57 protein-coding genes and 1 pseudogene (2 of these 58 cut by a window edge) are annotated in these 55465 nt (G+C 57.9%); 28 read left to right on the top strand and 30 right to left on the bottom strand.

Annotation, left to right across the window (positions count from 1 at the left end; all coding sequences use genetic code 11):
• Positions 1–380 carry the 3' end of an aldo/keto reductase gene (locus F6R97_RS05490; RefSeq protein ID WP_048397174.1) on the top strand. 439 nt of this gene lie to the left of the window's left edge, so 380 of the gene's 819 nt are visible here — the last part of the coding sequence; its start codon lies off the left edge, out of view; it ends in the stop codon at positions 378–380.
• Positions 381–592: 212 nt separating this feature from the next.
• On the opposite strand, the gene F6R97_RS05485 is transcribed toward F6R97_RS05490, so the two are convergent.
• The 4 genes from F6R97_RS05485 to F6R97_RS05465 form a co-directional block, all read right to left on the bottom strand.
• Positions 593–2413 (bottom strand): DAHL domain-containing protein, encoded by a 1821-nt coding sequence (locus F6R97_RS05485; RefSeq protein ID WP_315866200.1) that lies wholly within the window; start codon positions 2411–2413, stop codon positions 593–595.
• Positions 2414–2576: 163 nt separating this feature from the next.
• The gene (gene ftsH, locus F6R97_RS05480) at positions 2577–4403 is read right to left on the bottom strand and encodes an ATP-dependent zinc metalloprotease FtsH (RefSeq protein ID WP_315866199.1); all 1827 of its coding nucleotides are present in this window, start codon (positions 4401–4403) and stop codon (positions 2577–2579) included.
• Positions 4404–4687: 284 nt separating this feature from the next.
• A complete protein-coding gene (locus tag F6R97_RS05470) occupies positions 4688–5233 on the bottom strand; it encodes an Hsp20/alpha crystallin family protein (protein ID WP_315866198.1) in 546 nt (181 codons plus the stop codon).
• A 145-nt stretch (positions 5234–5378) separates the two neighbouring features.
• Positions 5379–6275 (bottom strand): DMT family transporter, encoded by an 897-nt coding sequence (locus tag F6R97_RS05465; RefSeq protein ID WP_038982685.1) that lies wholly within the window; start codon positions 6273–6275, stop codon positions 5379–5381.
• A gap of 88 nt (positions 6276–6363) precedes the next feature.
• Between F6R97_RS05465 and F6R97_RS05460 the strand changes: the two genes are divergently transcribed.
• A complete protein-coding gene (locus tag F6R97_RS05460) occupies positions 6364–7695 on the top strand; it encodes a PLP-dependent aminotransferase family protein (protein ID WP_315866197.1) in 1332 nt (443 codons plus the stop codon).
• Here F6R97_RS05460 and F6R97_RS05455 read toward each other — a convergent pair.
• Positions 7686–8564 carry a LysR substrate-binding domain-containing protein gene (locus tag F6R97_RS05455; protein WP_315866196.1) on the bottom strand — a complete coding sequence of 293 codons (879 nt, stop codon included), beginning with the start codon at positions 8562–8564 and terminating at the stop codon, positions 7686–7688. The genes F6R97_RS05460 and F6R97_RS05455 overlap by 10 nt on opposite strands.
• A gap of 119 nt (positions 8565–8683) precedes the next feature.
• On the opposite strand from F6R97_RS05455, the gene F6R97_RS05450 reads away from it, so the two are divergent.
• The 3 genes from F6R97_RS05450 (at position 8684) to F6R97_RS05440 (ending at position 11017) form a co-directional block, all read left to right on the top strand.
• A complete protein-coding gene (locus tag F6R97_RS05450) occupies positions 8684–9109 on the top strand; it encodes a VOC family protein (RefSeq protein WP_050682624.1) in 426 nt (141 codons plus the stop codon).
• 113 nt (positions 9110–9222) lie between these two features.
• Entirely contained in the window at positions 9223–10482 is a 1260-nt protein-coding gene (locus tag F6R97_RS05445; protein ID WP_315866195.1) for a cation:dicarboxylate symporter family transporter, read from the top strand.
• 154 nt (positions 10483–10636) lie between these two features.
• Entirely contained in the window at positions 10637–11017 is a 381-nt protein-coding gene (locus tag F6R97_RS05440; RefSeq protein ID WP_315866194.1) for a nuclear transport factor 2 family protein, read from the top strand.
• Between the two features lie 95 nt (positions 11018–11112).
• Here the strand turns inward: F6R97_RS05440 and F6R97_RS05435 are convergent, their stop codons facing one another.
• Entirely contained in the window at positions 11113–11802 is a 690-nt protein-coding gene (locus F6R97_RS05435) for a hypothetical protein (protein WP_048397163.1), read from the bottom strand.
• A gap of 328 nt (positions 11803–12130) precedes the next feature.
• Here F6R97_RS05435 and F6R97_RS05430 point away from each other — a divergent pair, with 328 nt between their 5' ends.
• The 3 genes from F6R97_RS05430 (at position 12131) to mqo (ending at position 15453) form a co-directional block, all read left to right on the top strand.
• Positions 12131–12700, top strand: coding sequence for a YceI family protein (locus tag F6R97_RS05430; protein ID WP_048397160.1), 570 nt, complete (start codon positions 12131–12133; stop codon positions 12698–12700).
• Positions 12701–12777: 77 nt separating this feature from the next.
• Entirely contained in the window at positions 12778–13488 is a 711-nt protein-coding gene (locus F6R97_RS05425) for a GNAT family N-acetyltransferase (protein WP_315866193.1), read from the top strand.
• A 318-nt stretch (positions 13489–13806) separates the two neighbouring features.
• On the top strand, positions 13807–15453 hold the full coding sequence (gene mqo, locus F6R97_RS05420; protein WP_038982680.1) for a malate dehydrogenase (quinone): 1647 nt from the start codon (positions 13807–13809) through the stop codon (positions 15451–15453).
• A 180-nt stretch (positions 15454–15633) separates the two neighbouring features.
• Here the strand turns inward: mqo and F6R97_RS05415 are convergent, their stop codons facing one another.
• Positions 15634–16164, bottom strand: a complete 531-nt coding sequence (locus F6R97_RS05415; RefSeq protein ID WP_315866192.1) for a DUF2867 domain-containing protein — start codon at positions 16162–16164, stop codon at positions 15634–15636.
• 23 nt (positions 16165–16187) lie between these two features.
• Positions 16188–16865: a DJ-1/PfpI family protein gene (locus tag F6R97_RS05410; protein ID WP_038983680.1), complete on the bottom strand. Its 678-nt coding sequence runs from the start codon at positions 16863–16865 to the stop codon at positions 16188–16190.
• A 126-nt stretch (positions 16866–16991) separates the two neighbouring features.
• Between F6R97_RS05410 and F6R97_RS05405 the strand changes: the two genes are divergently transcribed.
• Positions 16992–17546 carry a TetR/AcrR family transcriptional regulator gene (locus tag F6R97_RS05405; RefSeq protein ID WP_080772114.1) on the top strand — a complete coding sequence of 185 codons (555 nt, stop codon included), beginning with the start codon at positions 16992–16994 and terminating at the stop codon, positions 17544–17546.
• Between the two features lie 141 nt (positions 17547–17687).
• Here the strand turns inward: F6R97_RS05405 and F6R97_RS05400 are convergent, their stop codons facing one another.
• The 3 genes from F6R97_RS05400 to F6R97_RS05390 form a co-directional block, all read right to left on the bottom strand.
• Positions 17688–18740, bottom strand: coding sequence for an alpha/beta hydrolase family protein (locus F6R97_RS05400; RefSeq protein WP_315866302.1), 1053 nt, complete (start codon positions 18738–18740; stop codon positions 17688–17690).
• 250 nt (positions 18741–18990) lie between these two features.
• Entirely contained in the window at positions 18991–20295 is a 1305-nt protein-coding gene (locus tag F6R97_RS05395) for an MFS transporter (protein WP_315866191.1), read from the bottom strand.
• Between the two features lie 323 nt (positions 20296–20618).
• A complete protein-coding gene (locus F6R97_RS05390) occupies positions 20619–21017 on the bottom strand; it encodes a hypothetical protein (protein ID WP_315866190.1) in 399 nt (132 codons plus the stop codon).
• Between the two features lie 273 nt (positions 21018–21290).
• On the opposite strand from F6R97_RS05390, the gene F6R97_RS05385 reads away from it, so the two are divergent.
• Complete coding sequence (locus F6R97_RS05385; RefSeq protein ID WP_315866189.1) at positions 21291–22058, top strand: tetratricopeptide repeat protein; 768 nt, start codon at positions 21291–21293, stop codon at positions 22056–22058.
• A 103-nt stretch (positions 22059–22161) separates the two neighbouring features.
• On the opposite strand, the gene F6R97_RS05380 is transcribed toward F6R97_RS05385, so the two are convergent.
• The 3 genes from F6R97_RS05380 to F6R97_RS05370 form a co-directional block, all read right to left on the bottom strand.
• Positions 22162–22629, bottom strand: a complete 468-nt coding sequence (locus F6R97_RS05380; RefSeq protein WP_231669735.1) for a hypothetical protein — start codon at positions 22627–22629, stop codon at positions 22162–22164.
• A gap of 103 nt (positions 22630–22732) precedes the next feature.
• On the bottom strand, positions 22733–22966 hold the full coding sequence (locus tag F6R97_RS05375; protein WP_048397146.1) for a hypothetical protein: 234 nt from the start codon (positions 22964–22966) through the stop codon (positions 22733–22735).
• Positions 22967–22978: 12 nt separating this feature from the next.
• Entirely contained in the window at positions 22979–23458 is a 480-nt protein-coding gene (locus F6R97_RS05370; RefSeq protein WP_315866188.1) for a hypothetical protein, read from the bottom strand.
• A 430-nt stretch (positions 23459–23888) separates the two neighbouring features.
• On the opposite strand from F6R97_RS05370, the gene F6R97_RS05365 reads away from it, so the two are divergent.
• Positions 23889–24458, top strand: coding sequence for a DJ-1/PfpI family protein (locus F6R97_RS05365; protein ID WP_315866187.1), 570 nt, complete (start codon positions 23889–23891; stop codon positions 24456–24458).
• 340 nt (positions 24459–24798) lie between these two features.
• Here the strand turns inward: F6R97_RS05365 and F6R97_RS05360 are convergent, their stop codons facing one another.
• The gene (locus F6R97_RS05360) at positions 24799–25452 is read right to left on the bottom strand and encodes a hypothetical protein (protein ID WP_038982672.1); all 654 of its coding nucleotides are present in this window, start codon (positions 25450–25452) and stop codon (positions 24799–24801) included.
• Positions 25453–26067: 615 nt separating this feature from the next.
• On the bottom strand, positions 26068–26601 hold the full coding sequence (locus tag F6R97_RS05355) for a hypothetical protein (protein WP_038982671.1): 534 nt from the start codon (positions 26599–26601) through the stop codon (positions 26068–26070).
• 422 nt (positions 26602–27023) lie between these two features.
• Here F6R97_RS05355 and F6R97_RS05350 point away from each other — a divergent pair, with 422 nt between their 5' ends.
• Complete coding sequence (locus tag F6R97_RS05350) at positions 27024–27665, top strand: hypothetical protein (protein ID WP_315866186.1); 642 nt, start codon at positions 27024–27026, stop codon at positions 27663–27665.
• Positions 27666–28201: 536 nt separating this feature from the next.
• Here the strand turns inward: F6R97_RS05350 and F6R97_RS05345 are convergent.
• Entirely contained in the window at positions 28202–29785 is a 1584-nt protein-coding gene (locus F6R97_RS05345; protein ID WP_315866301.1) for a winged helix-turn-helix domain-containing protein, read from the bottom strand.
• A gap of 241 nt (positions 29786–30026) precedes the next feature.
• Between F6R97_RS05345 and F6R97_RS05340 the strand changes: the two genes are divergently transcribed.
• The 4 genes from F6R97_RS05340 (at position 30027) to F6R97_RS05325 (ending at position 34025) form a co-directional block, all read left to right on the top strand.
• Positions 30027–30779: an SDR family oxidoreductase gene (locus F6R97_RS05340; RefSeq protein ID WP_038982669.1), complete on the top strand. Its 753-nt coding sequence runs from the start codon at positions 30027–30029 to the stop codon at positions 30777–30779.
• Positions 30780–30822: 43 nt separating this feature from the next.
• Positions 30823–31236 (top strand): cupin domain-containing protein, encoded by a 414-nt coding sequence (locus tag F6R97_RS05335; protein WP_038982668.1) that lies wholly within the window; start codon positions 30823–30825, stop codon positions 31234–31236.
• Between the two features lie 99 nt (positions 31237–31335).
• A complete protein-coding gene (locus F6R97_RS05330; RefSeq protein ID WP_315866185.1) occupies positions 31336–32433 on the top strand; it encodes an HlyD family secretion protein in 1098 nt (365 codons plus the stop codon).
• Complete coding sequence (locus tag F6R97_RS05325) at positions 32430–34025, top strand: DHA2 family efflux MFS transporter permease subunit (RefSeq protein WP_315866184.1); 1596 nt, start codon at positions 32430–32432, stop codon at positions 34023–34025. Before F6R97_RS05330 ends, F6R97_RS05325 begins: the two co-directional genes overlap by 4 nt.
• A gap of 56 nt (positions 34026–34081) precedes the next feature.
• On the opposite strand, the gene F6R97_RS05320 is transcribed toward F6R97_RS05325, so the two are convergent.
• Positions 34082–35089: an aldo/keto reductase gene (locus F6R97_RS05320; RefSeq protein WP_315866183.1), complete on the bottom strand. Its 1008-nt coding sequence runs from the start codon at positions 35087–35089 to the stop codon at positions 34082–34084.
• A 92-nt stretch (positions 35090–35181) separates the two neighbouring features.
• Here F6R97_RS05320 and F6R97_RS05315 point away from each other — a divergent pair, with 92 nt between their 5' ends.
• From F6R97_RS05315 to F6R97_RS05305, 3 genes are all read left to right on the top strand, one after another.
• On the top strand, positions 35182–36084 hold the full coding sequence (locus F6R97_RS05315; RefSeq protein WP_038982664.1) for a LysR family transcriptional regulator: 903 nt from the start codon (positions 35182–35184) through the stop codon (positions 36082–36084).
• A gap of 159 nt (positions 36085–36243) precedes the next feature.
• Positions 36244–36708, top strand: coding sequence for a hypothetical protein (locus F6R97_RS05310; protein WP_315866182.1), 465 nt, complete (start codon positions 36244–36246; stop codon positions 36706–36708).
• The gene (locus F6R97_RS05305) at positions 36695–37588 is read left to right on the top strand and encodes a tyrosinase family protein (protein WP_050682611.1); all 894 of its coding nucleotides are present in this window, start codon (positions 36695–36697) and stop codon (positions 37586–37588) included. The genes F6R97_RS05310 and F6R97_RS05305 overlap by 14 nt, the downstream gene beginning before the upstream one ends.
• Before the next feature lie 6 nt (positions 37589–37594).
• Here the strand turns inward: F6R97_RS05305 and F6R97_RS05300 are convergent, their stop codons facing one another.
• Positions 37595–38488 carry a LysR substrate-binding domain-containing protein gene (locus F6R97_RS05300; RefSeq protein ID WP_038982661.1) on the bottom strand — a complete coding sequence of 298 codons (894 nt, stop codon included), beginning with the start codon at positions 38486–38488 and terminating at the stop codon, positions 37595–37597.
• A gap of 108 nt (positions 38489–38596) precedes the next feature.
• On the opposite strand from F6R97_RS05300, the gene F6R97_RS05295 reads away from it, so the two are divergent.
• Positions 38597–38971 carry a tautomerase family protein gene (locus F6R97_RS05295; protein ID WP_038982660.1) on the top strand — a complete coding sequence of 125 codons (375 nt, stop codon included), beginning with the start codon at positions 38597–38599 and terminating at the stop codon, positions 38969–38971.
• A gap of 70 nt (positions 38972–39041) precedes the next feature.
• Here F6R97_RS05295 and F6R97_RS05290 read toward each other — a convergent pair whose 3' ends face one another.
• From F6R97_RS05290 to F6R97_RS05275, 4 genes and pseudogenes are all read right to left on the bottom strand, one after another.
• Positions 39042–39275 (bottom strand): hypothetical protein, encoded by a 234-nt coding sequence (locus F6R97_RS05290; protein ID WP_038983676.1) that lies wholly within the window; start codon positions 39273–39275, stop codon positions 39042–39044.
• Between the two features lie 146 nt (positions 39276–39421).
• Positions 39422–39928, bottom strand: a complete 507-nt coding sequence (locus tag F6R97_RS05285) for an AAA family ATPase (protein ID WP_050682609.1) — start codon at positions 39926–39928, stop codon at positions 39422–39424.
• Between the two features lie 22 nt (positions 39929–39950).
• Positions 39951–40061 (bottom strand): annotated as a pseudogene (locus F6R97_RS05280) (transposase domain-containing protein); the annotation flags it as partial.
• Between the two features lie 37 nt (positions 40062–40098).
• Complete coding sequence (locus tag F6R97_RS05275; RefSeq protein ID WP_315866181.1) at positions 40099–41061, bottom strand: AraC family transcriptional regulator ligand-binding domain-containing protein; 963 nt, start codon at positions 41059–41061, stop codon at positions 40099–40101.
• 67 nt (positions 41062–41128) lie between these two features.
• On the opposite strand from F6R97_RS05275, the gene F6R97_RS05270 reads away from it, so the two are divergent.
• The 3 genes from F6R97_RS05270 to F6R97_RS05260 all read left to right on the top strand — a co-directional run bounded on the left by F6R97_RS05270 (position 41129) and on the right by F6R97_RS05260 (position 43724).
• The gene (locus F6R97_RS05270) at positions 41129–41983 is read left to right on the top strand and encodes a sterol desaturase family protein (protein WP_315866180.1); all 855 of its coding nucleotides are present in this window, start codon (positions 41129–41131) and stop codon (positions 41981–41983) included.
• The gene (locus tag F6R97_RS05265) at positions 41980–42573 is read left to right on the top strand and encodes an NADPH-dependent FMN reductase (RefSeq protein ID WP_050682606.1); all 594 of its coding nucleotides are present in this window, start codon (positions 41980–41982) and stop codon (positions 42571–42573) included. Before F6R97_RS05270 ends, F6R97_RS05265 begins: the two co-directional genes overlap by 4 nt.
• A 533-nt stretch (positions 42574–43106) precedes the next feature.
• Positions 43107–43724, top strand: a complete 618-nt coding sequence (locus F6R97_RS05260) for a LysE family translocator (protein ID WP_038982655.1) — start codon at positions 43107–43109, stop codon at positions 43722–43724.
• A gap of 96 nt (positions 43725–43820) precedes the next feature.
• On the opposite strand, the gene katG is transcribed toward F6R97_RS05260, so the two are convergent.
• The gene (gene katG, locus F6R97_RS05255; RefSeq protein WP_048397111.1) at positions 43821–46109 is read right to left on the bottom strand and encodes a catalase/peroxidase HPI; all 2289 of its coding nucleotides are present in this window, start codon (positions 46107–46109) and stop codon (positions 43821–43823) included.
• Positions 46110–46645: 536 nt separating this feature from the next.
• Here katG and F6R97_RS05250 point away from each other — a divergent pair.
• Together F6R97_RS05250 and F6R97_RS05245 are read left to right on the top strand one after the other, a co-directional pair.
• Complete coding sequence (locus F6R97_RS05250) at positions 46646–47017, top strand: hypothetical protein (RefSeq protein WP_038982654.1); 372 nt, start codon at positions 46646–46648, stop codon at positions 47015–47017.
• A gap of 3 nt (positions 47018–47020) precedes the next feature.
• Entirely contained in the window at positions 47021–47197 is a 177-nt protein-coding gene (locus F6R97_RS05245) for a DUF1289 domain-containing protein (protein ID WP_038982653.1), read from the top strand.
• A gap of 17 nt (positions 47198–47214) precedes the next feature.
• On the opposite strand, the gene F6R97_RS05240 is transcribed toward F6R97_RS05245, so the two are convergent.
• On the bottom strand, positions 47215–48108 hold the full coding sequence (locus tag F6R97_RS05240; RefSeq protein WP_315866179.1) for a LysR family transcriptional regulator: 894 nt from the start codon (positions 48106–48108) through the stop codon (positions 47215–47217).
• Positions 48109–48236: 128 nt separating this feature from the next.
• Between F6R97_RS05240 and F6R97_RS05235 the strand changes: the two genes are divergently transcribed.
• The 3 genes from F6R97_RS05235 to F6R97_RS05225 all read left to right on the top strand — a co-directional run bounded on the left by F6R97_RS05235 (position 48237) and on the right by F6R97_RS05225 (position 51675).
• Entirely contained in the window at positions 48237–49658 is a 1422-nt protein-coding gene (locus F6R97_RS05235; RefSeq protein ID WP_315866178.1) for an MFS transporter, read from the top strand.
• A gap of 83 nt (positions 49659–49741) precedes the next feature.
• Positions 49742–50716 carry a quinone oxidoreductase gene (locus tag F6R97_RS05230; RefSeq protein ID WP_315866177.1) on the top strand — a complete coding sequence of 325 codons (975 nt, stop codon included), beginning with the start codon at positions 49742–49744 and terminating at the stop codon, positions 50714–50716.
• A gap of 29 nt (positions 50717–50745) precedes the next feature.
• Complete coding sequence (locus F6R97_RS05225) at positions 50746–51675, top strand: LysR family transcriptional regulator (RefSeq protein WP_315866176.1); 930 nt, start codon at positions 50746–50748, stop codon at positions 51673–51675.
• A gap of 134 nt (positions 51676–51809) precedes the next feature.
• On the opposite strand, the gene F6R97_RS05220 is transcribed toward F6R97_RS05225, so the two are convergent.
• The 5 genes from F6R97_RS05220 to yghX all read right to left on the bottom strand — a co-directional run.
• Entirely contained in the window at positions 51810–53273 is a 1464-nt protein-coding gene (locus F6R97_RS05220) for a GDL motif peptide-associated radical SAM/SPASM maturase (protein WP_038982648.1), read from the bottom strand.
• 258 nt (positions 53274–53531) lie between these two features.
• Entirely contained in the window at positions 53532–54113 is a 582-nt protein-coding gene (locus F6R97_RS05215) for a DUF1842 domain-containing protein (protein WP_038982647.1), read from the bottom strand.
• 54 nt (positions 54114–54167) lie between these two features.
• Positions 54168–54812, bottom strand: coding sequence for a DUF1842 domain-containing protein (locus F6R97_RS05210; protein WP_038982646.1), 645 nt, complete (start codon positions 54810–54812; stop codon positions 54168–54170).
• Between the two features lie 41 nt (positions 54813–54853).
• Positions 54854–55042 carry a DUF1843 domain-containing protein gene (locus F6R97_RS05205; RefSeq protein ID WP_038982645.1) on the bottom strand — a complete coding sequence of 63 codons (189 nt, stop codon included), beginning with the start codon at positions 55040–55042 and terminating at the stop codon, positions 54854–54856.
• 236 nt (positions 55043–55278) lie between these two features.
• Positions 55279–55465, bottom strand: the end of a protein-coding gene (gene yghX, locus F6R97_RS05200; RefSeq protein WP_315866175.1) for a YghX family hydrolase. Its footprint extends 701 nt past the window's final position; only the last 187 of its 888 coding nucleotides appear in the window; the start codon falls outside the window, past its right edge; its stop codon occupies positions 55279–55281.

Below are 55465 nucleotides of genomic sequence, written 5' to 3'. Positions count from 1 at the left end.
ACGACGAAGTGGAGGCCGTGTTGAAAGCCGAGCCGCTGGACTTTTTGCAGATCAACTATGCCCTGGACGACCGCGGTGTGGAGAAACGAATCCTGCCGCTATGTCGCGAGCGTGGCGTGGCAGTGATTTGCAATCGGCCTTTCGGCGGCGGTGGCTTGCTCGCTCGATTGAAAGGCAAACCGCTGCCGGGATGGGCCGCGCAAGTGGGGGTCAATAGCTGGGCACAACTGGCGCTCAAATTCCTGCTGGCTCATTCGGCGGTGACGTGTGTCATCCCCGGCACCAGCAACCCGCGCTACATGGCGGAAAACGCCGGTGCGGGTTTCGGCCCGATGCTGACGGATGCGCAGCGCCAACAGTTGATGGTTTTGGTGGGGTAGGCTCGTTGGCGTGATGGCGGGGCGACTGCGCCCTTCATGTGGCCGCGGGCTTGTATGGCGAGGGGGCTTGCCCCCGTTCGGCTGCGTAGCAGTCGTAAAACCATTGCATCCGGTGTACCTGATACACCGCAATTGCAGGTTTTGGGGCCGCTTCGCGACCCAACGGGGGCAAGCCCCCTCGCCACACAAGCCCGCTTCCACAGGTTTTGCGCTTAACTGACTGACATTCCAGCAGTCGGCAATGCATTAGCAGTCTCCAGCGGAATCTCCAGGGTGAAAACCGCGCCATGACCTGGCCCATCGCTATGGACGCGAAGGTGCCCGTTCATCTCTACCGCCGCGAGCGCGCAACTGTGCAGGCCAAAGCCGTGGCCTTCCTTGCGCGTGGTGAAACCGTGATTGAAGATACGGGCGATGTTCTCGGCAGCGATCCCTTCGCCCTGATCCTCCACGCTGAGGCGCAGCGTTGTGTTATCGATAATCTTGACGCCCAGCGTCATGTGGCGCTGATGGTCGCTGACCTTGGACATCGCATATTTGGCATTGCTGATCAGGTTGATCAGGATCAACAGCAGCCGGTGTTTGTCGCCGATGATCGTTGGCGTGTCCTGATAGTTCTTGGTGACGACGACATGGTGCCGGCTCAACGCGCCGGAATTCATGCGCAACGCATCCTCGAACAGATCGACAACGTTCAACGGCTCGACCAGCCTGGCCGCGCCGGCATACGCCTGTTGAGTGGAAACGATGTCCTTGATGTGATCGATGCTTTTAGTGAGTTGTGACAGTTCGTCAACGATGCTCGATTGTTCGGTCGCAATGGAGTCGACCAGTTGATTGAGGTAACCGCGAAGCAGTTTGCCTTTGTCGTCGAAGGTCATGAACTGCCCCAGGTCTTCGGCATGTTCGTTCATCATGTTTACCGCTTTGCCCAAGCCAAGGGTTTTGCTCATCGCCAATTTGCGGGTGATCAAATCTGCCGAGACGTTAACGCTGTTCAGCACATTGCCGACGTTGTGCAACACATTGGTTGCGATTTCCGCCATGCCGGCCATTCGCGCGGCATCGACCAGTTCGCGCTCGGCCTCGATCAACTCGCGGGTGCGTTCCTCGACGCGTTGCTCCAGTCGCTCGTTTGCCGTTTGCAACTCATTGTTCATCTTGTTGATCAGGGCATAACTGCGAATCAGGCGGCCGGCCAGATACAACAACAGCAGCGCCATGATGCCGGCGCATACTCCCAGGTAAAGGTGATATTGGCGGTCTGTCGCGCCTGTGCGCCGTTGTTTCTCGTTCAATAGTTCGGTGATGCTGTCCAACTGCCGTCCGACCGGAATCACACTGATGCGATCAAGCAGATCATTGACGATGGGCTGTTCTCGAACAATGGCATTCACCGCGTCTACAAAAGCAGTGAAAGGCGGGCGCTGTTCGGGCGGCAGTTGATTGATGTATTCATCCAGATACTTCAGATGTCCGGAGATTTCCTCAGCCCTTTCGCTGGAGACATAGAGGGCGTATTCAAGGGTGTCCAACGTAACATCGAACACCACTGAGAGTACCGCAGCACCCACCGACGGGCGTGTGTTGCTGGAATCCTCCAGTAACACACGAATATTATCTTCCAGCTCAGGCAGGGCCTCGAATGATATTCGCAAGGCCGTGTTGTGCTGTTTGAATTGCTCAACCAGTCGGGTTTTGTTTTCTACCGCATCCAGATAACCCTGGCGTCGGGTTTGCCAAAGTGTCGAGAGGGGGCCGGTCGTATTGAGGTTGTCGAGCTGCGCCCATCGCTGTTCTGCTTCAGCGGGCGCTCCCAGAAACAAATTGTCGGTCAGGCCGATTTTTGCTCGCAGAATCTTCACGTTCCAATTGGCATCGAACTGCTTGAGTTGGCGAACGAAATCGCGCGACTCGAAGTAGGTCGATGTGTCGTAGGAAAATGATTTGATCAGCAAAAATATCAGTACGCTGAAAAGGGTTAGCGCAATGGCGCCCAGGGCAGTCCATTTGTAATGATTGGAAAGCTTCATTGCGGCATTCCTCCCTGAGCGATCCTGAGCGGGAGGTTTTGCCAACGGTTAATGATTTCCATTTTTGCGCTCCCTGCAAAATGGCGATAATCACCACATTGTTTGTAAGCCTAGCGTTGTTGGCGAACAGCGTCGGAAAAACATTGAACGGCGATCAGTGGTCTTACGGTCGCGGTAATGCCGGGGCAGGCTTGAGCGGCAGCAGAGGCGGGAATTCCTCGGGTGTGAGCGTTTCTTTTTCCAGCAACAGGCGGGCGCCCTCATCCAGGTCGGCCCGGCGACTCTGCAGCAATGCCTTGGCCCGTTGGTAGGCTTCATCGAGCAGGGCGCGAATACCCAGGTCGATTTCCCGGGCGGTTTGTTCCGAATAGTCTTTCTCGCCCAGTGTGGTCATGCGATCCCCCAGGTACGTTGCGTTTTGCCGCTCCAGCACCGATTGTCCTAGTTCGGCGCTCATGCCGAACCGGGTAATCAGTTGTCGGGCAATATCGGTCGCGCGGCCCAGATCATCGGCGGCCCCGGTGGAGATCTGGCCATAGACAAGGTCTTCGGCGGCGCGCCCGGCCATCAGCACGACAATCCGGTCCTTGAGCGTCTGGCAACTGATCAGGAAGTGATCCTCGGTCGGTCGTTGCAGGGTATAGCCGAGCGAGCCGATGGCGCGGGGCACGATCGACACTTTATGCACCGGATCCATCGCCGGCAGCGTGCTGGCGGCCAGGGCATGCCCCATTTCGTGATAGGCCACCACCCGGCGCTCGTCGGGGTCGAGCAGACTGCTCTTGCGTTCGAGCCCCGCGATGAGGCGTTCTACCGCCGCGGTGAAATCGTTCAGGCTGACCGCCTCGGCGCCGCGTCGGGTGGCGACAATGGCCGCTTCGTTAACCAGGTTGGCCAGGTCGGCGCCGGTGAAGCCAGTGGTGATCTCGGCAATACGCGCACCATCGAGCCCTGGCTCCACGGTGATTTTCTGCAGATGAACCTTGAGGATCGCCTCCCGCCCTTTGCGATCGGGGCGGTCGATCAAAATCTGCCGGTCGAAGCGGCCGGCCCGCAACAACGCCGGGTCGAGGACCTCCGGCCGGTTGGTCGCGGCCAGCAACACGACGCCCTCCCGGGGATCGAAGCCATCCAGCTCGGCCAGTAACTGGTTAAGGGTCTGTTCTTTTTCGTCATTGCCGCCCAGCGTACCGACGCCGCGCATCTTGCCCAGTGCGTCCAGTTCATCGATGAAAATGATGCAGGGCGCCGCCTGTCGTGCCTGCTCGAACAGGTCGCGCACCCGGGCCGCACCGACCCCGACGAACATCTCGACGAACTCGGAGCCGGAGATCGAGAAAAACGGCACACCGGCTTCACCGGCGATGGCTTTGGCCACCAGGGTTTTGCCGGTGCCAGGCGGGCCGACCAGCAAGGTACCCTTGGGAATGTGTGCGCCCAAGCGTGCGTATCGTTCCTTGTCCTTGAGGAACGAAACGATTTCCACCAGCTCGGCCTTGGCTTCGTCGATGCCTGCGACATCGGCGAAGGTCACTCCGGTATCGCGTTCGACAAACACCTTGGCCCGGGACTTGCCGACATTCATTAGCCCGCCAAGACCTTGTTTGTCCGCCATCCCGCGAAACAGGAAATTCCAGAACACCATGATCAGAATAAACGGCAACAACCAGCCCAACAGGCTGTTCATAAAGGTGTTTTCGGTGGTTCCGGTAAAACCGACACCCGATTGAGAGAGTTCGGTCGCCAGCGCCGGATCGACCCGCACCGTGGAGAACCGCTCGCGCCCGTCGATGGGCTCTTGCAACTTGCCGCTGATCTGGTCCTTGTCGACCCGCAAATCACTGACTTTTTGCTCGTTCAACAATTGCAGGAATTGGCTGTAGGGGAGGGGCTGCACGGCCTGGCGCTCGCCAACGAATATCTGCATGAGGCTCAGCACGATAAAAGCGATCGCGAAGTAGGACAGGTTCCACTGTTCGTTCTTTTTCATGGCCTTGGCTCAGCGTGGGAACGCAGGGTCGTTCATACCGCGCCGCCGCCAAGTTGCCGGTCAGTTAAGGAACGAAACCTGTGGGAGCGGGCTTGCTCGCGAAAGCGGTGTGTCATTCAACATTGATGTTGGCTGACCCGGCGCCTTCGCGAGCAAGCCCGCTCCCACTCGGACTAACTGACAGGCATTAACCGCGCCCGCCCGGTTATTTTTTAGACCACGGCAAAAAAGCCCCGTGCCGGCTTCCCGACAAGGGGCTTTTTTGCGCGAAGTGTCTCGACGATTCAGCTTGATTTGATCTGCACCTTTTTGTCCGCGTTCATGGCTTCGGGCTTCTTCGGCAGCGAAATACTCAGCACGCCTTTGCTGAAATTGGCTTCGATCTTGTCGGCATCGACGCCTTTGGGCAGGCTGAACGCCCGCTGGAAGGAGCCATAGTGACGCTCTGACAAGTGATAGCCCTTTCTTTTTTCTTCCTTGTCCTCTTTCTTTTCACCCTTGATGATCAGATTGCCGTTGGACAATTTGATGTCGATATTTTCCTGATCCATGCCTGGCAATTCAGCGGTGATTTCGAAGCTTTCCTCCTTCTCGGTAATGTCCACCGCAGGCAGGCTGCGACTGATAAATTCCCGACTCCAGAACGGTTCGACATCAAACAGACCACGCCGGAAAGGCGTCAGCCCCGAGCCACGATTGAAGTCTTCGAACAGGTGATCGACCTGCTGGCGCAGTTTTTCCAGAGGACGCCAAGGGTCTGTCGCCATCGGTTGCTGATCGGTTTTTTCGTCGTCGGTGTGTACCGGCATTTTTTTCTCGACATTGGCCATTTTTCGTTCCTCCTATCGAGTACTGCGGTGGGCCGGGAACAGCTTGGAGGCCGGTCCATCACGACAGATTCAGGCCTTACCTTAAAAGGTTAGTATTCCTGCGGCCCTGAGGCCGACCAACAGTCGGTTTTTGATTGCAAGCCGTCTATTTCGAGAACTTGCGCGCACCGACCACGCAAAGGATCACTGCAACAGTCACACCCAACATGCCAAGACTGACTTGCTCATGCAGCAATGTGGCCGCCAGCGCCAAGCCAAAAAACGGCTGTAGCAACTGAAGCTGACCGACGGCGGCAATCCCGCCTTGGGCCAGCCCGCGGTACCAGAATACGAAGCCGAGAAACATGCTGAACAGCGAGACATAAGCCAGGCTGAACCATGCGGTCGGCGTTATTCCCGAGAGCGAAGGTGGGGCCAGAAACCAGGTCAGCGGAATCATGACGGGCAACGACAGCACCAAGGCCCAGGAAATCACCTGCCAGCCGCCGAGTGTTCTTGAAAGCTTCGCGCCTTCCGCATAGCCCAGCCCGCAGGCGAGGATGGCCAGCAACATCAGGATGTCCCCCGCAGGAGAGGCGGTCAGGCCTTGGGAGACGGCAAACCCCACCACCAGCAGGCTTCCCAGCACCGAGAAAAACCAGAAAACCGGCCGGGGACGCTCGCCCCCGCGCCAGACGCCGAAGGCTGCCGTGGCGAGTGGCAACAGGCCAACGAAGACAATGGAATGCGCAGACGTCACATATTGCAGCGCCAGCGCAGTCAGCAGCGGAAACCCCAATACAACGCCCAGCGCCACGATTGCCAGGGAGAGAAGCTGACTCTTGGCCGGTCGCTTTTCGTTGAAAAGCAGCAACATGCACAGCGCCAAAATGGCAGCGATGCTGGCCCGGGCAACCGTCAAAAAGACCGGGTCAAATTCCAGAACGGCCACCCGTGTCGCGGGCAGCGAGCCGCTGAAGATGAGCACGCCAATGAACCCGTTGAGCCATCCGCTCGCGGTCTTTTCCGAGGTGTGCTGTTGCAGGTTCGATGTGCGTTCCATTGAGGACTCCCTTTATGCCGGTTGCATGGGAGGCATCGTATGGACGAAACTCAATACAATCAAAATATTGTCATGGATACACTTGCGCATGTCTCGTTCACGCTACAAATCACTGGTGGATGAATTTGCGGCGGACATCCGCTCAGGGCGACTGTTGCCAGGCACTCGCTTGCCGACCCACCGTCAGTTGGCGGCAACGGAAGGCCTGGCCCTGGTGACGGCCTCTCGGGTCTATGCGGAGCTGGAAGCCATGGGGCTGGTCAGCGGGGAGATGGGGCGGGGTACCTTTGTCAGGGAAACCTCCTGGTCGCCAGGCCAGAACATCGACCAGCATAGCGTTGCCGCTGGCATGACGGACCTGAACTTCAACTATCCAGCGCTTCCCGGGCAGACAGAAATGTTGCGAAATGCCCTGCGCCAACTCGCATCGGCCGGCGATCTGGAATCGCTGCTGCGCTACCAGCCACACGCCGGGCGCCCGCATGAACGCGCCTCTGTGGCGCGCCATCTGCGCGTCCGCGGCCTGACGGTTGAGGCGGAGCAGGTGCTGATCGTCACCGGTGCCCAGCAGGGGCTGGCCGTGACGATGATGGCGCTGTTGCAACCCGGTGACGTGATTGCAGCGGACGCGTTGACCTATTCAGGATTCAAGGCTCTGGCCGATTCACTGCACCTGGAAATCGTGCCCATTCCGGTGCTCGATCACGGCCCGGATCTGGAAGCACTGGAAAGCCTGTGCCGGCATAGACGCGTGCGGGCCGTTTACACGATGCCGACCCTGCACAACCCGCTGGGGTGGGTGATGAGTGCCGATCAACGCGAGTGCCTGGTGACGATTGCGCGCCAGCACGGGCTATTAATCATCGAGGACGCCGCTTACGCCTTCCTGGCGGAAAATCCCCCCGCGCCGCTGGCGGTACTCGCCCCCGAGAGGACGATTTACGTGTCAGGGCTCTCCAAGAGTGTGGCCACTGGATTGCGTGTCGGCTTCGTCGTCGCCCCCCTTCAACACGTGCCCGCGCTGGAGCGCACGATCAAAGCGACCACCTGGAATACCCCGGGCGTGATGACGGCAATCGCCACTGCATGGCTCGACGACGGCACCGTCATGCAACTGGAGGCTGAAAAGCGCCAGGACGCGCAAGCGAGGCAAGTCGTGGCCGGCGAAGTACTGGCGGGGCTGCGCTGCATTCGCCATCCATCGTCGTATTTCCTGTGGCTGCCATTGTCGGAAGACGCAAGGGCCGATCAGATCGCCATGGCGTTGATGCGCGAAAATGTGTCGGTTTCAACCGCTGAACCGTTTGCCACCTCGGCCAACGTCCCGCACGCGTTTCGCCTGGCGCTGGGCTCTGTGGAGATGGGCGCACTGCGCGAGGCGCTGGAAAAAGTGAAGTGGATGATTGGGGCTTATTCGTAGCCGCTCTGAACCTGTTCAACGATCAGTTGGGCCAGTACCCGTACCGGCTCGGTAAAGCTTTGCCTAGCCCGATGGACGAGGCCGATATCACGGTGGAAGGTGTGCTGCCCCAGGTCCAGCACACGCACCCCGGCGGGCCAGTCCTGATGGATCGCCGTCTGCGGCACCAGCGCTACGCCGACGCCATTTTCGACCAGCTTGATAATGGCCTCTAATTCATCCAGCTCGCACACTTCACGCAAGGTGAAATGCATCTGCCGCAAGAAACGATCGACCTGCCTGCCGCCGAACGATGATCGGTCGTAGCGAATGAAGGGTTGGCTGGAAAGCAGTGCCGACCAGTCTTCTCCGGGCACATCGCGCGGAACGATCAGCCGGTAGGGCTCAAGGGCCAGGGTCGTCCAGCGCAGATCGCTTTGCAGCGAGAAGGGGGGGCGAATGATCACCGCCATGTCGATCTCGCCGGCATCCACCAGGTTGACCAACTCCATCGACAGACCCGGGACCACACGGGTTCGGCATTGCGGACATTGTTGGTGAAATTTGGCGAGTGCATCCGGTAAATACGAGCGCTGCACGGAAGCGATGGCGCCGATGTTCACCAGCACGCTGGCCGGCAGCCCAACCGTGGTGGAGCCCAGATTGTCATAAAGGCGAAGCAGCTCCTGCGCCTGCAGAAGTATTTGATGCCCCATTCTGTTCAGGTGAGCCGAGCGGCCCTTGCGGTCGAAAATCTGGAAACCGAGTTCGGCCTCCAGACGCTGCATCTGGGCGCTCACGGCGGCCTGGGTCAGTCCGATCCTGTTGCCGGCAGCGGCAAAAGTGCCTTCCCGCGCGACGGCGATAAGTGTTTTCAGTTCTTTGATCATTCACAAATATTAATTGTGTTACTAAGAAATATATATTGATTTTTTTGCTTGGTCTGCGGCTCTACGATTGGCTCCGTAATCAAAAACAAAACCGATAAAACACCTTGATTGGAGTTCCGATGAGCCTTTCTCCTTTTCACCTGGCGATCCCTGTTTATGACCTCGCGGCGACACGCACCTTTTACGGTGAAGTGTTCGGGCTGCAAGAGGGGCGCTCCAGCACGCAGTGGGTCGACTTTGATTTCTACGGTCACCAACTGGTTATCCATGAGCACCCAAAAACTGCTTCTCAGGAGAGCGTGCATAGCAATCCGGTAGACGGGCACGACGTCCCCGTTCCGCACTTCGGCATCATCCTGGAGTGGCTGCAGTGGGAAGCCCTGGCCGAGCGACTGAAGTCCTTTGGTACCGAGTTTGTGATTGAGCCTTACATTCGATTCAAGGGGCAGGTCGGCGAACAAGCCACCATGTTCCTGTTCGATCCGTGTGGCAACGCACTTGAGTTCAAGGCGTTCAAGGATATGAGCCAGCTCTTCGCCAAGTAATAAAAGCAATGGCACAACCTTGTTGTGCCATTCGAATTCAAATGAGCTGGAAGCTCATGACTCTAGCAACTGCTACTTAACGCAGTCCTTTCATTCCAACAAGAAGGCTAGACATGAAACGTATCCCTTTGGTTTGGCAAATAGTTGCCGGGCTGTTGCTTGGCGTGCTCGTCGGTTGGTACTTCAATACACACCCGCAGTATCAAGGGTGGATCAGTTCTGAAATCCTCAAACCCCTTGGCGATATCTTTATCAAGATGATGAAGATGGTCGTTGTTCCCATTGTCTTCTGTTGCATGATCCTGGGTATTGCCGGCGGCGGTGATAACAAGTCTTTTGGGCGCATGGGCATCAAGTCGCTGGGGTATTTCTTCGCGATTACCGGCCTGGCCATTGTGATGGGGTTGTGTTTCGCCAATATCTTCGAGCCCGGCACAGGCACCGATATTTCGGGCATTTCCCACAGCACCGCGTCGGTCAACATGGAGCCTTCGAAGGGCGCTCTCGTCATCCTGCAGAACATCGTTCCCGATAACGTTTTTGTCGCGATGTCGGAAGCGAAGTTGCTCTCGGTGCTGTTCTTCGCCGTGCTGTTTGGCCTGGCATTGAACTCACTCCCCAGAGAAAAAAGCGCACCGGTGGTGGCGGTGGTTCAAGGTATCTCTGATGCCATGTTCAAGGTCGTCAGTATTGTCATGGCTTATGCGCCGATCGGGGTATTCGGCATGATCGGCGCCACCGTTGCGACGTTCGGTTTTGCCTCGCTATTGCCTTTGCTCAAGTTGATCGGTGTGGTTTATCTGGCGCTGATTGTCTTTGCGCTGGTGGTGCTGGGCGGTATTTGCTACTTGATTGGCGAGAATATTTTCAAACTGATCAAGTACTTCCGTAATGAGCTGATTCTGGCGTTCTCCAGCGCCGCGTCGGCATCGGTCATGCCGCAGCTGATGAGCAAGCTGGAACACTATGGCGTGCCGCGCCGTATCGTCAGTTTTGTGGTGCCGGTGGGTTACGCATTCAACCTGGATGGCGCGTCGATCTTCCTCGGCGTGGCGACGATTTTTGTCGCGCAACTCTATGGGATCGACCTGTCGCTGTCCCAGCAGATCTTGTTGGTGGTGACGATGGTGCTGACGTCCAAAGGGGCTGCCGGCGTTCCCGGCTTCGCCATCATCATCCTGTCCGCCACCCTGGCATCGGCCGGTCTTCCACTGGAAGGGGTCGCACTGATTGCCGGCATCTTCCGGATTATCGACAGCGGCACCACCACCCTGAACGTGCTGGGCAATGCGATTGCGCCCTTGGTCATCGCCAAGTGGGAAAAGGTCAGCATTGAGCCTTCGGGCGTTGCTCGAGTGGTGCAGAAAACCTGATCACCATCCTCCAGTAAAACGCAATTCCCCTGTGGGAGCGGGCTTGCTCGCGAAGGCGTCATAACATTCAACATCTATGTCGACTGTCAGTCCGCTTTCGCGAGCAAGCCCGCTCCCACAGGTTCCACACCCGTTAATTATCAGGAGTCATGCAATGAGCAGTCTTACTTACGTTCAGGAATATAACGCGATAGTCGACGTACTTAACCAGTACAACGAAGGTGGCGCGAAGGCCGATAGCGCACTGATGAAGCCCGCCTTCAACGAGCAGGCCACGATGTTTGGCGTCGATGGCGACAAGCTCGTCGGCGGCGCGATCCAGAATCTCTATGACGTCATCGACACCGCGTTCCGTCCGTCCCCGGAAGCCAAAGCCGCCATCGTACGCATCGACATAGTCGGCACGGCTGCCAGTGCGCGGGTCGATACCGACAACGTCTCGGGGTTCCGCTTCACCGACTTCTTCAACCTGCTGAAGGTAGAAGGCAAGTGGACCATCGTCAGCAAGATTTACCATACCCATCCGAGCGTCTGATCCCTCGGTTGGTGACGCTACCGTTTGAAAAAACCAGGAAAGTCCTCAACGCCGAGGACTTTCCTGGAACCGGTAAAGAGCCCTTATTCCAGCTCCTAGCGCATCACAATCTCACTGAATTTGACGGTAAGCGCCTCATCATTCCCATCCCGAAACACCAACTTGATCGCAGGCGTTTTGCTCAGCTTGCTGTTGCTCTGCTGGAAGATCAGCGTAACGCGTGTCGGTACATTGCGAATCAGCGGGAAGCGTAGCCAGGCGTTGTCCTCGACCTGGCCTACCCGGATCGACTCGAACTTGAGTGGGCCGCCGGACTCGTCGAATAGCCGGGTGCCGTCGTCGAAGCGAAAGCTGCGATCTATATTCAGATTGGTCAGTTCAAAAGTGCAGGTGGGCAATCGGCCGATATTTTCGCAGCCCTCCAATTCGATGCGAACGTTATCCAGCACTTCCATGCGCTTGCCGAGCAGGTTGTTGCCTTCGTTTTCGACGATCTTGGCTTGCAGTTTGGCGAATTCGAAAGAGGGCTTGGCATATTCGGTGCCCAGGATGAAGAAACCAAAAGACAAACCGGCAACCATGAAGAACTGCAATGCGCCGCGGAGCATCGGTGTGAAGTTACGAATCTGCCAGCCGATTGAAACGGCTCCCAGAAACAGAAAGGTACTCACCAGCAACACCACGTTTTTCCAGCTGATGAAGCTGAAGCCGAACACGCTGGGGTCCGGCACCGCATAAGTGATTAACGCCCACATGGCGCCCAGCACGATACTGAGCCCTGCCATGCCACGAGTGATCAACGAGGTGAGTTTTTGAGTGCGGGTAAGCGGTATTGCTGAATCTTGCGGGGATATCACAGTGCTGAGTCCTTGTTCCGTAGCCGATCGTCCATCCTTGAAGGCGACTGTCAGGCTGTAGCAATAGAAAACCTTGAGACATCAAGGTCAGGGCCTGATTGTGGCGGGGTGCCATTATCCAGTAATGGCGCGGCGGGTAAAGGCGCGCGGTACGGCTGCGCTGGAATAACCAACGATTATTTGCTTAAGTCCAGCTATCGCAGCCACACGGCTGCGGTACTTCAATTCTTGAAGGGCGCTTCAACCGGAGAATCCCATGCCCCCTCGATTCCCGCGTTTCGCCGCATTGCTCGCCATCCTCCTGGTCGGCACCTTGCCCTGCGCCCACGCCGTCGAATACACCCAGGTCAACACCACCGCCAGCAAGATCTCTTTCACCTATAACCAGTTCGGCTCCAGGGCGTATGGCACCTTCGGCAAGTTCGACGCCACGCTCGATTTCGATACGCAAAACCCCGAAGCGGCCCATGCCAAGTTGACCATCGACCTCGCCAGCATCGACGCCGGGGCCAGCGACGCCAACAGCGAGCTGCAAAAGCCTGCCTGGTTCAACACGGCGGATTATCCGGTGGCGACCTTTGAATCGACCGGGGTGGAAGCACTGGGCGACCACCGCTACTTGATCACCGGCAACCTCACGCTCAGGGGCATGACGCGCGAGTTGCAGGTGAAAGTGCTGCTGAAGCCGGAGAAGGCCATCGGGATCTTCGATGGCGACATCGTTGTGAAACGCAGGGACTTCAACATCGGGGAAGGGGAGTGGGCCGACAAGGTTGTGTCCAACGACATCAGCATCCGCTTTCGCATCGTCGCGCCCGAGCAGTGATTTTCCTGTAAGGGGCTCGATCTGTGACAATAGCGGGGCTGATGCTCAGTAAGCCTTAACCCGGAGTCAGAAACGCAATGCCCCAGCTCACCCACTTTGCCACTCCGTGCCCGGAGCCCATCAACAGCCAGATCCTGCAGATGGTTGTCGACAACCTGACCGACATCAGCATGGTGGGCATCGCGCCGAGCAACCCGTTGTACAACGTCTATCAATACACGGTGGGCTATGAGGTTCATCTCTACCTCGAAGCGCTCGGCGGCGCCAAAGGCATTGCTGTCGAACTGATCGTTGCAACGGACGATGAAGACCCCGAGACAGTCATCGGCTTTCTGCTGTACCTGCCGGTCAAGGACGATCCCGAAGCGTGCGGCGTGGCGTATATGGCAGTGCAGGCCAGCCATCGGCGGCGAGGCATCGCCCGGGCGATGCTGCAAGACATGCTCGTCCGCTACCCGCATGCCGAGTTGACCTGCACCGTCGCCAAGGTGCCCTGGTTCGAATCGATGGGCTTCCAAGTGCTGGGCGTGCGCGGCACTCAGGTGCTGATGAACACCCGTGATCACGGCACCGAAGGCTTGATGGGCTTACTGGATGTCACATCAATCTACAGTTCTTTGGAGGTGCGGCAGATACATACGTATCTGCTGCAGAAACACGGCAAGCGGGCGATGATCGATGCAGAGAAGCAGCGCGACCGGCATCTCGACCAGATGACGCGCAACGCCAAGGCGTTTGTAGTGGATCGTTTGAGCAAAGACGCCGGGCGCGGGCCTCGTCCCGACTAGACTGTTGAGTCCTTTCGGGCGCGCAGGCTGGCCGAGGCGTGATATTCTGTCGCATTAACTTGGTTTGACTTTATTCGGTTCGTACGTCCACAGACGTCCGACAGAATCAATGTCGCTCAAGTAACTGAGCCAATAATGATAAAAAGTCAGTGCACGAGGGACATATAACTGAGGTCGATGGAGACACGTCGGCCTTGTGTGCCCACCTTCAAATCCTTGTAAGTGTAGGAACCCACGGCACGCTGCCTGCGTACCCGTACTCTTGGGTTGCTCATGTTGAGGATTGGGGGCGGATGGCGTTTATCATAGGTGCTACAGATGTTTAAGAAACTGAACACGGCCCTGCTGGGGCTGGCTTTGTCGATGGGGATCACGTCCGTTCACGCGGAAGAGGCAAAGAAAGTCGATGTGCTGCTCATTGGCGGCGGCATCATGAGTGCAACGCTGGGTGTCTGGCTTAATGAGCTGGAACCCGGTCTGTCGATGGAAATGGTCGAGCGCCTCGACGGCGTCGCCCAGGAAAGCTCCAACGGCTGGAACAACGCCGGTACCGGTCACTCCGCCCTGGCCGAGTTGAACTACACCCCGGAAGACGACAAGGGCAACGTCCAGATCGCGAAAGCCGTTGAAATCAACGAAGCCTTCCAGATCTCCCGTCAGTTCTGGGCCTGGCAAGTTCAGCAAGGCGTGCTGAAGAACCCGCGTTCGTTCATCAACTCCACTCCGCACATGAGCTTTGTGTGGGGCGATGACAACATCAAGTTCCTGAAGAAGCGCTACGAAGCCCTGCAAGCGAGCCCGCTGTTCGCCGGCATGCAGTACTCCGAAGACCCGGCTGTCATCAAGAAGTGGGTACCGCTGATGATGGAAGGGCGTGACCCGAACCAGAAAGTCGCGGCCACCTGGAGCCCGCTCGGCACCGACATGAACTTCGGCGAGATCACCCGCCAGTTCGTCGCGCACCTGCAAACCACGCCGAAGTTCGACTTGAAACTGTCTAGCGAAGTGCAAGACATCACCAAGAACGAAGACGGCAGCTGGCGCGTCAGCTACAAAAACCTGAAAGACGGTACCAAAACCGAAACCGACGCCAAGTTCGTCTTCATCGGCGCGGGCGGCGGTGCACTGCACCTGCTGCAGAAGTCCGGCATTCCTGAAGCCAAGGAATACGCAGGCTTCCCGGTTGGCGGCTCGTTCCTCGTGACCGAAAACCCGACCATCGCCGAGCAACACCTGGCCAAGGCCTACGGCAAAGCCTCCGTTGGCGCACCGCCAATGTCGGTTCCGCACCTGGACACCCGTGTTCTGGACGGCAAGCGCGTCATCCTGTTTGGCCCATTCGCGACCTTCAGCACCAAGTTCCTGAAAGAAGGTTCGTACCTGGACCTGCTGACCACCACGACCACGCACAACGTGTGGCCAATGACCAAGGTCGGCATCAAGGAATACCCGCTGGTCGAGTACCTTGCAGGCCAACTGATGCTGTCTGACGAAGACCGCCTCAACGCCCTGAAAGAATACTTCCCGAACGCCAAAGCCGAAGACTGGCGCCTGTGGCAAGCCGGCCAACGCGTGCAAATCATCAAGCGTGATGAAGCTGCCGGTGGCGTGCTGAAGTTGGGCACCGAAATCGTTGCTTCCGCAGACGGCACCATTGCTGGTCTGCTGGGCGCATCGCCGGGCGCATCGACTGCCGCACCGATCATGCTGACCGTGCTGCAGAAAGTGTTCAAGGACAAGGTTGCAACCCCTGCCTGGCAGGAAAAGCTGCGTCAGATCGTGCCGAGCTATGGCACTCAGCTGAACAGCAACCCTGCGAAAGTGGCTGAAGAGTGGGCTTATACCTCCAAGGTGTTGGAGCTGACTCCGCCGCCGGCGATTGGTCAGGTGGTGGCTCCGGCTGCTGCTCCGGCTGCTCCGGCCAAGGCACCGAAGGCTAATGCTGCGACGGATATGGCTTTGTAAGTAGAAGCGTAATCGGAAAGCCCACTGGATCGGTGACGGTCAGTGGGCTTTTTTGTGTCTGGAATTCAATCTTGCGAATTACGAAATGCTAAGGCTGACGAGCTTTTTGTGGCGAGGGGGCTTGCCCCCGTTGGGCTACGAAGCAGCCCCAGCGCGTGATCGGCCGTAGCGCTCTCAGCCTTAGGGGCAGGTTGCCAGAGGCCAACCGACGCGCGCTGCACGGAGGAGGCTGGCCTTAACAACCAAGCGGTGAAATGGGGCAATAACGAAGATGTAGGCCCGGCCTAGACGGTTGTGGCACTGGACCACGGTTGAAAAAACGAGTTGGCGACTGCCCTCTGGCTCTGCCTCTCCAGAACATAGGATCGATATCCGGAAGTCGAGGTGCTTGTCGTCCTCTCCCAACACGATTTCAGTCTGGTTCGTGCTGTAGACCTTGAAGATTCCAAGCCGATTAGCAAGTGTTGCCAAGTGTTTGGCTGTCTTGAGACCGAAACAGGCAACAATAGTGTCTCGGGCTTTCGTGAGCCATCCGATCCAGGATGGCTGGTGGGAAAAGATGAATCGAGCTAGCAAATCTGGATTGCCAGATGTGCCCGCAGGGAGCCGAATCGCAAAAGCGTCCGCTAGGTTCATCGACTTGTAAAAGTGGGAAATGCCGGACATCGAGGGGACTGGCACGGACATAATGAGCTCAAATTCTCGGGGCATCGGGGATCTCTCCTGAGTTCTAACTACCAATTAGACGACATGCCATGTCGCGTTTCTTGTTGCGATGGTTTGTCGTATAACGCTCCTTGTCGCCCTGTGGCGCCAACTTCTCCTTGTCGGATACTGAGCCCGATCAAGGCATCATAGAGCTCTTGCTGCCCAGCTGGCAAAACAGGGAGCAACGTCGCACGGCGCTTGTCGACATCGAACCAGGATTCAACCAACCATCCCACCAGATAGAGCGCCGAAAGGCATCCGCCAGCGGTTGCAACGTTCCCCTGGCATACAAGAGGCTGGTCCATGGGCTCAAGTCCCAGAGCTTGCAAGCTCGATCGTGCATCCGGGTGTGTAGTTGCCTGGCCGCTGAGCAGCCCAAGCCGTTCGAGAATGAAAGCTCCGGCGCATAGGGAGCCGATTCGCTGGCGTCTGGAGTCAAGTTCAAACGACGGCAGGAAATCTGGGGCGGCAAGTGCAGCGGGTATCCCTTCCTTGCCGCTGACGAACAATACCGCGTCGGCACTATTGGCCTCGGAAAGCGGACCGTGCACCGAAACAGGCAGGCCGTGCGCCGATCGCACGATAGAGCTAGAACCCAATATTCGGACGTGCCAGTCCTCAGTGTTGCGGCCTAGAATGTCCCACATCAGGAACAGGTCGATATCAGTGAATTGGTCGAAAGCAACCAGAGCGATTTTCTTCAAGGCGAGCTCCATGAAAAGTGCTGGCGTGCAAAACGCAACGGCCATCTTTGCTGGTGTTCGCAGCGTATCAATCGGTTGCGCACCATACACAGTCTGTATGGCGCTAAATATGGAGCGAAATAACGGGTGAGAAAACTAACTCGTAACCATTGGATCGCGGCTGGTTTTGAGGCCCTCGACCACATAGGGCATATTGGCGTTTCGGCCGAGAGTCTATCGCGCCGATTGAATGTGACCCGCGGATCGTTCTATCACCATTTCCGCAATCGCGAAGACTTTGTCCGCACCTTGCTGGCCGCTTGGGAAGAAGACTACACGGAGCGCATGCTCGCTTATGCGGCGCAGGGGCGTAGCGCGGGCGAAACCTTGAAACGCTACTTGAGTATTGCCGCTGAGAAACAACCTGGGCGGGAAGTTTCCATCCGAGCCTGGTCGCTGCACGATCCGTTGGTAGGCGAGTTTCAGCAGCGTGTTGACACAAGACGACTGGACTTCGCGATACGGACGTGCCGCCGCTTGGTCCATATGCCAGGCCAAGCAGAAGTGATTGGTCAGGTGGCCCATCTGTGCCTGATTGGTGGTCAACAGGCAGGGCTGCGGCGTGATGCCGCTCGCTTCAACAGTTTCCTGCATCGAGCCTTTTCACTTTTCGAAGGGGCTCTTCCTCCGTGGCGGGCCTAAGTCATGGGAAAGCAGCTGTCCGCAACCGACCGCTTCCGACCCAGAGCGCTCATCCCTGGCCAACCGATCTGACAGATTGCGCGGGCGCTGAAACTGCTCCAGCGGGTTTTGTTGAGCTGCGGCAGTTCTCGTACCACAAGTTTACAAACTGTCTTCTTTGTAGATGGATGACTGAAGAAACTCTGCTATCAGCGATGTAATCTGCTGTTGAATCACCCCACGCGGGCGAGCGCTGTCGCCATCACGGCAAATAATGCCATCGCCTGGTACGTCTTCTTCAAGCATTACCTGCGCGCCAGGTTTGCACACCGACAAGAAGCTGAAATGGCTTGCGTCGCTGATTTCGACGTAACGGCTTGACGCCGCAGGCAGGCGTTTGGCCAGGTTGGCAGACTCCAACTCAGCGGGAAGCTCGCGCGACGGTACGCCGGCAGCGATCACCAGCGCTGGTACCGGCAGCGCGGCCAAGCTTTCATCGGTCAGGCCCCGTGAAAGGCCCAAGTCCAATGTAACCACAGCAGTGACGCGTTTATCGCGCAAATCGGCGGCCAACGCGGCCTTTGATTCTGAGGTGCTTGCGGGGTTTATCGTTCCATAGACGGTGCAACTTGTTAACTGCGGGTGGGCTTTACAGTCATGGGCGAAGCGGTCTGGATCGAAACGAGCACCGGCGATCTCCAAGGCGGTCCAGCCACCGAGTGAATGGCCCACTACTGCAATTCGATCATTGGCGACCAAGCCGAATTTTTCAGGTTGAGTCGTGACCCTATCAATGGCTCGGCGCACATCAACGGGTCGCTGCCATAACTGCGCCGCTGCTTGAGGGCTACGGTCATGAGTGGTGGTGCCAGGGTGATTGATTGCGGCGACGATGTAACCCCTATGAGCCAGAGCACTGGCAAGCCAGATCTGGTTGCTCCAGTTTCCCCTGTATCCGTGGGAGAGCACCAGCAATGGATGCTTGCCCGCAGCTGGCGGCGCGTTACGAACGGCAGAAGCACCGATAAACACCGCATCATCGCCAATCAATTGCGTGGCTGCGGTAGTTGCACTGGGGTACCAGACGACCATCTCCAGTGAGCGGTCGTTGTGCGAGTCCGCCAGTGTGGAAGACTGGAATCCGACAGGGTTATCGTCAGCGAGTGCGAGAGTCGTCAGCCAGGTCAATAACAGGGCGCCGAAAGCTATTTTCAATGTCGTTTCTTCCTTGATTAGACAAGTGCATGGCAACCTGAACCCGCCGTTAGGCGCATCCACCTTCGTACGGCGTCGAAGCCAATGCGGCTGCATATAAGTACGGACATTAAAGACCACATTCGAGCCGCCGCGCATAACTTTCATCGTTAACTCTGTTCGCGGTCTTTAGTGAGGAGGCTGAACGTCCTTTGGGCCGAATCGAGGCAGTCGCGACAGGCAAAAACTGGCCCGAAATGGATAGTCCCTCTCACTTTTCGAGACTCTCGGTACAGCTGACAGCTGCCTGCCGCCCGCGCTCGAGGTCGACGCCAGCCAGGATCAGCAGGCCGACAACGAAATAGCTGCCGGTGATCAGCATCGCCAGGCGGTGATCGCCGCCGGATAGCCAACTGGTCAGGCCGTAAGTCATGGGGCCGAGGATTGCCGACAGTTTGACTGCCAGCCCCCAGAGGCCGAAGAACTCCGCCAGGCGCGTCGGCGGTGCTAGCAGACCGACTATCGCGCGGCCGGCCGATTGACTGGCGCCCATGCACAGACCGGCGAGGTTGGCCGCCAGCCAGAATAGCTCAGGGCCACGTGCGACCCAGACCATGCCGACCATGCCGAGCCATCCCAACAGGGTCAGCGCCAGCGTGGCGCGATGGCCGAGGCGATCCTGCAACCAACCGAACAGCACGGCGCCGATGGAGGCCGTGATATTCACCACGAAGATCAGCAGCAGCGTGTCCTGGGTATTGAAGCCCATGACCTGATTGGCATAGATGGCCGCCAGGGCGATCACCGCCGAGATGCCGGCCTGGTAGCAGACGGTGCAGGCAAGGAAGCGCAGCAGGTCGCGATAGCGGTCGGCTTCGCGCAGCGTCTGCGCGAAGCGCGCCAACGCCGCTTGCGCGATAGGCGTGCCGCCGCGTCCTGGCTGCGGCTGGCTGCGTTCGCGCAGGAACAGGAAAGTCGGCACGCTGGCTAGGGCGAACAAGGCCGCGGTGATCAGCATGCACACCGGCACGAACTGCGTCGCAGTCTGGCCCTGCGCCTGGGCCCAGCTGACGAAGGCCAGGCAGGCGCCCAGGCTGAGCAGGCCGCCGATATAGCCGAACCCCCAGCCCCAACCGGACACTTTGCCCAAGGCATCTGCACGGGCGAGTTGGGGCAGGAAGGCGGCGATCAGGTTCTCGCCGCTGCCGAAGCAGAAGTTGGATAGCACGATGAAAAGGATCGCGATACCGAGCTCCCCCGGTCCGGCCAGCGCGAGTCCAGAGGTAAAGGCGACGCAACCAACCGTGCTGAACAACAACAGGCGCTTCTTGCAGGCGAGGGCGTCGGCGTAGGCGCCGATCAGCGGCGCGGTCAGGATGATCAGGACATAGGAGAGGGCGGTGGCGCTGGTCCAGGCCAGCGTACCCCAGGCTTCGCCCTTGGCGACCACCGCGACGAAGTAGGCGTTGAACACGGCGGTGATCACCACCGTTGTGTAGCCGGAGTTGGCGAAATCGAACATCGCCCAAGCCCAGATTTCTCGGCGCGTCACTCCGGGGACAAGGCTGGCTGACATGGCGATCTCTCTGTCTGGAGCGGCATCCTTAAGAGCCTAGCCCCAAACCGTAGCAGCTGCCGAACGCAGCCTCGCGTGTCGGCGTGCCGCTGCTGCCGGTCGCAATCCGCGGCACGCGCAGGGTGTTGCGCGACGGTCAGTGGTTCCCGCGCCACGGTGCAATCCACGTCAGCGTCTGCCCCCCGCTGTTGGCGCAGGGGCCGGGCTGGATGGAGGCAATCAAGCTGCGGGATGCAACGATAGCCGTGCTGCTGGAGCACCTGGATGAATCTGAACGAGCCCAGCGCGCAAGTTAGGCGACTGATTGATCCCGTGGTGTCGCACTAGCGACGATAGTAGCGGTGATTGTCTTCGTAGCGGTACCGCATGGCCCGATCTTGGCGGCGTTCCCAATCACGATGGCGTTCTGCTTCTCGGCGGGCTTGCTCTCTACGCCAGTTATCTCTACGCCAGTCATCTCGGCGCCAATGGTCTCTACGATCATGCCGACGGTGTTCATGCCAGTATCGGTCATCATGGGCAAGCAACGGCCCTGGCTGCTTGTCGGCCATACTGGTCAAGGTCGGCCAAGGGTTGCCGGCAGCTTGGACCGGAGCCTGAACTACTGCGACGTCAGTTGCGATAATAGGGGTTGAGGTCTTCATCTGAGTTGCTGATGCCGAGCCCACTGCCGCGAATGCGAACAGACCGAAGAGCACCATCCGTGGGTCATGGAATTTCATGAGCGAAGGCAACCTCTGATTGATAACTGGGCGTGTGGCCATCTGACTGCGGGAGCCTGCGGGTTCGCGCTTACCGAGCGGATGTGCCTATCCAGATAGACCGATAAATAAGGAAAAGTTCTAGGTGGCCGTTGCTTAAATAGCCAACGGTGTCAGTGCAGGAACTTCAGGGTATTGGCCAGGTCAATAGCGGCCCTATATCGGAAATGCCGAACAGCGCTGGTTGCCTGTTTTACGACAGAACCGTCCAAGATCAGCCGAGTCCGCCCCCTGATGCCAACCAAGAATTTTCTGCCCGGCCTCATCCTGGTGTTCTGCGCCGGCGCGTCGCTTTGTTCTGTCGCTGCCGAGCGAAGAGCGCCCGCGCAAAGCAACAGCGCATCAACCACCCTGATCGAAACAGCCTCGCGGCAGTATGAAAATGGCCAACTGGATCAGGCCGCCGCCACGTTGGAGCGTGCCCTGCATATCCAGCCGAACAATCCCGCGACTCTGCATTACCTCGGTGTGTTGCGTCTTCAGCAGGGGCAGTACCAGCAGGCTGAAACCTTGGCGGTGCGCTCGAACATGCGGGTTGGTCGCAACGTCGAGTTGCGCAACCGCAACTTCCAATTGATCCAGGCGGCGCAGCAGGCCCAGTCTTCGGGGACCCCACCCAATGCCAAAGAGGACCTGGTCGCAGTACAGAAGGGGCTGGAAGAGGAGACCCAAAGACGCCGCGAAGTGGAAATGGCGGCTGTTGAGCAATCCATTCCGGACACTGGGCGCGACGCTGGCAACTTCGCTAGCGCAGAGACAGATCGGGTTTCGGATGCACCGAAGGCTGGCAGAGCCGGGCCCGAAGGAAAGTTGCAAATGGCTAATGTCGAGCCAGAGCGGGCGTACGCTGAGGTTGAGATTCCCCGCGGCCATATGCCGCCTCCGGGCAAATGCCGAATCTGGTTTCCTGATCGTCCGCCGGGGCATCAGCCTGCACCCGGCAAATGCAAGAAGCTGCGATATCGAGTTCCCTCAGGAGCCTATCTGGTGCGCGGTTTCTGAATGTCCACATCTGGCCGATAGCAGTCGTTCACACGTCTTTTCTTTCAGCCCGAGGCAGGTGTAACGAACGGCGAGATTAATCACAGGTAGATAGCTTACGCAGCTAGTCCCAGTCCATTTTGATATTTTCTTGTTTTCGGAACTCGTCCAGCACGCTCTGATAATGGGACCTTTCAAAGGTCAGGCAGGGTATCGCGTCGTACCAGTCAACAGATGGAAGTTCCAGCGTAATCAAATCCTTTAGCAAGCCAAATCGGCTCCACTGGACTTGATGCTCATCAGCGCACTGCTCAGCGACAATAACGGTGCAGGTCAGGTCTAGGTCATCAGAGCAGACAAGCAAGGGAACCAGGGTCTTCCATCCCGGTGCAGTGGAATAGATCCGATCCCATATCAACCAAGTATCTTCATCGCTGTACAAGCCTGAATGGGCCGCTACGAGATGAAGCTCAGCATCCGGGTTATGCCTAGGCAGCCAAACCTCCAGAGGTACTCCGTCAACGGCAAAAGTCGGATAGAAGCCGATGCTGTACTTCGATTTATGGCTTGCGATTGAAATCAGGTTGCTCATTACACCCCTCGATTCCCCAGAAATCCTTAGAGCCTACTTAAGGGGACGGCTTTATTTTCTGATATTAAATCCGCCCACCTTTCTCGCTCAGCCGGCAGCCAACCTACTCAAACCGCCGCCGCCTCATGAACAACCCCATCCCAATCGCCACGGCAAAAGCCGACAGCAACCCTAGATCAAACCCCAACAAGCGGGTCTGACCGGCAACAACGCAGCCAACCGCACCCGCCACCACCAACACCACTCCTAGCCACTTGCGCAGCAGATACGGTTTGAGGAATTGATCGAACAGAAAGGACACCACCAAGGCAATGACCAATTGAGTAATGTCGGACATGTACGTCTCCAGTCAGGTCTTGATGATTAATGTCGAGAGGGTGCGTTGCGGGCCGATACCGCCATTGACCTGTGCCTCGATGCTGACCAGTACGTCGCCAGCATGGTAGGTGGGTAGGATTTCATTGACATACCTGCGTACACCGGCCCCTACAGGTATCGCCACGTAAGAAGGGGCCACAGCCTTGGCGGCGGCGGCGAAGGCAGTGGTGGCAAGGTTGGCGATCGTGGTGCGTTGGGCGTTGAGGGCATCGCCCTGTTGCCGGGTCAACGGCTTGGAGATGCCGATCATCATCACGCACGGCAGGTTTTTGGCCAGCATCTTGTCGTACACCTCGACGACCTTGCTGTTGACCTCATAGTGGGCGTTTTTTGCCTCGCCAAAATGCAGCCCGCGCAGGCTCCCACGTTCGCTGTCGGTGAGGGTGATCTGTGAGATGTTGAAGACGATCCCGTGATTGCCAATGTATTGGAAAGTCCCTTCGAACTTCATCGCTCATTTCCTTTTGAGGTAAAGGTGGCGATTCTCTACAACGAGCGTATTGGATTCAAATCATTTCATCTGGCTGGAGCGGGGAGCGGTGAATGCCGGTCAGTTAAGCAGGCACCCTTGGTGAGCATTTTTTCCAGGGAGTCGAGCATAGCGGCGTCCTTATCAGTTTTGGCAGTGATTGACCGGTTGAGAGTTGGACCGCCATCGCGGCAAGCCCCAGCTCCAGAGCAGAACAAGCCGCCCGCATCACCAAAAAACCTCCCTCCTACAGCTTCCACCTTTGAGATCGGCGCAATGTGTAGCGAGGATCATAAAGGCTGCTTTTGGCCGATTTCTGCCTGTCATGAAGGGCAGAGATCGACCCGAAGCAGCCGTTGAGATCTATTTGTTATCGCTTTATGTTGGTCGTTTTCATGGAGGATTCCGACTGATGGCACGCGTGGGCTTGATACTGACACCCGGTTTTGCGGACTGGGAATACGCTTTCATTGCAGGAACTGCATCCCCGTTTTACGGGATCGACGTCAGGTTTTTCGCCTCTGTTACGGGGCAGTTTCGCTCGCAGGGGGGACTGGCTGTAACAGTGGATAGCAACTTGCAACAATGCCTGGACTGGAAGCCGGACGTTGTCGTCGTCATCGGTGGAATGATCTGGGAGCATGCAGATGCACCGGACATTCGGGACTTTCTTCATGCCAGTCGTTCAAGTGGAGCGACAATTGCCGGTATCTGTGGGGGAACGCTGGCACTTGCGAGAGCCGGGCTTCTCGACTCGGTTTCTCATACCTCGAACAGCGCTGACTTCTTACAACAGAATGCCGTAGGTTATGAAGGCGCCGCCCTTTATCGAAGCAGCCAAATAGCTGTGGTTGCCGACCGCATCATAACTGCTCCAGGCCCTGCACCCGTTAGCTTTACCTGCGCAGTGTTCGAAGCTGCCGGGCTATCTTCAGAGATCGTTTCGCAGTTCAGGTCAATGTTGGCAGCGGAACACGGGTAACCGCTTCGCCCTACAAAAATAGCCGATCAGGTGATGTGTTCGAGTGTCCGCTTTGGCGCGCGCGGATCTGGTGAGCCGTTTGAAATCTGCAGGCGTCGGACATACGAGCAGTCTCATCGTGTCAGTGATATGGCTTTGTAAGTAGAAGCGTAATCGGAAAGCCCACTGGATCGGAGACAGTCAGTGGGCTTTTTTGTGGGGGTTGGTTTTCTGCAAGGGGTAGATTCATTTGGCCCACATGACTGCTTTCGGCCAGGAGCGGCCAGTTTGCCCATCAAATGGAACAGCCCCAACCTTTCACTCGGAAGTTCGTCGACAGCAGGACGTGCGCATGACCCGTTCAGTGGTTCAACTTGAACATATTGGCGTGAACGCAGGAGGGGACTGCATAGCGGGTCGTCAGGTGGCTCTCCAGTTCCGTAGCTGCCGAGACGAGGTTCGTCAATGTGTGAACGCCAGAATTAGGATCGAAGAAATAGAGATCGCTACCGTCATAGGCAAGCGCCACAGAGTGGGGTGTAGCGCTTTGCATGGCGATCAGGGCCGCGCCGCGCCTGCTGCGAACCAACAGTTGGATGGTGTGCGTCAGCAACTGGACGAAGCCTCCCTCGAAGAAGGAAGACAAGGTTCCAATCGACTTGCAACCCAGGGTCTGTGCCTCCTGTGAGTACAGGTTATGAAACGCCTGGATGGCCTTGCCCTGGTTGCGAATACCGGGAAGGTTGCCACCGCTGGGGTCGCTGATCGGCAGGCCGTCAATGCCGGTTTCATAGGTGCCGGAATTCTCGAGGCCATCACAGATCTGGTCCTGCAGATCCATGATTCGCTCAACCTTCCGACCGATATTCCGCTGTTCCAACAGGTCGGCAAGTCCTGGTACCGGACCCAGGTCGAGCGCGCGCATGCAGAAATAAAAGGAAATGCCCTCGCAGGAGCCATCATGCCGTGCGTTGAAGTCATCTTGATCGCAACCCAAAATGAGGGTGATAGCCATAACATGCTCCTTGCTTATTCTCGGTTCTCATAACCAGCTTCGACTGGGCCGGATTTTCGAAGTGAGTCCTGTTCGAAGAACGACCGCTGAAAGGCATGCAACTGCAATCAGGCCCCTTTAAATCCCCTGTAGCAGGCGCCTGATGCTTCTAACCAATTGAAAAAAAAGCATTGGGCTCGCGGATGGCGTGCTGTTACCCGAAGTATAGCTGCTCCCCAATCGGCCGCTTTTGGCCGTTAGCTGCCTTTCGCGAAGTAAAGCTTTGGGGCGATAGCGACTGGCAGATCTTGGCTAAAAGCAACCATGTAGTATCAATAGGAAAACTACGTTCTCAGAACTTTCCCAAGTAAAAAGGGGACTGATTTATTTTTAAGACTTCGGGACGTAACACCGAGTGTCTTTAAACACACATCGTTAAACGTGAGAGCGCTTTCAAAAAAACGAGGAAGCGTCTGACATTTTTAGGGTTGTGTTGCGGCGCGGCCGCACCTGTCGTCTGCTTAAAGTCTGCAGGGCGCGCGCGGCGGCGCGTTTTTTTGGAGTTGAGGATTTGGTCGGGGATACCGGATCGGTCACCGGCGGATGGATATGAAGCTGAACGCTGCCTCGGTCCGCCTAGTTCAACTTCTGAGCTTCTAATTTCGCCAAGAAGTCTCGAATATTGTTCTGTACGGCGCGATTGACGGACTCTTTGATGCGAACTATACCCGCGAAGGCGTAGCCTGGAGGGACGATGCCCTTAGTGATGATTGTTTCTTCGAGCAAGGTTTCGCCCGTTTTGCGGTTTACCAGCAGGTACTTTGCGGAAGCATCAGTAACCATAGTTACGCCAGCTACCGGCGGATCCAGCTCCTGGATTTTGACGAAAAGATTAACTTTTTTTGTCGACTCGTCGTCGAACACTGAGCTCTTGTTAATGGCTTCTACTACTGCCCTTTCCCAGAGTTCGGGAATGCCTTCACCATCGGATGGCACATTTCCTGTTTGTTCATTGGGTGCAGCAAAAGAAACGGACACGGCGCGAAGGTCTGCATCCACCTTGTGAGTCGATGGCGAAACGCTTTGTACAGAGAAATTCAGAGGTGGTACAGATGTGCAGCCGCTTAGCAAAGCGATCAGCAACGTACCGACGGCAATCCGTGAGCGCATCCTTGTTTCCTTTCTGAAAATGAGTTGAGGCGAGAAGAGCATAGTAGGCGTTAGCCCAAGTCGCCTTTGTCCAGAAAACTCAAACAGCCTTGATCGAGGGTGAATTCTCAAGGTTGTCTCTGGTGGAGCTGTCTCTTCGAGAGGCACCTACAACCTAACGTGCCACGGGCTTCTCCGCCCAGTCACCGCGGCGGTGACAGGAGGCACATGGAAATACATCTGTCCCATTATATTATCGCTAAACCTTTGCGACCTCAGGCCGCTATAGGCCAGAGCGAGCCCCTCCTCCAGGGTCATCAGCCGTTAACGACTGAGGCACTTCGACAAGCGTGTGCGTCTGGTTCAGTCGCCAGGCGGACCGCCTCTGTTTGTCCTCATTCACGTTCAAGCTCTCAAATCTTCACAGAAAAGAAAGGACACTTATGCGTCAACTTCTCCCCCTCGCAATCAGTTTGACTCTCATCGGCTGCGCCACCAGTAAAACCGACGTTCGCAATGAAGCCGAGGCTGGCAAGTTTGACCCCACCACCACCGCCCGTGTCCGTCTGATCACAGGCGATAACGCGCACGGCGGATTCGTCAGCGGCCAGACTTGCGAGAAGTTTTACAACGAGTCTCTCAAGAGTTTGCCCATCGAACAGTCCGGCTGGAAAACCGCCCACATCGACTCCGCAGGCCTTTATCCATTCAGGGAGTCAGACCATCAGAACAGTGTGATTGGCATGCCTGCGAGCAAGGAGAGCAAGCTGATCAACGAATCACCCCGACTCTACGACGAGCACGTCGTGACTGCCAACCAACCCTTCATTGCCACCTTTGGCATGGTTGGCTCGGTTTCATGCTCGCCCAAACCCGTGGTGTTCACGCCAGAGCCGGGGCAGGATTATGAAATGCAGTTCCAGATTGTCAAAATCAGCACGTTCAAGGCGGGTTGCATCATTCAGCTACGCAAACTCACTGCTATTGGAAATACCACAATAGAAACGCCAATGAGGCCACAGGTCTGCGCCAGGTCAGCAGATGGAAAATTTCAGACCAAGGATCCACTCTTCAATGCCCAGTGAAGCCTCTGCTTCTTGCCTGCTTTTACCTTGCCGGATCACCGCTCGGCAACTATTCGTATACCCCCTGAAAAGGCTCAAGCCAGCAGTTCGCTGATCCACCGAACCTGCCGGGCAACGTCTTGCAAAAAGGTGCAAAAAAGGGGACTCCCATTAGCCGGTCGATAGTGGACGTTCGACCGTGGTTGCTTCTGACCAGAATCAATCCTGAGTAGGCGTAGAGTTTCCCACTTCAATTAAGGGCTAAAAAATGCTTTGTCCAAGATGTGAGCAAGGTGTAGCCATTGAGGTAGAGGTACGCGCAACAAAGGAAATTTTGCACCTTTGCCAAGAGGGCGAAGCCCTTTGGTTCAACATCGGCGATATTGGCGAGGTCCCTGTCCTTGATTTCGCGCCAACGTAATAGCCAGAGAGTTGGCCTTCAGTCTCACCGGCCCGCAATGCAACATGGCGCTTGCTCGGTGAGGTTCAAGACGGTATCTACGGTAGGGAATACCCACGTTGGCTTAGCAAGCCATTCGCAGCTCACCAGACCGCAGTCACTCCGGCAACCCAGCCAGCCGCAACCCATCAACAAACCGCGCAAAATCCTCAGGACGCTGGATTGGCAACCAGTCCTTCAGCTTGGAGACGCGCAAAGACGGATCCAACTCGTGCAAACGCTGCATCGCCTGCTTCGCTTTATCCATGTTTCCGCTGAGCGCATGACTGGCCGCCAGCAGGGCAACCGATACCAGGAGGCAGGGCAGGTTTCTCAGCGCCTTTTCCGCCCAGGCAGCAGCGGGTTCGAAGCGCCCGGCGAAGAAGTTCGCGAGCGCCATCCCGACTTGCATCCTGAACATTTCCGGATCCACTGGACTCAAGCGAACGGCATGGGACAGATGCTCGATGGCGGCGTCTGTTTCGCCGCGCAGTGCGCGCAGGATACCGCCCAGGAACCAGGCGGGGGCGAGGTTGGGGTTGAGCAGGCGTGCCCTGTCGAGCAGGGCAATGCCGCCATCGACATCGCCGGCGAGGTGGGCAAGTGCATGTCCGCCTCGCGTCAGCGCCACCGCATCATCCCGGCCGAGTTCCACCGCCAGACGCGCAAGGCGTGCGCCCTCGGCGATTTCTCGAGGCCGATCGGTCATCCAGCCATTCAACTTGCGCCAGAAGTGGCACCAGGCTGCCATGCCATAGGCCGATGCAAACTCCGGATCGAGCTCGATGGCCTTGTAGAACAACGGCAGCGCTTGCTCGATGGCTTCGCGGGTGCCGTTGTGCAGTTTCGCCATGCCGCGCAGGTAATAGTCGTAAGCGTCCAGGCTTTCCGTCGGTTTGCGTTTGGCGCGCTCGATTTCTGCCCGTTCCAGCTGCGGTGCTATGGCGCCGACGACGCTTTCGGCGATTTGATCCTGCAGCTCGAAGATGTCGTGGAGCGTTCCTTCGAAGCGCTCCGCCCAGATATGCGTCCCGGTCGTCGCGTCGATCAGCTGCCCGGTGATGCGTATCTTGTTCCCGGACTTGCGCACGCTACCTTCCAGCACGTAGCGCACGCCGAGTGTCTGGCCGACGCCTTGGACGTCCACGTCCCGACCCTTGTAGGTAAAGCTTGAATTGCGTGCGATGACGAATAGCCAGCGGATACGCGACAGGGCGGCGATGATGTCCTCGACCATGCCGTCGGCGAAATACTCCTGCTCTGGATCGCCGCTCAGGTTGTGGAAGGGCAGGACGGTAATGGAGGGTCTGTCCGGCAGGACGAGCTCAGTTGGGTCAGATGAGGTGCGCTCACCCATGCCTGGCCCGTCAGGCTGTGGCGCTTCGCCGGTCTCGCCGACCTTGATCTCGCCGACGAAGCGGTAGCCCTTGCGGGGGACCGTGCGCACGAGGCGCTGCTCCTCGCCGGTATCGCCGATGGCCTTGCGCACCGCATTGATGTGGCTGGTGATGGTCGATTCCGAGACGATCCGACCGCTCCACACGGCGTTGAGCAGGTCGTCCTTGCTGACGACGCGATCGCGGTTGCTGACGAGCTGCAGCAATAGGTCGAAGACCTGCGGCCCGACTGCCACGACTTGCCCGCGCAAGGTCAATTCCCGGCGCTGCTGATCGAGCACGTAGTCTTCAAACACGAATGGCAAGGTGAGGATCCCCTGGTCGAGCGCCCCCGACTCCGTGTCCGAGCTGGCGATGGGTAAGTGGTGTCGATAATACGGCAGCGCCCGCGGCAAGGGATACCCGTCGAATAGCTGTTTTTCTGGACGAAAAACCAAGCTTCCTTGAAGGCAAACCCAAGGCCGGTACAAGGACTTCCCTGACACGCGCTGGCACTCTCTATCTACATCGACAGCAATGGTTGCCGTCGAGAAGCGGAGAGAAACCATGAAGATCGTCGTCATTGGAGGCACCGGCCTCATCGGATCGAAACTTGTGACAATCCTCCGCGAGCGCGGCCACGAAGCGCTCGCAGCCGCCCCCAGCACGGGCGTGAATAGCATCACCCGCGAGGGTCTGGCCCAAGCGATGGATGGCGCCGATATCGTCGTCGACGTGGCGAATGCGCCCTCATGGGAAGACCAGGCCGTGCTCGAGTTCTTCGAAACATCGAGCCGTAACCTGCTGGCTGCCGAGGCGGCCGCTGGCGTTCGCCATCACGTTGCCCTGTCGATCGTCGGCAGTGAACGGCTTCCCGAAAACGGCTATTTCCGGGCCAAGGTCGCGCAGGAAAACCTCATCAAGGCGTCCGGCATCCCTTACACCATTTTGCGTGCCACACAGTTCTTCGAGTTTGTCGGCGGCATTGCGCAGGCGGCCACCGTTGGCGAGGAGATTTGCCTGTCACCGGCGCTGATCCAGCCGATGGCCTCCGACGACGTGGTGGCGGCGCTCGCCGAGGTCACGCTGGCAACGCCGGTCAATGGCACGGTCGAAGTCGCCGGTCCCGAGGCCATGCCGCTCGACGAACTGGTCCGGCGCTTCCTGCGGGCCACTCAGGACACGCGCAAGGTCGTGCCGGATGTGCACGCGCGCTACTTCGGTTCGGTGCTCGACGATCAATCGCTGACCCCCGGCAAGAACCCACGCCTGGGCGCGATCCGCTTCGAGGACTGGCTCGGTCAGTCGACGGCTCGGTAACGGGCCGCGCCATCACAACACATACGCATAAAGGAGAATTGCCATGTTTACCCGATATCTCTTGGCCGCTGCCTTCGCAGCGCTGTCGATCACCGCAGCGTCGGCCGCGGAGCCGCACGCAGGCAAGGTGTCGGTCGTATTCGACCGGCCCATTCCCAACCTCCCTGGCAAGAGCATGAAGGGCGTGCTGGTCGAGTACGGGCCGGGCGCCGCGTCGCCGTCCCACACCCATCCGAAAACGGCCTTCATTTATGCAACGGTCCTGGAGGGCTCGTTTCGCATAAAAGTCAAAGGCGAGCCGGAAAAGATCTACAACGTCGGCGAAAACTTCGTAGAGGAGCCGGGCTCCGTGCACGAAGTCAGCGCCAACGCCAGCGACACGAAGCCCGCACGCCTGCTGGCCGTGTTCGTCCTCGACAGCAACGAAAAGGAGCTCGTTACACCTATTAAAAAGTGAGCCGATCAACGCGCTCATCGACGCTCGACAGCCGGGCGGCAGGTCACTGTCGTCCTGCGGTTGTTGCAGGTCCCTTGGCATTGAACAGGAAACAAGAACATGAACTCGCTTCAGGACAAGGCCGCCATTGCCACCAGCGCAAGCGATGAGATCCCTGTCGTGGTGGCGCGGCAAAGCAAGAAAAAGACGATTGGCATCCTGCTGTGCATCGGCGCCGTGGCGGTCTTGGCTGGCGGATGGGCCATGGCGTTTTCGAGTGGTGCGACCTCCACCGATAACGCTTATGTGCGCGGCGACCTCACCTCGCTCGCCGCCAAAGTTGCCGGCTATGTCACGGCGGTAGAGGTCGAGGACAACCAGACCGTCCGTGCGGGGGATGTCCTGTTCCGGATTGACGATAGGGACTATCGAGCGCGACTTGCTCAAGCAGTGGCCAATGTCAGCGCTGCCCAGGCGCGCCTGACCCATGTCGATGCCGAAACCCAGCTTCAGCGTAGCCTGATTCGACAGGCCGAAGCCCAGCGCCGCTCGGCCTCCGCCGAGATGAATCTGGCGACCAAGACCCACGATCGCAGCCAAAAACTGATCGTCAGCAACGCGGTCAGCCAGGCCCTCGTCGATGAAACCGGCACGGCACGCTCCAGAGCCGAGGCGACGGTATCGGCGGCTTCGGCAACGGTCGAGGCTCAACAGCAACGCATCACCGTCCTTGTGGCCCAGCGAGAAGCTGCCGTTGCTGCTGTGGCGCAGGCACAGGCCGCGCGCGATCTCGCCCAGATCGATCTCGACAGCACCGTGGTACACGCGCCTGTTGATGGCGTTGTCGGTAACCGTCAGGTCCGCGTCGGCCGGTTCGTTACGCCGGGTGGGGCCTTGCTCGATATCGTGCCGGTCAATGATGTGTGGGTCGTGGCGAATTTCAAGGAGACCCAGCTCGAACATATCCGCCCCGGTCAGCGCGTGCGCATCACGGTCGACGGCTACCCGAACGAAGCACTTGAAGGCATGGTCGACAGTTTTGCACCGGGTAGCGGGTCGGCGTTCAGCTTGCTGCCCACAGACAATGCAACAGGGAACTTTGTGCGTGTCGTGCAGCGGGTTCCGGTAAAAATCAGGCTTGCCCACAACCCGTTGCCGGGTCGTATCGTCCCTGGCCTGTCCGCGCGTGTCGAGGTTGCGCAAGGGGAGGGCTCATGAACACGGTTGCCAGCGCCACGTGGAGCAACGCCAGCGCTACAACCGGTGTCCTGCTGATGGCGGGCATCGTGCTTGCCACGCTGACGGAAGCGATCGCCAGCACCGTTCTGTCGCTCGGACGCAGCGACATCATCGGCGACACCTATGCAACGCCTGATGAGTTTGCCTGGCTGGATATCGGCTACCTCGCGCTCAAGCTGATCGGGTTCATGACCGCGCCTTGGCTGCTGAAGCGTTTTAATCCGCGTCATGTGATGATCAGCTCAATCCTGGTCATGGGCCTGGCATGCGGCATTGCCGCCATCACCGCTCGGCTCGATCTGCTGGTTGCACTTCGGGTTATTCAGGGCTTCGCCGGCGGCACCTTGCTGGTCGGGGGGCAGGCGATCATCTTTCGCGCTTATCCCCGGTCCCATCAACCCATCCTTCAAGCGCTGTTTGCCATGGGCTCCGTTGTCGCGCCCGCGACGCTCGCCCCGGCGCTTCAAGGGTGGTTGATCGATAGCCAATCCTGGACATGGATCTTCTTCAGCGTTGTTCCGATTGCCTTGGCGGCTGCCGGACTTGTGCTGATCGCAGACGGCCCAATGCCCGCCAAAGTCCGGCATCGTCCGTTTGACTGGATCGGCTTCTCGCTGATCTCTGCCAGCCTGTTCTGTTTCACCTACGTTCTTAGCCAGGGCAGCCGATGGGACTGGTTCGAGGAGCCTCGCATCCTGTGGTTAACCGTGATCGGCGCCGCCGCTCTACTGGCATTTCTCGGCCAACAAGTGTTAGCCAAAGGGCAGGGGCTGCTCGACTTCACCCTGTTCAAAACGAGCGATTTTTCTTTCGCCTTTATCGTCAGTTTTGTCGCCGGCGCCGCTTTGTTCGGCAGCGCATTCCTGATTCCGGCGTTCGCCCTGTCGGTCCTCGGGTTCACGCCTACCGATGCCGGTCAGCTGCTGTTACCCAGTGGCGCGTTTTTTGTCGGCGCGCTGCTCATATCTGCTTGGCTCATGCAGGCCCGCCGCGTTGCGCCGTTCGCCACCGTGCCCTTTGGCATCCTGATGATCATGGTTGCGATGTGGATGTTGTCCGGTTCTACCAGCGAAAGCGGCGCGGACGACATGATGGCGGCTATCTTGTTGCGCGGGTTGGGGCTTGGCTTTCTGTTTCTATCGATCACGCTGATTGCTTTCAGCCACCTCAACAGCCGAAACCTCGCGAGTGGAATAGGCCTTTTCAATACGGGTCGCCAGCTAGGTGGCCTTATTGGAGTCGCAGGGCTCCAGACACTGATCGACCATAACGTCGTCACCAATGCCGTGGTCCTCGGCGCCAACGTCACCCCAGGCGCGGCCGCGGTCATCGAACGGATGACGACCACGACAGCCATGCTGAGCGCGAAAGGAATGGATGCGGTGGCCGCTGGCCGGGCAGCGACGAGCCTTCTGGGTCGGTTAGTGACAAGTCAATCCACGGTGATTGCCTTCGACACAGCGTTCATCGCAGTGGCCCTGCTTTTTGTAATCGCTGCCCCCATTCTGGTCGGCATCAAGATCGGATTCGCGCGATACGAGAAAGTGCGCGCTTCGCGGGCAGTCGCGTGAGGCATCCCACCTGCCAGCGATGACGATGGAGGAGAGCACTCGGACCTCTCAGGGTGTCAGGCGGCGCCAGGAACATTTGTTCCCATGCCCGACGGCAGGAACGGTCGAATTTCATCGATTTCCGCGGCGCTAAGGCGCAACGCCGAGGCTGCAATCAGCCCGTCTACTTGTGTCGGGCGGCGGGCTCCGACAATGGCGCCCGTCACTACCGGTTGGCGAAGTACCCAGGCGATGGCGACCGCCGCAGCGCTCACCCCATGCCTTTCTCCAATGCGTGCCATGACCTCAACCAGCGTCAGGTTCGCACTCAAACGAGGCTCCTGGAAATCAGCACTTCGGGCCTTGCGCCAATCGTCTTCGGGCAGTTGCGAGATGCGTTCGCGCGTCATGCTGCCGGACAGTAACCCCGATTGCAGCGTGGAATAGGCAAGGACCCCCAGCCCGGCCTGCTCACAGAATGGCAGGACGTCCTTCTCGATGTCCCGCATCAAGGCGGAGTACGGCGGCTGGAGCGAAACGATCTCAGTCACCGTCTGCGCCCGCTTGAGTTGAGCGACATCGAAATTGGATACGCCGATAGCGCGAATTTTTCCTTGATCGCGCGCGGCTGCCAAAGCCGAAAGCGCCACTTCAATACCTTCACTGCTTGCCTCGGCAGGAAAGGCAGGCCAGTGGATCTGATACAAATCGATAGTCTCGACTTGGAGCCTGCGCAAGCTTGCGTCGATCTCGGCGAGCAAGGATTGGGGGGCCAGGGAGTGCGAAATCTCCTTCGTGACCGGGTCCCAGACCAGGCTGCCTTTGGTGAACACCAAAGGACGCCGCGAGACCGGCACCCGACGCAGCAATTGCCCCACCAATTGCTCCGCATGGCCCAAGCCATAAACCGCAGCGGTATCAATCCAGTTCACGCCGCGTTCGACGGCATATTCAAGTGCGCCCAGGCTGTCCTTGTCATCCTGCGCGCCCCAACTGTACTCCCAACCTGTGCCAGCGATTGCCCATGTCCCCAAGCCAATAGGCGAAATCAGGAAATCCGATGATCCAAGACGATTCTTTTGCATAGCGACCTCTCCACAAATGATGTGAGAAGTATCCGGGAGAGATCTGATGACGATAAGATGGGTAATCGTATTTGAACTACTGAATTGCATTCATGAGTAATCACCCCGATCTCTCTGAACTCGATGCCTTTGCCGCCGTCGCTCGCCATCGCAGCTTCCGCAAGGCAGCCGACGAGCGTGGCGTGTCGGCTTCCGCGTTGAGTCACGCAATGCGAGCGTTGGAGGCGCGCCTGGGCATCAGGCTGCTGAACCGAACCACTCGTAGCGTGACCCCGACCGAGGCCGGCCAGCAGCTATTGGCGACGCTGGTCCCGACCCTGCACCAGGTTGCCGATGTATTGGCGCAATTGACCTCGATGCAGGAAGTGCCCGCTGGCAAACTTCGCCTCAACGTGGCGCGTCCGGCGGCTCGCATCGTGTTTGCGAAAGTGCTCGCGCCCTTCGTGGCCAGGTATCCACGTATTCAGTTGGACCTGATTACCGATGATGGATTGACCGATATCGTGAACGGCGGGTTTGACGCTGGAGTCCGCTTTGGTGAAAGCCTGGCCGGTGACATGATCGCAGTCCCTGCAGGCGCACCTCAATCATTCGTGACCGTAGCGTCGGATGCCTATCTGGCTGCGAAGGGGATCGCGCAGGCCCCCCGCGACTTGCTCGAGCATGCGTGCATTGCCAGGCGTTTTCCCAGTGGCAAACTTTATGCCTGGGAGTATCAGGCAGACGGTCAACCGATACGGTTGTCCGTCACAGGCCCGCTCATTCTGGAAGACGATGCGCTGATGATCCAGGCGGCGAAAGATGGCGCGGGTATTGCCTATGTCTACGAAGAGCTGGCGCGCGACGAAATCCGCAACGGGCATCTCAAAGAAATACTCCAGGAATGGAAAGCACCGCCAAGCCGATTCTTTCTTTATTACCCCAGCCGGCGCCATGTGCCGCCGGCCTTGAACGCCCTCATCGAATTCATCAGAGCGGGCGACTTGCGAACCTGATTCATAACCATCGCGATGTCATTTTGATTCTAGCCGCGTAGGGGGAATCCACAGCGAGTCCGCCCGGCGGATGAGTTCCACGGCATGCCTACCCGCTACCAACTACACTTCCTCCAGCCAGTCCGGGCAATCGTCCGGGGGCACACTCCAGGAGGAATCATGACACGGAAAAATGTCTCCAGCCCCGAACCAACGGGTACAAAACCCAACGTGCTATTGAGCCCGCCTGACATAGGTGCTCTCGCAGAGATATCCATCACCGATCCTGACAAAACGCACCCAGCGTGGATCAAGGAACAGTTCCCTGAGTACGTGGACCCGCATGCAGGACATGACGCCAGGACGGTTCGCGAGATTAACCACAAAGGGCACGTTGTCCGGATCGTGACCACCTACCAGGTAGAGGTTGATGGGGCGCCGGTCCAGGCGCATCTGTTTGTGGACGATGCGGGCCAGGTCCATACGCACGCCACCCCATTCGTCACTTACGGATCGGCTCTCGACTTGATGACCGCGGTGATCGATGCCTATCCAGAATCCTTCGCCAAGGGCGATGGCGATGGGGGAGAGCACTCGGGCCACCCCGACCACCATGCCCACGGAGCACATCATGATCAGGTCTAATGCGGTCAATGATCTCCCGGCGCTTAAGAAATACGTTGAAGGGGTACAGCGGCTCAAGGACCCCGCGCAGAATCCCTGGCCCGGACAGGCTAACCTCTCGATTTATGACTCCTTCGTGGCCTGGCACCACCGGGCCATGATGATTTCAACGCCTGCCGGGCAGATGGCCAGGAACGCTGCGCATGGCGGGCCATCATTCTTGCCGTGGCATCGCTACTTTCTCGTGCGGCTGGAAACCTTGATTCGCAAGGCGATAGGCGACCCCAACTTTCGAATCCCATACTGGGACTGGAACACTGACGCGGAACTTCAGGACCCGAGAACTTCACTCATCTGGTCGGATGAGTACCTTGGACAGTTCGTGAATGGGAAGTGGCGGGTGCGATTGACGGGTAATGGCCGCACCATGGAACTGGACGGGGTAAACCGCCCCCTGGTGCGTTATCTGGGTAGTGGTGGGGCGCTGCCCAGCCGAGCCAATGTGCGCAAGGTCATCCATGAAAACCCGGTGTATGACAAAGCACCCTACAACGCGGCCCAATCCACCGGTGGTGCGCGTAACAGTATCGAGGGATGGGCGGGCGAAGAACGCATTCATAACAACGTCCATGTGTGGGTCGGTGGTGACATGGGATTGTCGTCCTCGCCGAACGATCCCGTGTTCTTTCTACATCATTGCAACGTCGATCGGCTCTGGGCCGCATGGCAAGCGAAGCATCCCGCCGCCGCATACGTACCTGCGGGAAATGCCCCGGATACGCTCAAGTTCCATCGGATAGATGACCCGATGTACAGCCCTTTCCCGGAAAAGGTGACACCCCGGGATGTGCTGAATTACAGCCAGTATTACAAGTACGACACCTTGGGTGACTTGCTTTAGGCAGCGTCAAACGGAGGCGCCTGCAGTGATACTGAACGCCTGCTCTTCCAGACGGGTTTGTATCAACGCAGCCAGTTGTCGGGTGGCAGGCGCCAGGTGTTCTGCTCCACGATAAAGCGCATAGCCGAGGGTCGGCAGCGTGGGTAGGCCAGCAATGACGGAGAGATGTCCTGGCAATCCAATACGGGTTCGCAACGTGACGCCCAAACCGGCAGCAACGGCCGCCCAGATTCCACCAACACTGGGGCTGGTCAGCGCAATTCGCCAGGGAATCCGTGCCTCATCCAGTGCCTGGGTTGCCGCGCTACGCAACACGCAAGGAGCGTCGAACAGGATCAATGGCAGGGGAGAATCTACATCGCGGTTGAGCGATGGCGTGTCACGAGGCCCGATCCAGTGCATCTGCGTTTCACCCAGGCGCGTGGCATAAGGGGACTTGTGCCCTGTGTCCCAAGTCAGGGCCAGATCCAGGCCACCGCTGTCGATCAACGCAAACAATTCGGTATTGCGCGCGATCCTGACTTCGAGGCTCACCCTCGGGTACATCTGGACGTAGCGTCGCAGAATGTCGCTGAGAAAGTGTTCGCCAAAGTCTTCCTGAAGCCCGAGGCGTACCGTTGCGGCGGTCTGGCTTTCGTGCAGGGTCTGGAAAATGCTGTCGTTCAGTTCAAGCAGTTGGCGGGCTTGGCTGAGCAGGGACTCACCCACCGGCGTCAACACCAGCCCTCGACCGGATTTGGACAGCACTGGCGCGCCTATCTGTTCCTCAAGTTTCTTGAGTTGTGCGCTCACGGCGGACGTCGAGCGATTGAGCCGATCCGCCGCTTTGGCAAAGCTGTTGAACTCCACACCGGTCACGAAAGTACGCAGTACATCAAGATCGAAGGTCGGACGGCGCATCGAATCATCCACTAATTCAGGACTATGGTCGCCATTAAATCGGATATTCGGAATTATCGCGACTTGATAGTTTTCTCCTGTCAGCGGGTTTTTCAGGAGTAGACCGTTATGCCATTTGCACGTATTTCATTGCACCGGGGAAAGTCGGCCGAGTATTTACAGGCCCTCTCACAGGGGCTGCACGACGCGTTGGTAGAAAGCTTTGAAGTGCCGATGGCCGACCGATTCCAGGTCATTCACCAACATGAAGTGGGCGAACTGATATTTGATCCCGGCTATCTTGGCGGTCCGCGCAGCCATGACTTTGTGCTGATCGCGATTACTGCCGGTCGCCCTCGAGACACCGAGACGAAACAGCGTTTCTATCGCAACCTGGTCCAGAGACTGAGTCGAGCGCCAGGCATCGACTCTGAAGACGTCATGGTGGTGATTACCACTACCGCGGCAGATGAATGGTCGTTTGGTGGCGGGCGGGGCAACTAGTTTTCTATCAGGTGGGCAACAGCACGAGGGGCACCGGTCGCTCACCACCATCGGTGCCGAAGTTGTTCATTCAAACACGTGCCCTACGCAGATATCGCCGATACAAAGCAACACCCATAACAACCGAAAGCACCCCAACCCCCAGATTACCCAAAAGCCAGATTGCAAAGTTCCGACTTTGGTCCGCATCACCCTCGTAGAACGGCCCAAAGTAGCTAGACACTGCCACGAATATCAAATTAAACGCCCCGACGGCCAAGGCAACGATAAGGATGACGAACAATATCCCTTTAACAATTTTCATATGACCTTCCAAAACCATATTTCCTTCGACTCGTGGTAGTCGGAGAAACTGCCCTCAATGGAAAACCCCAACTGAATACGAGGGCAGCTCAGCCAATCGTAAGCGTCAGCTGATCACACCTTGCTATGTCGGGCTTTTAACTGGCGCTACTCCTCGGATAAAAATCGTTTAGTGATCATTGCCACTGCCTCCGCTGGAGACGTCAGGGCTGTGTCTATATTAAACGGAGCGTTATCCCACGCCTCATATTCATGATCCAATACAGACTGCCAGGTGGGTGGAGTCAGCCCAGGAATATCAATTTTTCTGGTTTCTACCCGTCGCTGGTGTTCATGTTTATCAGAGCAAACCACTTGGATATTTACTAATGGAGCACCAGCGCGTATAGCGATTTCGCTCCACGCCCTTCGGCTTTCGATTACTGGGTTAACACAGTCGACTATGACCGTGCTGCCGAAACGAAGATTGCTCAGAGCAAGCTCATTAGCGACCATGTAACCGCTCCGCCCCACATCTTGTGCAAGAGCACCGGAATTTCGGATAGCCTGCTCAATCGTATCGATCCGCAGATACACGGCACTTGTTTTGGTGGCAAGGTTACTTGCGATAGTCGTTTTTCCGGTACCTGGAAGGCCGCTGAAGACAATGAGCATTCTATGTCCTTCGGTTAGTGAGTTAACCCAGTCTAGGCGGTTGCCAGTTATGCGGCAGCGATTGCGCAATATCACTCGCCCGTTGAGTCGGCAGGCGCGTGAGAACGTCCTTCAGATAAGCATACGGATCATAAAGCAAAAGACAGGCTCGAAATAATCAGGCCGCCACCTTATTTCCTGTCGCGCCATCGACTTCGGGCATGAAGATAAGCAGTCAAATCGCTGTAGCCCAATTGAGCTGCAATCTCCGTCAACGACTCGCCGTGCAACTCAAGATGCAGTTCCAGTTCTGCACGAATCTGATCGAGTAATTGTCTGAAGGTCGTGCCTTGCTCTTCCAGGCGTCTGCGTAATGTTCTGGGCGTCTGGTGCAGGGCCTTTGCCAGATCGTCCAGATTTGGCGTTTCACCTCTCGCCAGAGATCGTCGCGCACCGTCGGCAACCTTGGCTGACCAACCGCTGAAGTTGCGATGCGCGGCAATCCGTCGATCCAGCTCCTGAGTCAATAACTCCAACATCCCGTGATGACGGGTTTGCATCGGCAGGCTCAGGCTTTGAGCACGGAAATAGAAACAGTTAACCGGGCAGTCAAACTCGATACGGTCTCCAAACCACTGGGCATATTGCTTGTAATACGACGGACGCGAATGCATGAATTTCGCCAGAACCGGCTGCACTTCCTGCCCGGTTCCACGTCGCAATTGCGCGATGGACATCACGCCGTAGTGTTCGATGACATACCGCGCCAACTCTCCTGGCGCATCGACGCACAACTCGATTCCGACGCCGTTTTCGTCATTCACCAACCTTACATTGTCTGTGTCCGATGCAAGCGGTGCGTACCGGGCCCAAAGATGCATCGCCGACAAAACATCGGGGCTGTACAGGCAAAGATAGGCCAGGACGTGCCAGTCCTGAGGCGTGAACAGCGCGAACAGTTTTAACCCGATCGCCGGATCAATGCGCGCCGCCTCGCACCAAAGTTGATCCAGTTCGATCAGGCTGTAATCCGTGCTTTTTCGGGAAACCTGGCTGTCAAGGAAGCGCTCCAGCACTTGGCCCAACCTGCCTCGATGAAAGCGCTGGGGCGGGCGATTGGCCGGTTCTAGCTCAATTCTGTCCATTTCGCGCATTGGGAGGGCTGACTCCTGGGTTTCTAATGACATTGCATTGCCCGCAAGGGCCTAAATCGAGAGTGCCATGAATATAACAATGCTCGCCAATAACCCTGCTGTAATAGTGGCCGGGATCTTCCTTGCCTTCATTTTGCTAGAGCTTGCCTGTTCCTCGTTACGTCAGTCGTCAGGCGGTAAACGTGACGTACTCATTGAAGTCGTCGGCTCCGGCATACTGGTGGCGGTCACATTCCCTTTGGTCATGTGGCTAAGTGGCCAGATACTAAATCAGGCTGTACCGGGCATGAAAGACGCGTTAGCCGCAATTCCGTGGATTGCAGGATTTGTATTGTTTTTACTGCTGGATGACATGACCCAATATTGGTGGCATCGCCTGACTCACCGGGTTCCCGCACTTTATGCATTGCACCGTGCGCATCATTCCGCACCCTATATGAGTGTACGCATCGTCTATCGCAACAACAGTTTCTACTACCTTCTGATGCCCGGCATCTGGCTATCTGGCATGCTGATTTATCTTGGGCTCGCACACGTTTATTACGTTTATTTGATTCTGAAAATGACCGTGATCTTCGCTGCACATAGCAGCATGGCGTGGGACGACAAACTTTATCGCATCCCCGCGTTACGCCCACTTGTTTGGGTTTTGGAGCGAACCTTCTCCACACCCGCCACTCACTCTGCGCATCACGGTTTGACTGCCGAGGATGGCGTTACCCATTACAAAGGCAATTTCGGCAACCTGTTATTTTTTTGGGACGTACTGTTCGGAACCGCAAAAATTACCCGTCGGCGTCCGCCAGCCTACGGAATCGAACACTTGTCACCGATAAGCTGGAAAGAAGAGTTGTTCTGGCCAGTCGTGCGTTCCCGCCGTTCTGTACCCAAGGTAAACGCTAACCAGAAGGTGGCGCGATGAGTCGTCATATAGTTCTGCTGTCTGGATCGAACAGATCAAACAGCCAATCAGTCAAGGTCGCCAGGTATCTGCGCGACCGACTAGAGAAACTTGAGCTGTGTGACTCAAGCGAACTGATAGACCTGGCTTCCAGTCGGCTACCGCTTTGGCCAGAAGAAGATACCGACAGAGTCTGGAATGCCCAGCAATCCATTCTCAAAAAAGCGACGGCACTGGTCGTGATCAGCCCTGAGTGGAATGGCATGGCTTGCCCAGCCCTGAAAAACTTCTTTTTGTACGCAGGGCTCGGCGAACTTGGACATAAACCTGCGCTGTTGGTGGGCGTTTCGGCAGGGCTTGGAGGCGCCTATCCAATTGCTGAGTTACGTGCATCGAGCTACAAAAATAGCCGGATCATGTATTTGCCTGAACAACTCATCATCAGAAACGTAGAGTCGATGTTAAACAGCGAAGAGCCTTCAGATGAAAGTGATAGTCGCATTCGGGCACGTGCCGACTGGGCTCTGCAGATACTTGGTCAGTACGATGCAGCTTTACGCACCCTACGATCTGCAATCGAACACCCGCCGGAGTTTTCTACGGGAATGTAAAACCACGGATGCTGAAGATCAAAAGATCGCAGCCTTCGGCAGCTCCTACGGGGGCAGGAAATTCGGGGGGCTGCGTTGTTCTGATCCGTATTTTTCTGGGCTATCTGCATCTGTAATGGGATCAGCCTCCGGCTCACAATGACAGCACGGTCAGCAGTTGCGGTAGCCGCTGCACCGCAAACTCATAACGTAGGAGGCCCCATGGGCAAGATGGCATTTTTCCTGGGTGGATTTCTGGTGTTGACCATTTTGATCGGTGCGCTTGCCACGATTTCTCCGGTGTAAGGAGAAGGTGGGTTGCCCATATTCCAGCGAGTTGCGCAGTAAAAAGCTCCATCCCATTTTTAGGTGGGTAGGGCTTTTTCTTTTTGAAGATCAAGCGCGGCCCGAGCCTGCAAATGACTGCTCCTGGCGTAAAAATACAACTACGCCGAAAAGCCCTGTATCGAATTATTATTTCGTTGTACGTTGAGTCCGCGGGCGGCCTTGATCTGAAAGACTGTCCCTAGCCACAACACTCGCAAGGAATGCAGATGATCGATGGTCCCGCCGTTTTGACAGTCTTTTTGGTTTACCTGGCCGGTGTCGTTATTCCAGGGCCAAATTTTGTTGCAGTAGTCCACAAAGCGGTAGCTGCTACGCGCTCAGAAGCTTTGGCCTTGGTGGCAGGCATCGTATTGGTCAACTTATTCTGGGCCACCTGTGCAATCGCAGGTATCGGCGTTGTATTTGCTGCGTTCCCTTGGGCGGCGCTGATCGTAAAAATTCTGGGGGCAGCCTATTTGATGTGGTTTGGATTCGGACTGCTGCTCAAGGCCGGGAAGAGTGCGCTTACTCCCTGTAACAATGCTGTCGTCGGAAACTTCCGGCAGTCATTCATTCAGGGGGTCGTTACGAACATTGGCAACCCGAAATCCATGGCCTTCTATGCCGCTATTTTCTCAGCAGCAGCCCCCACTCACGTTTCACCAGGCACGTTTTTGTCGATGCTGGTGGTCGTAGTGGTGGTTTCGATGACTTGGTATGGAGTGGTCGCAATCGCTCTTTCGCAACCTGAGATCGCTTCAGCGTATCGAAGGAGGAAAAAAGCTATTGATCGACTGTGCGGCGGTTTGATTTTGTCTCTGGGGATCCGTCAGCTGGTTCAATAAGTCCACGATTGAATATCTATCCTGGCCGATAGATCAGCAAAAAGCACAACGCCTCCACACAGGGAGGCGTTGCGGGTTTTCAGCAGTATGCTCAGATCATCTCAAATCAAACCGATCCAGATTCATCACCTTGTCCCAAGCCGCGACGAAGTCTTTCACAAACTTCTCCTTCGCATCGTCGCAGGCATAGACCTCAGCCAATGCCCTCAACTGCGCATTCGAGCCAAACACCAGATCAACACGCGTACCCGTCCATTTAAGGTCGCCGGTTTTCCGATCGCGTCCTTCAAACTCTTCATTGGCCTCCGACACGGGTTTCCATTCCACGCTCATATCGAGCAGGTTTTTGAAGAAGTCGTTGGTCAACGCTTCTGGCTGTTTCGTGAAGACGCCGTGTTGGGTTTGTCCGACGTTGGTGTTCAACACCCGCAGGCCACCGATAAGCGCGGTCATTTCTGGCGCGGTGAGTGTCAGCAGTTGCGCCTTGTCGATCAGTAAGGCCTCGGCCGGTACGCTGTAGCGGGATTTGAGGTAGTTACGGAAGCCATCGGCGGCAGGTTCAAGGAACCCGAAGGATTCAACGTCCGTTTGTTCTTGCGAGGCGTCCATCCGTCCCGGTGTGAAAGGCACTGTGACGGTGTGGCCGGCATTTTTTGCCGCTTGTTCGACACCGGCGCAACCGGCCAGCACGATCAGGTCTGCCAGGGAGATTTTCTTGCCGCCGCTGTTGAACTCGTTCTGGATGCTCTCGAGTTTCGCCAGTACGCTCGCCAGTTGCTCAGGCTGGTTGGCTTGCCAGAATTTCTGCGGAGCCAGACGCAGGCGTCCGCCGTTGGCGCCGCCGCGTTTGTCGGAGCCGCGGAAGGTGGAAGCCGCCGCCCACGCAGTTGATACAAGCTGCGAGACGGTCAGGCCGCAGGACTGGAGTTTACCTTTGAGTGCGGCGATGTCGCTGTCGTTGATCAGGGCATGATCGACCTCCGGAATCGGGTCTTGCCACAGGAGCTCTTCGTTGGGCATTTCCGGGCCGAGGTAGCGGGAGAGGGGGCCCATGTCGCGGTGGAGCAGCTTGAACCAGGCGCGTGCAAATGCATCGGCCAACTGGTCCGGGTTCGCCAGGAAACGCCGCGAGATCGGTTCATAGATCGGGTCGAATCGCAGGGACAGGTCCGTGGTCAGCATGGTCGGGTTACGCCGCTTCGACGGGTCATGAGCATCCGGAATGATGCCCGCGCCAGCACCGCCTTTCGCCGTCCACTGGTTGGCGCCCGCCGGGCTCTTGGTCAGTTCCCACTCGAAACCGAACAGGTTTTCCAGGTAGTTGTTGCTCCATTTGGTGGGCGTGGTGGTCCAGGTCACTTCCAGGCCGCTGGTGATGGTGTCGCCACCCTTGCCGCTGCCGAAAGTGCTCTTCCAGCCCAGGCCTTGTGCTTCGAGGCCGGCCGCTTCGGGCTCGGCGCCGACGTTGTCGGCAGGCCCGGCACCGTGGGTCTTGCCGAAGGCGTGGCCGCCGGCGATCAGTGCCACGGTTTCTTCGTCATTCATCGCCATGCGCCCGAAGGTCTCGCGGATGTCCACCGCTGCAGCGACCGGGTCCGGGTTGCCTTCCGGGCCTTCCGGGTTGACGTAGATCAGGCCCATTTGCACCGCGGCGAGCGGGTTTTCCAGGTTGCGTCCTCCGTCGGTACGGCTGTCTTCATTTTCCCCCGGCTCAGCAACGAGTGGGCCTTCGCCGGGTTCTTGCATAGGTTCTTTTTTGTCTTTTTCGTAGCGGGTGTCGCCGCCCAGCCACTTGTTTTCCGAGCCCCAGTAGACGGCCTCATCCGGTTCCCAAACGTCTGGCCGACCGCCGGAAAAGCCGAAGGTCTTGAAGCCCATGGATTCCAGCGCGACGTTACCGGTGAGCACGATCAGGTCGGCCCAGGAGATGTTGCGACCATACTTTTGCTTGATCGGCCAAAGTAGCCGGCGCGCCTTGTCGAGGCTGACGTTGTCCGGCCAACTGTTGAGCGGCGCAAAGCGCTGCTGACCGGAACCGGCACCGCCACGACCGTCACCGGTGCGGTAAGTGCCGGCGCTGTGCCAGGCCATGCGAATAAACAGCGGCCCATAGTGACCGAAGTCTGCCGGCCACCAGTCTTGCGAATCGGTCATCAGCGCGTTCAGGTCTTGCTTGAGCGCCTGAAAGTCCAGGTTTTTGAACGCTTCGGCGTAGTTGTAGCCCTCATCCGTAGGGTCGGACAGCCGCGAATTCTGGTGCAGGATCTTCAGGTTCAGTTGGTTCGGCCACCAATCGCGGTTCGTCGTACCACCGCCCGCGGCGGCGTGATTGAACGGGCATTTCGATTCATTTGCCATGTGTGCGCTACCTTTGGTCGTATTCATCCGGCTATCCGGCCCGGGGTGGGCGCGCAATAGCGACGAGCGAAATCAATGACATAGGCTGCAGCCGTTCGATCAACCGATCGTCGTGGTCACACGGGAAATCTGGAGAGCAGCAATCGAGTTGCCAATACGGTGGCCCACGGCAAGCCTAGTACGCTTCTGACTCATTCGTATCTTTTATCAAGTCTCAACCGGCCGGCTTACACCAGCGCTTCAATAAGGTTAGACGCCTATAAAGCAGTCAGCTAATAGGTGGAGTATTGGGGGGTGATAGGCATTTTCTTTTATCTGGCACCTCGCAATATTCTTCAGCGGCGTTTCCAGGGCCGGGATTTGCGGTGGGTGTTTGGGCCTCTTCGCGGGCAAGCCTCGCTCCCACAGGTTTTGTGTTGAAACACGATTGTGCAAACGACACAAAACCTGTGGGAGCGAGGCTTGCCCGCGAAGACGGCAGCACAGACACAGCAACGCTCGGATCAGCCCGGTATCGTATGATGAGTCCCTTCCATCGACGCCCACCCAAGGACCCTTACCCGATGTCTTTAAGCAAACGCGATCAGGCACACATCGAACGTCGCCTGGTCACCACCCTGACCCAGGCGTGTGAAACGGCCAAAGCGGAAATAGTCGGGTTCTGCTGGCTGACCCACGAAATCGATTACGCGGTCTTTCCTTCCAGCCTGCGGGTGATCTGGGTCTTCGATACGCAGGCCAATAAAGACCAGGCGCTGGCGAGCGGGCAGGGCGAGCGCATGGTCGAACTGACGGCCGTGGCGTTAAGTGAAGCGGACGTTCTCGTCAGCCCGGTAGCGGCCCATGTGCAGTTCGATTCTGAAGAACAATGTCAGCGCGCCAATGCCGGCAACTGGCAGCAACGCCTGGCGCCCAAGCGCTCGACGCGGGGTTGAAACGTGGCCAAGGATATCGAAAATCCGTGTGTTTCCATTTGCCAGCTGAGCGGTGAGCTGTGTGTCAGTTGTGGCCGCACCAAGGACGACATCAGAAAATGGAAGCGCATGAAGCGTCCGGAAAAAATGGCGGCGGTGCAGCGGGCGAGTTTGCGGTTGAAGGGGCTGCAGAAAAAATGAAGCGGTCAGGTGAAACTCTAGGGCTGAGCACAAACCTCTCGAACACATTCACGCAACCACCGATGCGCTGAATCGGCATCCATCCGCGGGTGCCAGAGCATCGAAATGGTGATCGGTGGCAGCTCGAACGGAAGGTCAAAACTGTGCAGCCCGGCGCGCAGGTTTCGGGTGTGTTGTGCGGGCACGGTGGCGATCAGGTCCGAGGCGCGAGCCATCGCCAGCGCGGCCGAAAAGCCGCCGACGATGGTGGTGATCTCGCGCTCCAGTCCCAGTACTTCCAGGGCTTCATCCATCGGCCCCTTATCGAACCCTCGCCGCGAGACCAGGATGTGCCCGCCAGCGGCATAGCGGGAGGCGCTGACCTCGCCCTGGCTCAGCGGATGCCCCGTGCGCACGACGCCGATGAAACGATCTTCGAACAACGCCCGGGTGCGCACTTCCGGGCTCGTCGTGCCGCCGACTACGCCGGTTTCCAGGTCGACGGAACCGTCGCGAAGCGCGGCGCTGTCCTTGTTCAGCTTCTGCACAAAGTGCAAGCGCACGCCGGGTGCTTGTTCACTCACGCGGGCAATCAGTGCCGGGCCGAAGTTTTCGACGAAACCGTCGCTGGTGCGCAGCGTGAACGTTCGCACCAGTTGCTTGAGGTCGAGCTGTTCGGCGGGGCGTAAAACGGCTCCGGCATCTTGCACCAATCGACTGACCTGTTCGCGCAGTTCGAGTGCTCGGGGTGTCGGCACCAATCCGCGTCCGGCCCGGACCAACAGCGGGTCGCCCGTCGTTTCGCGCAATCGCGCCAGCGCCCGGCTCATGGCCGAAGGGCTCAGGCGCAGTCGTTGGGCGGCGCGCGCGACGCTGCCTTCGGCGAGCAGCACATCCAGGGTAATCAGCAAATTCAGGTCGGGAGTCGTCATGCCTCAACGTTAGCACGGCGTTCGGGTGACATGGCGTCAAACGCAACTATCAGGTGCAAATGGTGCGCCTTCCGCCATATCGCGCACGGGCATACGCTGCTGATCTACCTTTCAAAACGTGGCCAACCATGAAACTCATCACTCAATCAGGCTCGGTCCGCTGGGCGCTCGCCAGTCTTTCGCTGTCGATGTTGATGCCCTCACTCGACACCAGCATCGCCAACGCGGGTTTGCCGACACTGGCCGAGGCGTTCGATGCTTCCTTTCAGGAGGTGCAGTGGATCGTTCTGGCGTATCTGCTGGCGATCACCACGCTGATTGTCAGTGTCGGACGACTCGGTGACATCGTCGGCCGTCGACGCTTGCTGCTGGCGGGCATCGGCATTTTTACCCTGTCATCGCTGGCGTGTGGTGTCGCGCCGTCGCTTTGGTGGCTGATCGGCGCCCGGGCGGTGCAGGGGCTCGGGGCCGCGATCATGTTGGCGCTGACCGTGGCGTTTGTCAGTGAGACGGTGCCGAAAGCGCAGACCGGCAGCGCCATGGGATTGCTCGGCACGATGTCGGCGATCGGTACCACGCTGGGGCCGTCTCTGGGTGGGATGTTGATTGCAGGCGCGGGTTGGCAGGCGATTTTTCTGATCAACGTGCCGCTGGGCATTCTGAATATTTGGCTGGCGTATCGCTATTTGCCTGCGGATTCTCAGCGAGAGAAAACAGGGCGGGTGGGTTTCGACAAGGCAGGCACGTTGCTGCTGGCGCTGACGCTCGCGGCGTATGCGCTAGCGATGACGATTGGGTACGGTGATCTGGGGCCGCTGAATATTGCGCTGCTGCTGACAGCTGTTGTCGGCACCGGGATTTTCATATTCGTTGAGGCCAGGGTTGCCTCGCCATTGATTAAATTGGCGCTGTTCCGGGAGCCGGGTTTGAGCGCAAGCCTGGCCATGAGCACGCTCGTTTCGACGGTGATGATGGCGACGCTGGTGGTCGGGCCGTTTTATCTTTCGGGTGCGCTTGGCCTCGGCACGGCCCTTGTCGGCCTTGCCTTGTCGGTCGGCCCGTTGGTGGCTGCGCTGACCGGGGTGCCGGCCGGTCGCCTGGTGGACCGTTTTGGCACTCGACGCATGACCGTCGTCGGGCTCGTCGCAATGGCACTCGGCACGGGCGTTTTATCGATGATGCCAGCGGGTTTCGGCCTCCTCGGTTACCTCGCGCCCATAGCGGTGGTCACTGCCAGTTATGCGTTATTTCAGGCGGCCAACAACACTGCGATCATGACCGACATCCGTCCGGACCAGCGCGGCGTGATTGCCGGCATGCTCAGCCTGTCGCGCAATCTCGGCCTGATCACTGGAGCCTCGGTCATGGGCGCGGTGTTTGCCTTTGCCTCGGCGACGACAGACATCACCACGGCATCTCCCGCCGCCATCGCCAACGGTATGCGGATAACGTTTGCCGTCGCCATGGTGTTGATCGTCCTGGCACTGGGAATCGCGCTGACGCTGCGAGCTTCACACTGCTGCACTGCATGCAGTAATGAACTGCAGTGAAGCTGTATTGTTCACGTGAAATCGAATGTCGATACTTCCCGCACTGGCGCAGATGGGCTGCGCTGAAGTGAAGGAGTCAGGCAATGGTTTCTGTCGTTCGTATCGCACACACCGGCGCACCTGAGGTGATGACCATCGAGCAAGTGCCGGCGCGTGAGCCGGGGCCGGGTGAAGTCTGGCTGGAGCAGGAGGCGATTGGCGTCAACTTCCTCGATGTGAGTCAGCGCAAGGGCGCCGTACCGCTGCCATTGCCGTCGGGTCTTGGCCTTGAAGGGGCGGGCCGGGTTGCCGCCATCGGCGCGGGAGTGAGCAACGTCAAGGTGGGTGATCGGGTGGCCTACGCAACAGGGCCTATCGGCGCTTACGCCAGTGCGCGCCTGTTTCCGGCCGAACGGCTGGTGCCGATTCCCGACGCGTTGACGGCTGAAGAGGCCGCCGCGGTGTTGTTCAAAGGCATTACCGCGCAGTATTTGCTGAAGACGACTTATCCGGTCGGCCCCGGCACCACTCTGGTGTTGTATGGCGTAGCGGGCGGCCTCGGGCAGATCATGGCAACGTGGGCCAAACACCTGGGAGCCTTTGTCATCGGCATTGTGTCCCGGGCCGAGAGTGTCGAGACCGCCAAGGCGCTGGGCTGCGATGCGGTGCTGGTGTTCAATGCCCAGACACTGGCCGCGGATGTGGCGGAGATCACCCACGGCAAGAAGGCCGATGTGGTCTACGATCCCATCGGGCGCGTGTCGTTCGAAGCGTCGCTCGACTGCTTGCGACCGCGTGGGTTGATGGTGTCTTTCGGCGCATCCTCCGGGGCGCCAGCGGCGATCGAAGTGGCCACGCTCAATGCCAAGGGCTCATTGTTCCTGACTCGTCCTTCACTCGCCGCGCACACCACGGATATCGCCGAATACCGGCAACGGGCCGATGATGTACTGGCGGCGGTCGAGGCGGGCATAATCAAGCCCGGCATCTGGGGCCGCTATGCATTGGCCGATGTCGCCAGGGCCCATGCCGATCTGGAAGGTGGGCAATCTCGCGGGGCGATCGTCCTCAAGCCCTGATCGTCTGTCATCTGAAAAAAGAGTGTTTTGTGAACCCACTGGACAGCCGCCACATCGATGAAATTGCAGCGCTTCTTGCAGTCGCCTCGGCGCATTCGTTCGTGGCCGCCGGACGGTTGCTGCAACGCCATCCGACGGTGATTTCAAAGCGCCTGGCGGCCATGGAAAAGCGCTTGGGCGTGCGGCTGATGGAGCGTACGACGCGACAGGTGCGGTTGACCGATGCCGGCAACCGTCTCGTCGAACGTCTGCGTTCTGCCACGGGGTTGATTATCGAGGCCGAGCAGGAAGCGTCACTGGGCGCGGCGCAGGTTCGTGGCGTTTTGCGCCTGGCTTTTCCCGCCGCGATGGGGCGCCTATGGCTGGCGTCGATGTTGCCGGAATTTTTGGCGGCTCATCCGCTGGTCTCCGTCGAGGTGGATTACAGCGATCGCGTTGTCGACATCATTGCGGAAGGATTCGATGCGGCGATTCGTATCGGCGAATTGAACGACAGCCGCCTGGTCGCGAAGAAGCTCAGCGACCATCGCCGCATTCTCTGCGCTTCACCGGGTTACATAGAGGAGCATGGTTTACCGGCCAGTCCGAAACAACTGACTGAGCACAACTGCCTGGGCTTTACTGGTCTGGCGGCGTTTCCTGAATGGCGTTTGTCGAAGGGTGATCGGCAGGAGAAGGTCATCACTAGGGGAACCTTGACCTCGAACGACGGCGAGGCGTTGCTCGCCGCGGCCAAGGCCGGCGTCGGTATTTTGGGCGCTGGCGAGTGGCTGATGAGTCGGGAAATCGCCAACGGCCAGATGGTTCGCGTTCTGCCGGAGTGGGACCTGGATGCCCAGGGCGGGATCTATCTGGTGCGAGCATCCGCCGCGTTCACACCGGCAACGCTCATGGCATTCAAGGAATGGCTGAAGGCCAGATTTGCGGATGGGCCGCCTTGGCAAATGCCCGTCAGTTAAGATGCGATACCTGTGGGAGCGGGCTTGCTCGCGAAAGCGGTGTGTCAGGCGACATCAATGTTGACTGTGCCGCCGTCTTCGCGAGCAAGCCCGCTCCCACATGGATTGCGCTTAACTGACTGGCCATTACTCCCTTACATCAAGGTATTTTGCGGCATCCCCAATAGGCCAGTCAGGGTGTTGATAATCGCTTGTTGCCGGGCACGGTCTGTCTGGTGCACGGCTTCTGCGGCGGCGACATCGGCGTCACAGTGAGGGCAGGTCACTTCGTGCGCATGGATGTACTGCAAGCAGCCACGACACAGCGCCAGTTGCGGTGGAATACGTCCTTCGTCCGGTGATTTCTGGCCCTGGTTCGCCCAGGCCAGTTTGATCACCTGGCCGCTGTCGCTGACGCTGCTGACCTTCTCGCCGGTGTCGATGCGTTCGGTGATCAGGTCAAAACGCCCGACGGCGAAGGAGGTCTTTGCCGCGTCTTCGAGTTTGACGATGCGCTCGCGCAGCCCGCGTTTTTGCAGGTCCAGCGCGCGGTAATGGCAGTAGGGGTTGTTGCCGGGTTTGCCGAGCAGGGAGTGCGACGTCCAGGTGCAGCCGCCACGGCAGACGTCGTTGTAGTAACAGCTTCGGCAGTAACCCCACAGGTCTTCGACGCCGCGCAGTCGGCCAAAGTGCATACCTTCGCTGTAGTGCCAGATATCGTGCAGGCTCATGGTGCGTACGTTGCCGCCTGAAAACCCCACCGTTGCCAATGACGGGCAACCCTTGACGGTGCCGTCGGCTTCCAGTGCCAGCACGGTCTGGCCGGCGGCGCAGCCACTCCAGTGCACGCGCTCGTCGCCGAAACCACGCCACATGTGTTCATAAGGACCGTAGTAACCAATGTTGTTGCCCACGTTCATCAGCAGGCCGCGGTCGACGCCTTCGCGATACAAACGCGCCAGCAACGGCATCACTTCCAGCAGTTGATACGGCTGCAATAACAGCTCCGGGTGATCGACGGCATTGCCCATCGCGACCGTCAGCTGGATCTGCCAGTGCGTGGCGCCGAGGCCGATAATCAGGTCCATCAGCTCAGGCAGATCGGGCAACGTGGCCGCGCCGATTTGGGTGTTGACGCTCACCGAAAGTCCGGACTGTTTGGCTCGTCGCAAGGTGTCTACCGCCTTGTCGAACGAGCCTGGAACATTGCGCACCGCGTCATGCAGCGGGGCCAATCCATCCAGTGAAACACCGACGCCATTGAGCCCGGCATCCACCGCGGCCTGCATTTTCGCCGGTGTCAGGTTGCGTCCACCGGTTTGTATGGCGCAATACATGCCGTGATCGTGGATGGCCTGGATCAGTTGCGTCCAGTCCTTGCGTAAATAGGCTTCACCGCCGATCAGGGTGATCTCGCGGGTGCCGAGGGCCGCCAGGGAATCGATAACGTCCAGGCATTCCCGGGTGTTCAATTCGTCGGGGCGTCGATGGCCGGCGCGTGAGCCGCAATGCAGGCATTTGAGATCGCAGGCCAGGGTGATTTCCCAGACCACATGCACTGGCACGTAGCGTTTGAGGTCGGTTTCACTGAGGTAGCGGGCAGGGCGACTGTCTGACATGGAAAATCCTTGCGCACAACGCGTGCGCGGCACGAATCCATCGAAGTGTTCGCGCCTTCCTTGGGGCAGTGGCGCGACCGGATTTACCTTTTGTTATTGAAATGAGCCGGGCCAGTCAGTTAAACGCGGAACCCTGTGGGAGCGGGCTTGCTCGCGAAAGCGGTGTGTCAGGCGACATCAATATTGACTGTGCTGCCGCCTTCGCGAGCAAGCCCGCTCCCACATGGATTGCGCGTACCTGACCCGTATTCCCCGGGGTTAGCGAGCCTCCAGCCGGGCGATTTCAACGTTCAGCTGGTCCAGCGCATTGCGCAGCGCACCGCTGTGGGCCAGTTGCTGTTCACCCTGGCTGACCACGGCCTTCAGTTGCGCCAGGTCACCGCTGGTTTGCGCTTGCTGTACCGCGACGGCGTAGAGCGGCACCGCATGGTGCGGATGCTCTGGGCGCACAATAACGGGAGCCTGGCTGACCGCTGCGTGTTTCACGTAGTGCCAGACGCCCTGTTCCTGGTACTTGTAGTCGGCATAACCGCTCGCCCAATCGCCGCCCAAAATGCCTTTCAAACCGAAGGTCTGAGCGATCTGGCTGAGAGGGCCACTCGGGCTGCCTGCCAGGGTGAGGATGATGTGGCTTTCGGCGGTCGGCACCAGTTTGACCTCGGCGTACTCACCCCATACACGGGCACGGAAGTTGAGGGGTGGGTAGGTGCTTTGGTAAATACTGGCAATCCCGCTGACTTTTTTCTTTACGGTGTCCACCAGCAGATCCAGGGTTAAAACCGGTGCGCCCAGCAGGTGATTGCTGACGTTGAGGCGGGTATGAAAAAGTCCGATTGACATGGTGCTACTCCCTTATTTGTATTCAAGACAAGTCGGGCATATTTCGTGGTCGAGTCAGCGGCGTTCCTGCCGGCTGATTTCTTCCTTGGCCGTTTCAAGCGCCGTCTGCAGTTGGGGTTGCTGATCCAGTTGCTGCTGGGCCAGGCGCGACAGGTTTTTCATCTGGGCCAGGTCACCGCTGGCCATTGCACTTTGAATCGGTGCGGCATACAGCGGCATGATTGGCGGATAGGATGACTCCGGCGGAATCACCGGGCCGGGTTCCAACGGCGGCAAGGAAACGTGGGACGGCACCGCCTCAATGAGATGGGCGGGAGCATTGTTGACCTCGACCCACTGCTGACCATTCAAGTACGAATAGTTGGCGATACCTTCTTTCCAGTCGGTGCCCACCACCAGTTGCAACTTGAAATTCACGATGGAATTCGAGCCTGAGCCGCCGTGATTGCCTTGGGCGGTGATCAGGATTTTGCTGACGCCGGGTGACATGACCGTCAGGTAGGTGTACTCGCCCCAGACATCGGAGTGCACATCCAGAGGCGGATTGGTCGCCTGAGTGATTGCAGCGGTGCCGTTGACAGTCTCATCAGGGGTAAAGACTAGAATATTGAGTGCCAGAGTTTGTGCACCCGGCATCGAAGTACCAATTCGGTAGGCGAGCGGGAACAAACCGACAGGTTGCTGATTAGAACCAGACATGGTTATTGCCTCCATTGCAATAAGGGGAGCGGAAATAGCTGTTAATGCTTTTCCAGGCGTGCGACTTCCTTGGCCAATTGCTCGTAAGCGGTACTTAGCTCTTTGTTTTCAGGTGTGGATGCATCGCGTTGTTTCAACAGCGTCTTCATTTGCGGCAGGTCGCCGGTCTTGATCGCGCTTTGGATGGCCACCCCATAGGGGGGCATGCTATGGCGAGTTGAACTGCTCATAACGATTCCTTCCGTGGTGTTTACGGGCACTGCTGTCATCAGCAGTTTTTGCAGTTAAGCAGGCGCGGATAAATATGCAATGGACAATGGAACAGTAATTTTTAATATTATTTTATTAATCGCGATTGGTTAGGAGGGGATGTGTTCAATATTAAGAATGGCGATGAAGGAAGACCGGCTCGGTTACTTCTTCATAAACGTTAAGTCCCTTATCGCCATTATTTGTATTTGATTAATCAAGCCAGGTAGCGCCGAAACCAGGCCAGTGTTCGGTCCCAGGCAAGCCTGGCGGCGGCATCATCGTATCGAGGCGTGGAGTCGTTATGAAAACCGTGGTTGGCGCCTGGATAGATATAGGCCTCATACGTCTTGCCGGCCGCTTTCAACGCTTGCTCGTAGGCAGGCCACCCTTCATTGATGCGC

The organism is Pseudomonas sp. JV414 (assembly GCF_032424305.1).
Lineage (GTDB): Bacteria > Pseudomonadota > Gammaproteobacteria > Pseudomonadales > Pseudomonadaceae > Aquipseudomonas > Aquipseudomonas lini.
Note: the sequence above shows the minus strand (reverse complement) of the source record. Positions and strands in the feature narration are given on the sequence as shown.

Coding starts and splice junctions, on each gene's coding strand:
- F6R97_RS05390 (WP_315866190.1), bottom strand. CDS start 21,017: ATGAAATTCCATGACCCACGGATGGTGCTCTTCGGTCTGTTCGCATTC.
- F6R97_RS05365 (WP_315866187.1), top strand. CDS start 23,889: ATGGCACGCGTGGGCTTGATACTGACACCCGGTTTTGCGGACTGGGAA.
- F6R97_RS05300 (WP_038982661.1), bottom strand. CDS start 38,488: ATGCGCCGTCCGACCTTCGATCTTGATGTACTGCGTACTTTCGTGACC.
- F6R97_RS05330 (WP_315866185.1), top strand. CDS start 31,336: ATGAACTCGCTTCAGGACAAGGCCGCCATTGCCACCAGCGCAAGCGAT.
- F6R97_RS05385 (WP_315866189.1), top strand. CDS start 21,291: ATGCCAACCAAGAATTTTCTGCCCGGCCTCATCCTGGTGTTCTGCGCC.
- F6R97_RS05445 (WP_315866195.1), top strand. CDS start 9,223: ATGAAACGTATCCCTTTGGTTTGGCAAATAGTTGCCGGGCTGTTGCTT.
- F6R97_RS05375 (WP_048397146.1), bottom strand. CDS start 22,966: ATGTCCGACATTACTCAATTGGTCATTGCCTTGGTGGTGTCCTTTCTG.
- F6R97_RS05285 (WP_050682609.1), bottom strand. CDS start 39,928: ATGCTCATTGTCTTCAGCGGCCTTCCAGGTACCGGAAAAACGACTATC.
- F6R97_RS05355 (WP_038982671.1), bottom strand. CDS start 26,601: ATGCGCTCACGGATTGCCGTCGGTACGTTGCTGATCGCTTTGCTAAGC.
- F6R97_RS05305 (WP_050682611.1), top strand. CDS start 36,695: ATGATCAGGTCTAATGCGGTCAATGATCTCCCGGCGCTTAAGAAATAC.
- F6R97_RS05370 (WP_315866188.1), bottom strand. CDS start 23,458: ATGAAGTTCGAAGGGACTTTCCAATACATTGGCAATCACGGGATCGTC.
- F6R97_RS05380 (WP_231669735.1), bottom strand. CDS start 22,629: ATGAGCAACCTGATTTCAATCGCAAGCCATAAATCGAAGTACAGCATC.
- F6R97_RS05230 (WP_315866177.1), top strand. CDS start 49,742: ATGGTTTCTGTCGTTCGTATCGCACACACCGGCGCACCTGAGGTGATG.
- katG (WP_048397111.1), bottom strand. CDS start 46,109: ATGAATACGACCAAAGGTAGCGCACACATGGCAAATGAATCGAAATGC.
- F6R97_RS05325 (WP_315866184.1), top strand. CDS start 32,430: ATGAACACGGTTGCCAGCGCCACGTGGAGCAACGCCAGCGCTACAACC.
- F6R97_RS05415 (WP_315866192.1), bottom strand. CDS start 16,164: ATGCCCCGAGAATTTGAGCTCATTATGTCCGTGCCAGTCCCCTCGATG.
- F6R97_RS05210 (WP_038982646.1), bottom strand. CDS start 54,812: ATGTCTGGTTCTAATCAGCAACCTGTCGGTTTGTTCCCGCTCGCCTAC.
- F6R97_RS05205 (WP_038982645.1), bottom strand. CDS start 55,042: ATGAGCAGTTCAACTCGCCATAGCATGCCCCCCTATGGGGTGGCCATC.
- F6R97_RS05235 (WP_315866178.1), top strand. CDS start 48,237: ATGAAACTCATCACTCAATCAGGCTCGGTCCGCTGGGCGCTCGCCAGT.
- F6R97_RS05335 (WP_038982668.1), top strand. CDS start 30,823: ATGTTTACCCGATATCTCTTGGCCGCTGCCTTCGCAGCGCTGTCGATC.
- F6R97_RS05220 (WP_038982648.1), bottom strand. CDS start 53,273: ATGTCAGACAGTCGCCCTGCCCGCTACCTCAGTGAAACCGACCTCAAA.
- F6R97_RS05265 (WP_050682606.1), top strand. CDS start 41,980: ATGAGTCGTCATATAGTTCTGCTGTCTGGATCGAACAGATCAAACAGC.
- F6R97_RS05455 (WP_315866196.1), bottom strand. CDS start 8,564: ATGATCAAAGAACTGAAAACACTTATCGCCGTCGCGCGGGAAGGCACT.
- F6R97_RS05275 (WP_315866181.1), bottom strand. CDS start 41,061: ATGCGCGAAATGGACAGAATTGAGCTAGAACCGGCCAATCGCCCGCCC.
- F6R97_RS05395 (WP_315866191.1), bottom strand. CDS start 20,295: ATGTCAGCCAGCCTTGTCCCCGGAGTGACGCGCCGAGAAATCTGGGCT.
- F6R97_RS05360 (WP_038982672.1), bottom strand. CDS start 25,452: ATGGCTATCACCCTCATTTTGGGTTGCGATCAAGATGACTTCAACGCA.
- F6R97_RS05260 (WP_038982655.1), top strand. CDS start 43,107: ATGATCGATGGTCCCGCCGTTTTGACAGTCTTTTTGGTTTACCTGGCC.
- F6R97_RS05470 (WP_315866198.1), bottom strand. CDS start 5,233: ATGGCCAATGTCGAGAAAAAAATGCCGGTACACACCGACGACGAAAAA.
- F6R97_RS05270 (WP_315866180.1), top strand. CDS start 41,129: ATGAATATAACAATGCTCGCCAATAACCCTGCTGTAATAGTGGCCGGG.
- F6R97_RS05450 (WP_050682624.1), top strand. CDS start 8,684: ATGAGCCTTTCTCCTTTTCACCTGGCGATCCCTGTTTATGACCTCGCG.
- F6R97_RS05240 (WP_315866179.1), bottom strand. CDS start 48,108: ATGACGACTCCCGACCTGAATTTGCTGATTACCCTGGATGTGCTGCTC.
- F6R97_RS05425 (WP_315866193.1), top strand. CDS start 12,778: ATGCCCCAGCTCACCCACTTTGCCACTCCGTGCCCGGAGCCCATCAAC.
- F6R97_RS05290 (WP_038983676.1), bottom strand. CDS start 39,275: ATGAAAATTGTTAAAGGGATATTGTTCGTCATCCTTATCGTTGCCTTG.
- F6R97_RS05485 (WP_315866200.1), bottom strand. CDS start 2,413: ATGAAGCTTTCCAATCATTACAAATGGACTGCCCTGGGCGCCATTGCG.
- F6R97_RS05435 (WP_048397163.1), bottom strand. CDS start 11,802: ATGGCAGGGCTCAGTATCGTGCTGGGCGCCATGTGGGCGTTAATCACT.
- F6R97_RS05295 (WP_038982660.1), top strand. CDS start 38,597: ATGCCATTTGCACGTATTTCATTGCACCGGGGAAAGTCGGCCGAGTAT.
- F6R97_RS05320 (WP_315866183.1), bottom strand. CDS start 35,089: ATGCAAAAGAATCGTCTTGGATCATCGGATTTCCTGATTTCGCCTATT.
- F6R97_RS05315 (WP_038982664.1), top strand. CDS start 35,182: ATGAGTAATCACCCCGATCTCTCTGAACTCGATGCCTTTGCCGCCGTC.
- mqo (WP_038982680.1), top strand. CDS start 13,807: ATGTTTAAGAAACTGAACACGGCCCTGCTGGGGCTGGCTTTGTCGATG.
- F6R97_RS05250 (WP_038982654.1), top strand. CDS start 46,646: ATGTCTTTAAGCAAACGCGATCAGGCACACATCGAACGTCGCCTGGTC.
- F6R97_RS05440 (WP_315866194.1), top strand. CDS start 10,637: ATGAGCAGTCTTACTTACGTTCAGGAATATAACGCGATAGTCGACGTA.
- F6R97_RS05215 (WP_038982647.1), bottom strand. CDS start 54,113: ATGTCAATCGGACTTTTTCATACCCGCCTCAACGTCAGCAATCACCTG.
- F6R97_RS05460 (WP_315866197.1), top strand. CDS start 6,364: ATGTCTCGTTCACGCTACAAATCACTGGTGGATGAATTTGCGGCGGAC.
- F6R97_RS05430 (WP_048397160.1), top strand. CDS start 12,131: ATGCCCCCTCGATTCCCGCGTTTCGCCGCATTGCTCGCCATCCTCCTG.
- ftsH (WP_315866199.1), bottom strand. CDS start 4,403: ATGAAAAAGAACGAACAGTGGAACCTGTCCTACTTCGCGATCGCTTTT.
- F6R97_RS05465 (WP_038982685.1), bottom strand. CDS start 6,275: ATGGAACGCACATCGAACCTGCAACAGCACACCTCGGAAAAGACCGCG.
- F6R97_RS05310 (WP_315866182.1), top strand. CDS start 36,244: ATGACACGGAAAAATGTCTCCAGCCCCGAACCAACGGGTACAAAACCC.
- F6R97_RS05350 (WP_315866186.1), top strand. CDS start 27,024: ATGCGTCAACTTCTCCCCCTCGCAATCAGTTTGACTCTCATCGGCTGC.
- F6R97_RS05340 (WP_038982669.1), top strand. CDS start 30,027: ATGAAGATCGTCGTCATTGGAGGCACCGGCCTCATCGGATCGAAACTT.